This window comes from Roseateles sp. (assembly GCF_036486225.1).
GTDB lineage: Bacteria > Pseudomonadota > Gammaproteobacteria > Burkholderiales > Burkholderiaceae_C > Roseateles.
The window spans coordinates 1-46,895 of sequence record NZ_DASVNZ010000006.1; the positions used below are offsets into that span (position 1 = coordinate 1).

Consider the following 46,895-nt stretch of genomic DNA (forward strand, 5'->3'; position numbering starts at 1 on the left):
GATGCGCAGCGCCAGCGCGGCCGCGGCGGGCGAGACGCCCATGACGAAGAGGAGCGCCGCGACGCTCAGCGAGGCGCCCGCGGAGCAGCCCAGCAGATAGGGATCGGCGAGGGGGTTGCGGAACAGGCCCTGCGCGATGGCGCCGGCCAGCGCGAGCAGCGCGCCGGCCAGCCACGCGCCGACGGAGCGCGGGGCGCGGATGTCCCACAGGATCATGCGCATGGTGTCGCCGCCTTCGGTCCACGGGCTCCAGCCCATGCTGCCGATGGCCAGGCCCAAGGCGAGCAGGACAGCGCCGAGCAGCAGCAGCGCCGTCAGTTGCGCCGCGGTCTTGGCGGAGAGCAGGGAGGAGGCGCGCATCAGCGCATGCCCCCGGGCGGCGCGTTGAAGGGCACCGTCGGCAGCGGCACGGGACCCGCCGCCGCCTCGCGCAGGCAGCGCGCCATCAGCGCGGCCGCCTCCGACATGCGCGGACCGGGACGCACGAGCACGTCGGACTCCGACGGGATCCAGACGCACAGGCGCTGGTTCTTCACCGCGCGGATCGCGGGCCAGCCCGGGCGCTGCGTCAATCCCGCGGCGTTGCGCTGGCCGACCATGATGACCTGCGGGTCGGCGCGGACGATGAATTCAGGATTGAGCTTGGGGAAGGGGCCCAGCTCGGCCGGGATGATGTTCTTCGCGCCGAGCCGGGTCAGGATCTCGCCCATGAAGGACGCGGTGCCCGCGCCGTAGGGGCCGGCATCGACCTCGTAATAGACGCTCAGGCCGCGCGCGCCGGGCGGCAGTGTCGCGGCACTCTGCGCGATGTGGCCGTCGATGCGGTTCCACAGGCGGCGCGCATCGTCCTCCTTGCCGAGGATCTGCCCCATCTTGCCCAGCACGCGCTGGACGTCGTTCATGCTCTTGGGCTCCAGCGCGACGACCTTCAGACCCAGGCCCTCCAGCCGGTCGATGACGCGGGCGGAGACGCCGAGGACGACGACGTCGGGCTTGAGCGCGACCAGCGCCTCGATGCCGGTGTCGTCGAGCCCGCCCAGCCGCGGCAGCTTCTGCACGCTCACCGGGAAGTTGGAGAAACGGTCCACGCCGACGACCTTCGCGCAGTCGCCGAGCTCGCAGATGGTCTCGGTCAGCGAGGGCAGCAGACTGACGATGCGGCGCGGGACGTCCGGCAGCGTCACGGTGTGGCCGCGGTCGTCCTTCAACGAGATCGGCGCGGCGACGGCGCTCGTCGCGAAGGTCGCGGTGGCAGCGAACGCGCCCAGCAGTGCGCCACCGACGGCGACCTTGATCACCCCTTGCTTCCAGCGTTCCATCGACATCATCCGTTGTTCTCCTCGTTCGCTTCGTTCGCCGCATCGGCCGCGCGGGGGGTGTCGTCCAGGGCCTCGACCGCCCGGGTCCACGGCTGCCCCGCGACCATCAAGGTGAGCTCGCCGCACTGGCGCGCGACGAGCTGGTTGAGCCATCCGAGTTCGTCCACATACGCGCGCACCTCGCGCCCCATCGGCATCACGCCCCAGCCGACCTCGTTGGAGACGAAGACCACCGGCGAGGCCAGTTGCGGCAGCAGGCGCTGCAGATCGGCGCATTCGCCGCGCCAGTCCTCGAGACACGGCGCGCCGTCCATCGGCATCAGCCAGTTCGTCAGCCACAGCGTCAGGCAGTCGACGACCACCAGGCGGTGTGGCGAGGACGCGGCACGCAAGGCCTCGCACAGGCGCAGCGGTGCCTCGACGGTGTCGAAGCCCGCGGGCCGGTCGGCGCGATGGCGGGCGATGCGGTCGCGCATCTCGTCGTCATGGGCCTCGGCCGTCGCGACGACGGTGACGCGATGCCCCGGCGTGCGCGCCCAGCGCAGCGCGAGGCGCTCCGCGTGACGCGACTTGCCGCTGCGCTGGCCGCCGACGATCAGGTGATGAGCGGACATCCGGGATCTCCAGGGATTGTCGAAGTGTTGACCTTACCGCCTGGGCCCGCAGCTTCGGATCACAGCGAGGGCGAGTAACGCAGCGAGACGAACCAGGTGCGCGGCGCCTGCTGGTAGAAGTTGGCCGTCTGGTAGTCGCGGTTGAACGCGTTGTCGACGTTCAGCTGCAGGCGCCAGTCCTTCGCGAAGGCGTACTGCGCGTCCAGGTTGAGCAGGCCGTAGCCGCCCAGCCGGGTCTTGTTGGCCGCGTCGTCGAAACGTTGGCCGGAACCGACCACGCTGGCGCCCAGGGTCCAGGCCTGCAGCGTCGTTTCCGCGCGCAGCGTGCCGAAGCGCTTGGCGCGGCGTTGCAGCTGGCGGCCGCTGTTGGCGTCGGTGGGGTCCAGGAAGTCGGCCGTGGCGCTCAGGTTGACCGGACCCAGCTGCGCGCCGCCCTTCAGGCTGGTGCCCTTGAGCAGGGCCCGCGCGACGTTGCTGTAGCAGCCGGTCGTCGAGCGGCAGCTGCCGGCCGCGCCGAAGGCGATCAGGTCGGTGACGCGGTTGTGGAAGGTCGTGACCGCGAAGTCGAAGTCGCCCTGCGCCCAGGCCAGGCCGGCTTCGCGGTTCTGCGCGCGCTCGGGGCGGAGTTCCGCCACGCCGGCCTTCGTCGTGTCAGGACCGTAGACGCTGCCGCGCTGGTACAGCGTGGGCGCGCGGAAGGCGTTGCCGGCCGAGGCCGTGACGCGCCAGCCGCCGCCGAGCTTGAAGCCGGCCGCGAGACTGCCGGTGTCGATGCCGCCGAACTCGCTGTCGTCGTCATGCCGGCCGTGCGCCTGCAGGCTGAAGGCGCCCAGCGTGCCGAGGTAGCTCAGGCCGACCGCGTTCTGGTCGCGCGTGCCCTTGCCGCCGCCGACGAGGTCGGTGTTGACCAGGCGATCCTCGCGACGCTCCAGCAGGCCGTTGAGCTGGTGCTGCTCGTTGATCCGGTAGAAGCCCTGCAGCGAGGCGCTGCGGATGCGCGTCTTCGTCAGGTAGGGCGAGCTGGGCTTGGTCTCGTAGTTCTCTTCCGACTGGCCCGCCGACAGCTGGGTCGAGAGCGCCGAGGACCAGGTGGAGTTCAGGCTCAGCTTGCCCGCGAGCGTCTCGGTGACGCCGCGGTCGTCGGCGTTCTTGCCGGCGTCGTAGCCGGCGTTGCTGCGGCTCTTCAGGCCGAGGAACTCGAGGCGCTGGCCTTCGGCCACGCGACCGCCCAGGCGCAGGCTGCCGCTGTAGTTGCGCCAGCCGTCGGCGTCGAGGTTGTAGCTCTTGGCCGTCGTGTTCAGGTAGGCGTTGAAGCCGGTGCCACGGTCGAGCGCGAGCGAGCCGGCGTAGTCGAAGTCCGCCGAGCCGCCGCTGATGCCGACGTCGGCCTTGACCTGGCCGAGGTTGCCGCCGCCGATGCCGAGGTCCAGCTGCGTGCGGCCCGCGCCCTTGCGGGTGAAGATCTGCACCACGCCGCCGATCGCGTCGGAGCCGTAGAGCGCGCTGGCGGGGCCCTTGAGGACCTCGATGCGCTCGATCTGCGAGACCGGCAGGTTCTGCCAGCTGGCGCCGCCGGAGGACTGGCCGTCCACGCGCACGCCGTCGATGAGGACCACGGTGTGGCGGGTCTCGGCGCCGCGCACGAAGACCGAGGTCGTGTTGCCTGGTCCGCCGTTGCTGCTCATCTGCAGGCCGGCGACGTTGCGCAGCAGCGTGGCGATGTTGCCGAAGCCCTGGCGCTCGATGGTGTCGCGGTTGATGACGGTGAGGTCGGCCGCAACGTCGGACAGCTTCATCGGGCTGCGCGTGCCGGTGACGGTGACTTCGTCGAGCCGGCTGGCGGAGGCGGTCGACTGCGCGGACGCGGCCGGAGAGAACGCGACGAGCGTCGACAGGGCGGCGGCCATCGGGGTGAGGACGGGCAGCGAGCGGGCACGGGCGCGCGCGCGCGAAATGAACGGAAGCATGAGGAGCGGACCAACGACGGAGTTCAGACGCCTGCTCACCCGCAGGGCCTCTGAGAAACGGCGTCGCCGGCTCGTCGTCGAGTCGTCCTGGTGAGCACTGGGCACTCACGAAGGACGGACGCGATCGGCTGGAGACGCCACCTGTTGGCCGGTATCCGGGCTGGTGGCCGCTGCCTGTGTCCTTCCCAGCGCGAGCGCGCCAGTGGACGTGGGGACAGGCAGTGCCGGCTGCCGCCCGGTGTTCCTGGTTCAGGATCCCGGGCGTGCGACCGGCGGCCACTTACCGTTGCGGGGACAGCTCAGGTTGGTTCGCGCATCGGGGATGCGTCCGCTTCCTGATTCCCGTTTAACTGCACGGACGCAATGTCCGCACGAGCACCAACGGCGCGCATTCTAGCGAGGTGCGGACGTCGTGGCGCCGGCATCCGTCGTGGGCCGGGGCTGCAGTGCGCCGTCAGGCGTCTTCGAAGGCGCGGGCACCTTGGGTTTCTTCTTCGGCGGCTTCTTCGGATCCTTGGGCTTGGGCTTCTTGGGATCCGCCGGCTTCGCGGGCTTGGTCGCGCGCTGCGCCGGCAGACGGCCGTCGATGCCGACCGCCTTGGACGGGGCCTTCGCCGCCTGGCGTTCACGTTCCTTCTCGCGCGCGGCCAGGCCGCTGGTCTCGGCGGCCGTGCGCTTGCGCGCGGCCTCGGCCTCCTTGGGATCGACCTTGTCCTTCGGCAGCTCGGCGCTGCGGCCCTGGCCGTCGGGGCAGGGCGTCTCGCGCAAGTCGTGACCCTCCGGGCCGCACCGGTAATAGCCGAGCGTGCGCTCCTGAGGGCGCTCCTGCTGCGTTCGCTCCGGCGTCGATGCGGGTTTGGGCGGGTCCTGGCGGTCCTGCGCGTGCGCCGCGCCAAACATGAGGACCAGAACAGCAGTCGTCAGGATCAGGGCGGCGCGCGCAGGCATGTCAGTCTCCGGAGGTCGGGGGTGGGGCAGGAGGAATCGTGGGGGCAGGTGTTGCCGTGCCAGCAACCGGGGCGCCAGCCGTCGGCGCGGCGCCGTCGGCGCCGGGCTTGGGCGGCAGATGGGCCGGTCTGGGCGGCTTGGGCCGCGGCGGCTTGGCGTGCAGCAGCGCCACGGCCTTGGACATGTCGCCGCCGGTCATCAGCTTGAAGGCCTCGAGCGACTTGCCGATGCTGTCCTCGACCGCCTGCCGTTCCGCCAGCGGCGGCTTGCGCAGCACGTAGCCGGCGACCTCGTCCTTGTGGCCCGGATGACCGATGCCCAGGCGCAGGCGCCAGAAGTTGCCGCTGCCCAACTGGGCCTGCATGTCCTTCAGCCCGTTGTGGCCGGCGTTGCCACCGCCCTGCTTGAGCTTGTGCTCGCCGGGCGCGATCTCGAGCTCGTCATGGATGGCGAGGATCTCCTCCGGCGCGATCTTGAAGAAGCGCGCCAGCGCCGCCACCGACTTGCCGGAGAGGTTCATGTAGGTCATCGGCTGCAGCAGCCAGATGGGACCCGGCGCGCCCGGCGCGTCGTTCACGCGGGCGACCAGACCGAAGTACTTCGTGTCCAGCTGCGGCGAGGCCTTCAGGCCGCGTGCCAGCGCATCGATCCACCAGAACCCCGCGTTGTGGCGGGTGTCCTCGTATTCAGGGCCGGGATTGCCCAGGCCGACAAAGAGACGAATCATGGGGCGCGATTATCAGTGTCGAGCGGAAAAGCAGAAGGCCCCGCAAGCGGGGCCTTCTTCAGAGGGATTGCCCCGCGAGCGGGGACCTCCTTCAAGGGGGAGATGCCACCCTTAAGGGGGCTCTCCAGACAACGGACGCGATCCTCGTCAGGCGCGCGTCCGGAGACGAAGAAATTACTTCTTCTTCTTCTTCTTGTCGTCGACCGGGGCGGCTGCCACGACGATGACTTCTTCCGCCGCGGCCGGGACCGGGGTGGCGACCACTGGGTTCGGCTTGCCGTGCGTGACGATCTTGATGTGATCGGCCAGCTTCAGGTCGTTCACGTGGATCGAGTGACCCATCGTCAGACCGCTCAGGTCGACTTCGATGAACTCGGGCAGCTGTTGCGCCAGGCAGGTGATTTCCAGCTGGGTCAGCACGTGGTTCACGGTGCCCTTGTCAGTCTTGACGGCCGGCGACTCGGCTTCACCGACGAAGTGCAGCGGCACCTTCTTGGTGATCTTGGTCGTGGCGTCGACGCGCTGGAAGTCCACGTGCAGCACTTGCTGCTTGTACGGGTGCATCTGGAAGTCACGCAGCAGCACTTGCGTGGTCTTGCCGTCCACTTCCATGTCGAGGATGGAGCTGTGGAAAGCTTCCTTCTTCATGGCGTGGAACAGCGCGTTGTGATCCAGCTCGATGACGGCCGGCTCGCCAGCACCGTAAACGATGCCCGGAACCTTGCCAGCGTGACGCAGGCGGCGGCTCGCTCCGGTCCCCTGCAGCTTGCGCTCAAAAGCGACGAATTTCATATCAATCTCCAAAATGGACGGAGCGCCAGGATTGACGCTCCGGATGAAGGCCCCGCGACCAGGCGCCTTCGCGACACAGCCGCTGACCTTGCGGACAGCGGCCGGAACTCAGGATGCGATCAGAAGTTGTTGTTCTGTTCGCTGAAGAGGGAAGTCACCGACTCGCCGTCCGAAATGCGGCGGATGGTCTCGGCGAACAGGAAGGCGACCGACAGCTGGCGGATCTTGCCGCAGGCCTTGGCCGTCTCCGACAGCGGAATCGTGTTGGTGATGACGACCTCGTCCAGCATCGAACCGGCGATGCGCTCGATCGCCGGGCCCGACAGGATGGGGTGGGTGCAGTAGGCGAAGACGCTTCTGGCGCCGCGTTCCTTCAGCACTTCCGCCGCCTTCACCAGCGTGCCGGCCGTGTCGATCATGTCGTCCATGATCACGCAGTTGCGGCCGTCGATCTCGCCGATGACGTGCATGACTTCGGAGACGTTGGCCGACGGACGGCGCTTGTCGATGATCGCCAGGTCGCAGCCCAGCTGCTTGGCCAGCGCACGGGCGCGCACCACGCCGCCGACGTCGGGGCTGACCACCACCAGGTCGCTGTAGTTGCGGGCCTTCAGGTCCGACAGCAGCACCGGGGAGGCGTAGATGTTGTCGACCGGGATGTCGAAGAAGCCCTGGATCTGGTCCGCGTGCAGGTCCATCGTCAGGACGCGCTCGACGCCGACGGTCTCCAGCAGGTTGGCCACGACCTTGGCCGAGATCGGCACGCGCGTCGACCGCGGACGGCGATCCTGACGCGCATAACCGAAGTAGGGGATCACGGCGGTGATGCGGCGCGCGCTGGCGCGCTTCATCGCATCGACCATGATCAGCAGCTCCATCAGGTTCTCGTTCGTCGGCGCGCAGGTGGGCTGGACGATGAACACGTCGCGGGCGCGGACGTTCTGCTGGATTTCAACAGCCACCTCGCCGTCGGAGAACCGACCGACCACGGCCTTGCCGAGCTCGAGGCCCAGATGCGTGGCGATTTCTTTGGAGAGGGTCGGGTTTGCGTTACCCGTGAAGAGGACGGTATTGAGCAGCACAGCGGGCCATCCTTAGACTTATGGCCCGGTGGCCAACCCAGCGGGTCCCGGATTGAAACTGAAAATTTGGCAGGGGAGGAAGGACTCGAACCCTCGCATGTCGGAATCAAAATCCGATGCCTTGACCAACTTGGCGACTCCCCTACACCGGACACTGTTCGTGGAACAGCACCCTACAACCTTCAATCTTCGGCCCAGCCCTGCAAAGGGTGAACCGACAGACTGCGACACATTTTTCCGACCCAACCTTCGGGGAGTTTTTCGAACTCACCTTCCGGTGTCGCCTTGAGATTGCTCTCAGGGCCGGAAACTGCATCTATCTTTTCCGCTGCTGTCTGCATTGCATTCAGCGAGGGTCGAACTATAGCAAAAACTGCACTGCCTGAACCTGTCATACGAGAATTTTCGTAGCGGCTCTGCAACCATTCAAGCGCCTTCGATACTTCGTGGCTGGCAGCTTCGGCGGGAGGTTGCAGATCATTTCTGCCCCATCCTTCAAACAACTGCTGAACGAGTATTTCCGACGTTTGGTGATCGCGGGCAATATTGCCTTTGCGTCCACCCCAGCTATTGACTTCGTTACTCGGAGATTCTGTTTCCAGAACCTCTTCGCTGCGTCCGTCGTTCGCTGCAGGAAAGCCCGCTACTATAGCCACGCTTTCAGACCTTTGCAACAGCGGGCTGGAAAAAATGTCTTTGGTGGCGATGCTCGCCCCCGGCTTGACCACCGCGAGCCGCAGCTCCGGCACCTCGATCGGGGTCAGCACCTCGCCGATGCCTTCGACGAAGGCGTTGCGACCGCCGACGAAGAAGGGCACGTCCGCGCCCAGCTGCAGCGCGATCGGCAGCAGCCGCTCACGCGACCAGTTCAAGCCCCACAGCCGGTTCAGCGCCAGCAGCGTGCTGGCCGCGTCCGACGAGCCCCCGCCCATGCCTGCGCCCGAAGGCAGCCGCTTCTCGATGTGGATGTCCGCGCCGAACGCGCTGCCGCTGGCCTGCCGCAGCGCGCGTGCGGCGCGCAGGCAGAGGTCGTCCTCCGGCAGCGCGTCGCCGCGGTCATGGCGATGCAGCGCGCCGTCGTCGCGACGCTCGAAGTGCAGCGTGTCCGCCCAGTCGATCAGCACGAACAGCGACTGCAGCAGGTGATAGCCGTCGGGCCGCTTGCCCACCACGTGCAGGAAGAGGTTGAGCTTGGCCGGCGCCGGCACGTCGTAGAGCGCCTTGAGCGCCGGGCTCGGCGCCGCGGAGGGAGAGGAAGTCATGACAGCGGAATTCAGGGTGACGTCGGCGCGTCGAGTTTCAGGCGCAGGGTTGCCAGCGGTTCGGGCCCGTTCGGATTCATCCGCTGGGCGGAGATCAACTGGACGTCGAAGCGACGCAGGTCGACCTGCCAGCCGAGCTGCTGGAAGCCCGACTCCCCGGAGGGGCGCGACGGCGCCTGCGGCCACGGCCGCCCGCGCAGCCAGTCGAAGAGGGCCTGCAGCGGCAGCGTCTCGCCGAGCAGCTCCTGCGTCAGCGCGTCGATGTCGTCGTAGGCCCGGTCGCCGTCGGGGGTCTTCACCCAGGCCGAGCCGGGCTGCCACGACACGCGCGCCACCAGGCTGCCCAGGGCGGTGCTCATCTCGAGCTGGCCGCGGCGCGGATCGCCGAGCAGCTCGAAGTTGGCGTTGACGTTCTGCCCGCGCGGCTGGCCGCCGGCGCCGGCGGGCACGATGAGTCCGAACTTGCCGGTCAGCCGCGGCGCGGCGGCGAGCGCGGCGGCATCGGTCCCCGCCGCCTTGGGCAGCGAACTGCATCCGGCCAGCGAGGCCGTGCCGAGCACGGCGAGCGCGCCCGCGCTGAACTGCCGCCGCCGCATCAGGGGCGGACCTGCAGGCGTTGCATCGCCGCTTGCAGCGCCTCGTTGCCGGGATCGCGGCGCTTGGCGTCGGCGAAGATGCGGCGCGCCTCGTCCTGCTGGCCGGCGGCCCAGAGCACCTCGCCCAGATGGGCGCCGATCTCGGGATCCGGGCGCGAGCCGTAGGCCTGGCGCAGCAGCCGCTCGGCCTCGCCGAGGCGGCCGAGTCTGAACTCCACCCAGCCCATGCTGTCGACGATGAAGGGCTCGCCCGGGGCGAAGCTCAGCGCCTTCGAGATCAGGTCGCGCGCCTCCTGCAGCCGCTCGTTGCGATCGGCCAGCGAGTAGCCCAGCGCGTTGTACGCGTGGTAGTGCTGCGGCTTGAGCTGGATCACCTTCTGCAGCAGCGTTTCCATCTCCTGCGCGCGGCCCAGCTTCTCGGCCATCATGGACTGTTCGTAGATCAGGTCGGCGTCCTCGGGCGCCTGCGTGATCGCCTGGCCGAGCAGGTCATAGGCGGCCTGCCACTGCTTGTTGTCGCGCAGCAGCTGCGACTCGGCCAGCGTGCGGGCGCGGCGGTCCTGCTCGCGGTCGGCGGGCAGCTGGTGCAGCAGCTTGCGGCCTTCCTCGAGCTTGCCCTGGCGCGCCAGCAGCGACGCACGGCGGTAGGCGATGTCGAGGTTGCCCGGCGCCGCGTCGATCGCGGCCAGGCGCTTCTCGGCGGTCTGGAAGTCGCCGCGCATCTCCGCGGCCTGGGCCAGCAACAACTGACCCTGCTGCTTCGCTTCCCGGTCGGCCTTGTCCAGGCCGGCGGCGGCGATGGCGCGTTCGGCCAGCGGCGAGACGCCGGGCCGCTCGACCAGCTTCATGTAGCGCTGCAGCGCCGCCTCGGCGACGTCGGGATGCTGCAGGTCCAGCTCCAGCGAACCCAGCGCCAGCCAGTGGCCGGGCTCGTCGGGCGACTGCTGCGTCAACGTGCGGAACTCGCGCGCCGCGTCGCCGGGACGCTGGGCACGGGCCAGCGCGCGGGCGTAGGCCAGGCGCAGCGACTGCCGGTCGGGCTTGGCCTGCAGCTCCGCGGTGATCAGCGCCTCGGCCTCGGGGCGGTGCGGCAGCAGCTCCAGCGCCAGCAGCAGCGGCTCCTCGCGTTCCGGGAAGTCCTTGGCGGCGGCGCGGACGTGGATCAGCGCGGTCTCGTAGCGCTCGGCCTTCTTGGCGAACTCGGCCAGCACCAGCAGCGAGGCGAAGCGGGTCTCGGGCTTCGCGGCCGTCTCGCGCAGCATCGGCTCGAAGGCTTCCTGGATGCGCACCGGTTCCGGCGTGCGCTGGAACAGCGCGGGCAGCGCCGCGATCAGCGCGCCGCGGCCGTCGGCGGGCGTCATCGCCATCAGCGAGCGCAGCACCGGCGGGATCTCGGCCGGCCGGTTCAGCAGCGCGAGCAGCTGGATCTGCGTGCGGTGCGCCTCCAGCGAGGTCGGGATCGCCTCGCGCCAGGCGCGGGCGGCGATCACGGCCTGGTCGCCGGCGCGCGACTGCAGCGCGATCTGGACGACGCGGCGGAAGAGTTCCTCATCGCCGCTGCGGCGGGCGGCGTCGAGCAGCACCTGGAAGGCGACGCCGGGTTCGCCGCCCTGGAGTTCCATCTCGCCGATCAGCAGCTGATAGAACATCGGTGCGTCGAGGTCGGAATTGACCACGGGCGCGGAGGCCGCGGAGGCGGGCGCGTCGGCGGCGGCAGGCGGCGCCTCCGTGGGCGGGGAGGTCTGGGCGTTGGCGGCGCAGCTCAGGGCGAGGGCGGCGGAGAGCCACCAGCGGTGGCGCACAAGGGCGGGCATGTCGTGACTCCTGAACTGGGCGGGAAGGGCTCGCGGGGCAAACCGTGGGCCTCGGACCATTCTAGGGACCCTGGAACGAGGCCGCGCCTATGATCCCGGGATGCCCGAGTTACCGGAAGTTGAAGTTACACGACGAAGTTTTGCGCCGGCCATCGCCGGGGCGCGCGTGCTGGACGTGCGGCTGGGGAAACCGCTGCGCTGGCCGCTGGGCGTCGCGGCCGAACGGCTGGTCGGCCGCCGCGTCGGCGAGGCCTTGCGGCGGGGCAAGTACATCTGGCTGCCGCTGCTGCCGACGGGCGAACAACCTGGCCATGCCGACGAGGAAGACGGCGGCCTGCTGTTGCACCTGGGCATGTCGGGCTCGCTGGCGTTCCGCGAGCAGCAGCCACCGGCGGGACCGCACGATCATTTCGAACTCGTCACCGATCGCGGCGTGCTGCGGCTGACCGATCCACGGCGTTTCGGCGCGGTGGTGTGGTCGGACGGACTGGACGTCGAACCGGCCGCCAAGCTGCTGTCGCGCATCGGGCGGGAACCTTTCGATATCGAGTTCGACGGCGCTTATCTGCACGAAGGCTTCCGTGGCCGTCGCGTCGCGGTGAAGCAGGCGATTCTGGCGGGCGACGTGGTCGTCGGCGCGGGCAACATCTATGCGTGCGAGGCGCTGTTCATGGCGGGCGTCGACCCGCGCGCGGCGGCGGGCAAGCTCAGCAAGCCGCGTGCGGCGAAGCTGGCGGGCGCGCTGCGGCAGGTGCTGGGCGAGGCGCTGGAAGCCGGCGGCAGCACGCTGCGCGACTTCAAGGACGCGCACGGCGTGGCGGGCAGCTTCCAGATGCAGGCGCGGGTCTATGGCCGCGAGGGCGAGCCATGCCGCGCCTGCGGCACCAAGATCCGGCGCATCGTGCAGGGACAGCGGTCGACCTTCTTCTGTCCGAGCTGCCAGAAGCGATGAATCCCGATCCGCGAGCCGATTTGCCAGCCTTGAGAGACCTGACCCCGCCGATGACCGATGACGAACTGAGCGCCCGCGTCGAGGCGGTGCGCGGCGACTTCGCGCCACGGCTGCTGGCCTGGCAGCGCCGGGACGGCCGGCACGACCTGCCCTGGCAGAACACGCGCGATCCGTACCGGGTGTGGCTGTCCGAGATCATGCTGCAGTAGACGCAGGTGACGACGGTGCTGGGCTACTACCGGCGCTTCCTGGAGCGCTTCCCGGATGTGGCCGCGCTGGCGGCCGCGCCCAACGACGAGGTGATGGCCGCCTGGGCGGGCCTGGGCTACTACAGCCGCGCGCGCAACCTGCACAAGTGCGCGCAGGCGGTGGTGGAGCGCCACGGCGGCGCGTTCCCGCGCAGCGCGGCGGTGCTGGCGGAGCTGCCCGGCATCGGCCGCTCGACGGCGTCGGCGATCTCGTCGTTCTGCTTCGATGAACGCGTCGCGATCCTGGACGGGAACGTCAAGCGCGTGCTGGGCCGGCTGCTGGCCTTCGATGGCGACCTGGCCTCGTCGGCGCAGGAGAAGCGGCTGTGGCGCCAGGCGGAGGCGCTGCTGCCGGTCTCGCCGGAGGACATGCCGGCCTACACGCAAGGGATGATGGACCTGGGCGCGAGCCTGTGCGCGACGCGCAGTCCGCAGTGCCTGCTGTGCCCCGTGTCCTCGCTCTGCGCGGGGCTCGCGGAGGGCGATCCCACGCGCTACCCGATCAAGACGAAGAAGCTCAAGCGCGGCCAGCGGGAGAACTGGTGGCTGTGGCTGGAGCACGAGGGCCGCATCTGGCTGCAGCAGCGTCCGGCCGAGGGCGTCTGGGGAGGTTTGTGGACCTTGCCGCTCTTCGACGACGAGGCCGCACTGACGGCCCAGAGCGCGGCGCTGGGGGTCGCGGCGCCGGAGACGTTGCCGCGGGTCAAGCACGTGCTGACGCACTTCGACTGGCTGCTGCATCCGCGGCGCGCGCTGCTGCCGCGCGAGACCCGGCCCGCGGGCGAAGGCGTCTGGGTCGCGCGCGAGCGGCTGGCGGAGTACGCGCTGCCGGCGCCGTTGAAGAAGCTGCTGGACTGACTGTCGGGCATGCGAGGCGACCGGGTTCCGCCGGTGGGCGCGGGGCCTCGCTCCCGGTATGCTCGGGCGATTGCGTGATCGCACTAACGATTAGCGAACGAAAAGCGGTCCGCGCAGGTCTCAACCCCATTCAGGGACACCATGTCGAACGACGTCAAGCCGGGCCGCGCCGCGGCCATCAAGAGCGCACTGGAATCGGCCTTCATCGCGCTGCTGGCCAGCGGCGTGTGCCTGTGGTTCCTGATCAGCGAGACCCAGGCGTCCGACGACGGTGATCCGGCCAAGCTGACGATGCTGGCGATCGGCTTGTCTGCGGGACTCTGCGCGCATTTCGTCTACATGGCCATCGCGGCCAAGCGCGCGGAGCGCAACGCCACGCTGTGGGTGATCCTGATGGTGGTGCTGATGCCGTTCACCTCGGTGGTGCTGGGCATCCTGCTGTTCAACCAGGTGCAGGAGTTGGAGCAGCAGGCGCGGGAAAACGGCGGCGCGGGCAGCACGGCCTGAGACCGTCTTGCTCCCTCTCCCGCTTGCGGGAGAGAGGGGGTGAGGGCAAGTGGCCGCGGCGGTCAACGGGCCGAGCAGGCTGAGCGCGCTCAGCGCGCGTCCAGCTCCCGATGCCGCTTCAGCACCTGCCCGTGGAAGGCGAACTGCTTGGCCAGCGTCTCCACGAGGTACACCGAGCGATGCTGCCCGCCGGTGCAGCCGATGGCGACGGTGAGGTAGCTGCGCTGGTCCTGCGCAAAGTTCGGCAGCCACTGCGCGATGAAGGCGCCGATCTGGCTGAGCATCAAGCGGACCTCGGGCTGGACTTCGAGGTAGGACGCGACCGGTTCGTCGCGGCCGGTGAGCGGACGCAGTTCGCGGTCGTAGTACGGATTGGGCAGCACGCGCACGTCGAAGACGAAGTCCGCGTCGCTGGGCACGCCGTGCTTGAACGCGAAGGACTCGAACACCAGCGTCAGCGAGGACCCGCTGACATGCACCAGGTCGCGCAGCCAGCCGCGCAGCTGCGCGGGGCGGAGCTGGCTGCTGTCGATGACGGTGGACTCCATGCGCAGCGGCGTCAGCAGCTCGCGCTCGAGCGCGATCGCCTCCTGCAGCGCGCGGTGCGTGTCCGCGTCCGTGTTGCCCACGCGCAGCGGGTGCGGGCGGCGGGTCTCGGAGAAGCGGCGCAGCAGCGTGTCGTCGTCGGCGTCCAGGAAGATGGCGCGCAGCGAGACGCCTTCCTGGCGCATTTCCTTGATGTGCAGCAGCAGCTGCGGCAGCGAGCCGGCGCTGCGCACGTCCACCGCGATCGCGACACGGCGCCAGCCGCGCTGGCGTTCGAGGTCGAGGAACTGCGGCAGCAGTTCGGGCGGCAGGTTGTCGACGCAGAAGAAGCCGGCGTCTTCGAGCGCGTGCATCGCGATCGACTTGCCGCCGCCGGACATGCCGGTGACGAGCACGACCTCGCCGCGCGGGGAGGTGGCGGAGGGGGTGGCTTGCGTGGGAGGCACGGGAGCGGTGTTGGGGGCGCTCACGGCTTCACCTTTCTGTTGGGGGAGGCGTTGGAGGAGGCATTGGGCGACTTGCCGGCCGTGGCGCCGACGGGCGCGCCCTTGGCGGACAGCTCCAGCATTTCCTGCGCATGGGCGAGCGAGGTCGACGACAGCCGTTCGCCGCCGAGCATGCGGGCGATCTCGGCGGTGCGGGCCTCCCCGGCGATGGGGCGGACGTCGGAGTTGGTCTTGCCGTCCTTGAGCGCCTTGGCGACGAGGAAGTGGTGGTCGGCGCAGGCGGCGACCTGCGGCAGGTGGGTAACGGCGAGGACCTGCGCGCGCTGGCCGAGCTGCTTCATCAGCCGGCCGACGGTTTCCGCGACGGCGCCGCCGACGCCGGCGTCGATCTCATCGAAGATCAGCGTGCCGGCGCCGCTGTTCTGCTGGCTGGTCGTGACGGCGATGGCCAGCGCGATGCGCGACAGTTCACCGCCGGAGGCGACCTTGGCCAGCGGCCGCGGCGTGGAGCCCGCGTGGCCGGCGACGAGGAACTCGGCGGACTCCAGACCGAAGCTCTGCGGCTCGTCCTGCGGCAGCAGCGCGACCTCGAAGCGGCCGCCGGACATGCCGAGTTGCTGCATCGCCTGCGAGACGGCATCGGACAGCGTCGGCGCCGCCTTGGCGCGCGCGGTGCTGACGGTCTTGGCTTCTTTCTGGTACCGCTTCAGCGCGGCGGCCTGCTTGGCCTGCAGCGCGTCGAGGTCGGTGGCGGCGTCGAGCTGCGCGAGCTCGGCCTTCCATTCGACCAGCAGTGCGGCCATCTCGGCTGGCTGGCGGCGGTAGCGGCGTGCGAGCGTGACCCAGGCGGACACGCGCTCGTCGAGCTGCTGCAGCCGGTCGGGGTCGAGGTCCGCGGCATTCAGGTAGGAACTCAGGCTGTGCGCCGCGTCCTGCAACTGCGCCTGCGCGCCGAGCAGCGCGGTGACGGTGTCCTGCAGGCCGGCGTCGTAGCTGAGCACGTCCTGCAGCGCGGAGAGCGCTTCATCGGTGAGCGCCTCGGCGTTGATCTCGGCCTCGGCGATGCGTTCGAGCGCGCCGCGGGCGGCGTCCATCAGCGACTGCGCGTGCGACAGACGCTGGTGCTCCGCGTTCAGCTCGTCCCACTCATCGGCGCCGGGCGCGAGGCGGCCGAGCTCGCCGATCTGCCAGCTCAGGCGCTCATGCTCCCGGGCGAGGTCGGCCTGCTTGGACTGCGCGGCGGCGAGCGCCTCGGTGGCCTGACGCCAGTCGGAGAAGGCGGCGGCCATGGGCTTGCCGTCGATCTGGGCGAAGTCGTCGAGCAGCGCGCGCACGCTGACCGGGCGGGTCAGGCCTTGCCAGGCGTGCTGGCCGTGGATGTCGAGCAGGTGTTCGGCGAGTTCTCGCAGCTGGGCGACGGTGGCGGTGCCGCCGTTGATCCACGCGCGGCTCTTGCCTTGGGCGTCGATGACGCGGCGCAGGAGCAGGGATTCTTCGGACCCGTTGACGCCGGTTTCGAAGCCGGCTTCCTCGAGCCAGGGGGCGAGGAGGGCGGGGCGGTCGAATTCGGCGGAGATTTCGGCGCGGGAGGCGCCTTCGCGGACGACGGCGGCGTCGCCGCGGGAGCCGAGGGCGAGCTGGAGGGCGTCGATGAGGATGGACTTGCCGGCGCCGGTTTCACCGGTGAGGGCGGAGAAGCCGGCGGCGAAGTCCAGCTCGAGCGCCGGGACGATGACGAAGTCCTTGAGTTCGAGGCGGCGCAGCATCAGGTGTTGCCTTCGTTCCAGCGGAGTTTGCGGCGCAGGGTGGCGTAGTAGGACCAGCCGCGGGGGTGGAGGAAGGGGGCGCGGTGCTGGGAGCGGCGCACGGTGATGCAGTCGCCGTGGAGCAGGGAGGCGAGGGATTGCATGTCGAAGTTCACCGACGCGTCGCGGCCGGCGACGATGGTGAGGCGGACCTCGCCGTTGTCGGGCAGCACGATGGGGCGGTTGGAGAGGGCGTGGGAGGCGATGGGCAGCAGGACCCAGCCGCCGATGCCGGGGTGGAGGATGGGGCCGCCGGCGGACAGCGCGTAGGCGGTGGAGCCGGTGGGGGTGCCGACGATGACGCCGTCGGCGCGCATGTTGGCGACGAACTCGTCGCCGACGTCCACGCGCAGCTCGACCATGGCGGCGGTGGCGCCGCGGGAGACGACGACGTCGTTGAGGGCGACGCCGGAGAAGATCTGCTCGCCGTCGCGGATCACGGCGCCTTCGAGGAGGGAGCGGTGCTCGATCTCGAAGTCGCCGGCGAGGATGGGGAGCAGGGCGTCCTTGAACTGGTCGGCGGAGATGTCGGTGATGAAGCCGAGGCGTCCCTGGTTGATGCCGACGAGGGGGAGGTTGTAGCGGGCGACCTGGCGGGCGAAGCCGAGCATGGTGCCGTCGCCGCCGACGACGATGGCCAGGTCGCACTGGGCGCCGAGTTCGGCGTGGGAGAGGCCGGGCAGGGCGGTGATGCCGGTGCTGTCGGCGGTTTCCTGTTCAAGGGAAACATCCAATCCCTGGGAGGCGACAAAATCGGCAATCTCTTCCAGGATGGGCCGGATGCCCCGGGACTGGGGTTTTCCGACGATGGCCACGTGGCGGAAGCGCTTGGACATGGCGGGAATTACACCACAGCGATGTGCTGGGACCGGGGGTGCGCAGGGGGTGTGGCGCCGGGTTCTTTAGAATGAAAAACATGCTCGACGATCGCGCGAAGACACTGCTGAAGGCTCTGGTGGAGCGGTACATCGCGGATGGATCGCCGGTGGGGTCGCGCACGCTGTCGAAGGCGTCGGGGCTGGAGCTGAGTCCGGCGACGATCCGCAACGTGATGGCGGACCTGGAGGAGCTGGGTCTGATCGCCAGTCCGCACACCAGCGCGGGGCGGATTCCGACGGCGCGGGGGTACCGGCTGTTCGTGGACACCTTGCTGACGGCCAAGCCGGGCGGGTTGCGGGAGGGGGCGGGCTCGTTCGAGAGCCAGTTGTTGCCTGACCAACCGCAGAAGGTGATTGCCAACGCGGCGCAGCTGCTGAGCAGCCTGTCGAGTTTCGTGGGGGTGGTGACGTCGCCGCGCAAGACGGCGGTGTTCCACCACATCGAGTTCCTCCGGTTGGGGGATCGACGGGTGCTGGTGATCATGGTGTCGCCGGGCGGGGATGTGCAGAACCGGCTGGTGTTCACGGCGCAAGACCTGACCCAGTCGGACCTGACGGAGGCGAGCAACCGGCTGAACGCGCACTACGCGGGGCTGAGCCTGGATGTGGTGCGGGACCGGTTGAGGTCGGAGGTGGATCAGCTGCGCGGGGAGATCGCCAAGCTGATGAGCGCGGCGGTGGACGTCGGGCAGCAGGGGGTGACGGAGCACGAACCGATGATCCTCTCGGGGGAGAGGAACCTGCTGACGGTGCAGGATTTCAGCCACGACATGGGGAGCCTGCGGCGGATGTTCGACATGTTCGAGCAGAAGACGCAGCTGATGCGGCTGCTGGATGTGTCGGAGCGCGCGGAAGGCGTGCGGATCTACATCGGCGGGGAGAGCCAGGTGGTGCCGGTGGAGGAGCTGTCGATCGTGTCGGCGCCGTATGAGGTGGACGGGGAGGTGGTCGGGACGCTGGGCGTCATCGGCCCGACCCGGATGGCCTACGACCGCATGATCGAGATCGTCGACATCACGTCGAGGATGGTGAGCAACGCGTTGTCTCAAAAATGAGCATGCTCAGGTTCGGTTAAACATGCTTAGGTCCATGGGTAGAATCCGCGCCTCCGGTGCAACGCCGGATCGCAATGCCGCTAGGCATCGCACATGCGCAGATTCCCTAGGGGCCGTTAGCTCAGTTGGTTAGAGCAGAGGACTCATAATCCTTTGGTCACAGGTTCAAGTCCTGTACGGCCTACCACTTCTTGTTTTCTCTCCGTTGAGTACACAGTTGCCGCACCAGACCGATTTTAGGTCTGGGCGAATTGATTCACGGACATGGAATCAGGCGGAGGCTGAATTAAAGTATTCTCAGTTTCCAGGAGAGCTCATGGTCGAACCGATCCTGAGGTGGGCAGGTAGTAAAAAGAAGCTCTTGCCAATTCTCGAGCAGGCTACGCCAAAAACGTTCAGTCGATATATAGAGCCCTTTGTTGGTTCGGCGGTTAATTTTCTCCGCCTTAGCCCAAAGCGCGCCCTGTTGGCAGATCTCAATTCTGATCTGATGGGAACCTATCTTGCGGTTCGCAACCATCCCCGAGCGGTCTGGAATCGGGTCGCCGCGATGAGCAAAGAGCCTGAGTTTTATTATTCTTTGCGCGCGATTGATGCATCAACTTTAAATGCTCTTGATCGCGCGGCAAGATTTATATATCTGAATCGTTTTTGCTTTAATGGCGTTTATCGGACGAATCGACAGGGATTTTTCAATGTGCCGCGCGGTAGCGGTGACTTGTATGTTCCGGAATATAGGGTATTTCTGAACTTCTCTCGAAGTCTGCAAGCGACGGAATTGTGGTGTGGCGACTTCGAGTCAATAGTGTCGAAAGCGCGAAAAGAGGACTTTCTATATCTTGATCCTCCTTATGCGCTCGGCACAAAACGTGATCGCGGAGAATATGGGAGTGGGTCGTTCAAGGATATTGATGAAAGTCGACTCGCTGGCGTCTTGGAAATGGCTGCGAGCAGAGGGGCTAAAGTGCTTCTTTCCTACTCCCCTTCGCCATTTCTTTTGCATCGATTAAAAGGATGGAATGTGCATCCTATCGCGGTCAATAGGAGCGTCGCCGGTTTTGCAAGCTCTCGAAGGATGGCCCAGGAAGTGCTGATGTCGAATTATTCGTGGACTGCTCGCTAAGTTGCGCCTGAGCGCCACTAAATTGCCAAAGGTGAAAGGTATGGGTCTGCGTGTGGCGGTGATTGGCGATCCCCACTTTGCTCTTGATCTAGAGCCAGGTGGGCGCTCGGTTTCTCATATTCGTGTGAATGAACACGGGTGTTTTAAAGAGAATTCCGCTATTAATAATCCTTGGGTCGGGTTGCGGCAACTCGTCGAAGAAAAAGTCCTAACGTCAGATCTGCTTCTTTGCGTGGGCGATATCACAACTCACGCCAATCCCACCGCGCTAAAAGCAGGATGGAATCATCTCCAGGACATCGGTGCCTCTTTGGCAGTCTCAAACATTGCCTGCGCTACCGGCAACCATGACGTGGCATCCCGAGGGACAGAGAAGGAAATTCGAGTGAATCCCGTACGGGGGCTTTCATCCGTAATTGGCCCCATTGAGCAGTTGAAGCTTCTTGCCCCACCGTATCCAATAACCGACGCATTGAGACCGGGCCAGGAGAACTCCGACAAACTCCTTCGCGCAAAGAAAAATCGGAGTTCATACTTCGGAGATAATTTTGTGCTTGCCGAGTATGAAAATTATCGGCTTGTGGTGCTTAATAGTTGCGGCGAACATTCGAACGAAGTGCATCAGTATGAGCGAGGTACTTTCCCTCAGTCATCTCGCCTTGCTCTAAAAGAAGCGCTCGGCTTGGCGAATGATGATGGAAGAATAAACCTTCTTGTTTGCCATCATCCTCCTATGACGCACTCGGAACTTAATCTGGGGGCGCACGACCATATTGAGGGCGGTGAAGAGATTCTCGCGATGCTCGAGGAGCACGGCTCATGGCTATTGATCCATGGGCATAAGCATCACGCGAGAATAAATTTTGCAGCCGGGAGTTCCGGGGCGGCGATTGTTTTTTCTGCCGCCAGCATTGGCGCATATTTGAATGTCAATGAGCCGGGAATTAGAAATCAGTTCTATATTCTTGATCTGCAGGATGTCGATGGGCGATTGACGGGCACGGTGTCTGCGTGGGATTGGAATGTCGGCATTGGCTGGCGAGAATCCACGCCGAAAGGGGGCGGAGTATTTTACGGCTGCGGGCTGGGGTTGCCCGGCAGCATTGACGTTATGGCGACGGAGATCGCGAAGTCCGTTGATGGAAGTGGATCCATTAAGTGGTCCAAATTGGTCGCGTCGATGCCCAACTTACGATTTGCCAGTCCGAGAGATTTGGCAATCATGGAAAAACGGCTATCCCAAAGGTATAAAATTATCGTCGAGGTCGATGATGACGGCTACTGGGACGATCTTTTCAAGGGGAACCCATGAGTAGAGGGCCGTTTCCATTCCTCTCGCCTTTCAACGCGAAGGCGATGAGTTTCGAAGAAGTGGCTGAATCTTTCGTCGAGTCAGGGAAGTTCCAGGAGCTTGCTGGGCACTGGAACTCGCTGCTTGTCGGCCCGCGGGGAAGCGGGAAGACGACGCTTTTGAAGATGTTAAGCCTCTCAGGCTTAAGGGCCTGGAAGGGCAAGGATGCCGAAACATATCGACAGTCTCTGAGGTACACCGGCATTTATGTGCCGACCGATATTGCCTGGGGTGAGATGGTCAACGGTTTGGGGGACGGCAAACTTGATCCAGCATTCCGCGATATAGTCTCGGAGGCAGCCTTTACCACAAATGTCTTGCTGGCGACGACGGATGCAATCCAACAGAGGTTGCAGACGAACGCTAGCGGCTCAAATTACCGCGCGGTTTCTCTGTCTCCGGATAGCACACGCGAGTTTGTGGACGGAGTGGCCCAGCTTTGGAAACTCCAGACGCGTGCACCGTCCCTTCGTTCCTTACACTTGGCCCTCTCGACCCGCTTGCTTGATATCAGGCAGAAGGCGTCATTGGCTGCGTCGCGCGAAGAACTCTCGCTGGAAGACCTCCAGGGCTTGATGCCTTATGTAGGTATACAAGCCATCGAGGCAGTGAGCCTAGGATTGAAGCTGTTCGATGAGTTGATTGAGGAGCCGGATGGTCTTTGGGTATTGCTGCTAGACGAATTTGAAGTGGCTCCCTTGCCACTTCAACGGGTGGCACTTTCAGCGCTCCGTGCTGCTTCTCAGAAGTTACTTATTAAAGTGGCGCTTGCTCCGTGTGGGCCGCATACGTTGCTCGATATGCAGAGCGCAGTGCCAACAGAGAAGAACGACTATCACCAAGTTGAGTTGTGGTATCCAGACAAAGGTGAGGCGGACGATTTTTGTCGTCGAGTTTTTGAAGCGAAGGTGAATTCTCACGCAGCGTTGAGAGGTAAGGGGCCGGAGGAAATATTCGGCCGCTCGCAATACGCGATCGTGGATGAACTAGACAGTGGCGGGGATAGACCGGCGGGACACTCACGAACCGATGCTTGGTCAAGTGAATTTTTGAACTTGGCATTCAAAGATCAATCGTTTCAGGACTTTCTGACCAGAAGGCAGATTGACGCTCACGATCTTGATTCTTCATCGAGTACCATTCGTAAAATCGCGCCCGTTGTTGCATTCCGAAATGCTTATCGAGGGACAGGTGAGGGGAAAAAGCGAGGACGAAAGCCCTACGCATCTGCGTACTCAGGGTGGCAAGCTGTCTCTGCAATTAGTGAAGGAAACCCTCGCTGGCTTCTCTCGATGCTTACTGGAATGTTCTCCGAAGTCGCGGGTAGCGAGAGCTTTCCAATTGGAGTCGCAGTGCAACAGCGCAAGATTGCGAGCACTTCTGGAATCTTTGCGGAAATGCTCCGGACGGTGGCGGCTCAGCAGCAGCAGATTGTGACGAGTGTGCCAATATTTAAGATGTTGGAAGATATTGGTTCATATTTTCACGATCGAATAGTGAGCGGAGAATTTCAGGAAGACCCTCATTTGTCGTTTGAAGTCGACGATAAAGTATCTGATGACCAAGAGGCATGCCTGCGAATTGCGCTTAATCACGGGGCAATTGTCTGTTATGAACGTCCAGACGTTCTTGGCGGCTATCGCTCTTTACGCAATAAGCGTTTTCGCTTGGCTTATTTGCTTGCGCCTGTTTTTAAACTTCCGCTTCGCAAGTCCAAGCAGATCCGGCTATCGAGCATACTGGAGCGCGAAGAAAAGCCTATTCGGGCAAAAAATTCTTTGGAGACCATACCAAAGTCCGGGGACGTGCAAGGGAGTTTATTTTGAGCGTAGTTCTGCTTGAGAAAATTGCTTCTTCCAGCGTCTTAACGGCAATCGAGGAAGGCATGGAGGAGGGCGCGACGCTTATCAGCGCGTACGTCGAGAATAGTCGTTCGGCATGGTTGACCACGAAGTTCCCCGTTGCGAAGCGGCTCCATCGAATCGCGCTTCTCGATCAGCCAGCCGTCCGTCAGGCAGTGCTTGCAAATTTCAGAAGCCAGAATCCCACAGCAACGCTTTGTTCTCGGCTGGAGGCTGAGGTGGAGTTGGTAAGGTTGGCTGAACTTGGTAAGAAATCGGGTGCCCCATATTTCAGTATTTTGATTGACGTTTCTTGCATGTCACGGAGTCAGATGGGTTACGTGATGGCGAAGATAAAATCTATTGCCATTGATATATTGCCAGCCAAGGTGCGCCTCCTCTATTGTTTGGCTAAGTTCGTTCCTCCTCCAGAACAGCGTATTTCGTACAATCGTCGCGTGGCACCAGTGCATCAGGCATTTTCGGGTTGGACCACTTCGCCAGGATTGCCCCTGGAGGTTATCGTTAGCCTCGGCTATGAGCGCGGAAAGGCTGCCGGAGCAGTTGAGTATTTGGAGCCGAGCGGTCGATGGGTCTTTGTGCCGCGATCTCCAGAAGAAAATTACCTGAAGCACGTAGAGATACATAATAAGGAATTGCTCGGTGATCGGAATAAGAAGTTCCGTATTGATTACGATGTTTTGGATCCCGTTGCGACGTATTACTCCTTGTTGTCTTTAACCAAAGGATTGGCTCAATCTTCCCGTCCAGTGTTGTTGCCTTTCGGGCCCAAATTATTCTTTGCGCTCTCGCTTTTGGTTGCGGCCTGCGTGGAGGAGGCGGCGGTTTGGCACGTGGATGCGGACGAAGATGCCACTTTGGCAACGGAGTCTTCGCATTCGGCGGTTTTTGAATGCATGATGCTTAGTCCGTTGGTTTGAAGATGTCTTGATGCATGGCAATTTTCGCGTAATGCAGACTTGATGCTTCATGGAGTAGTCTACGAAAGTTTTTTGATCATTCGGGATGATCGTAATAACTAGAGCTCTTAAGAGTTGCACATGTTTCTTAGACGCCTCGACAGGTACGATCGCTTCGGAATTCGAAGTTTGTTCGAGCCAAGTTTGCAAGGGAAGCTTGGAGGGGCTTGGCAGAGTGGAATAGTGCAAACGCCAAGCGACAGCGGTAATTTTATTTTCCTGGTGACGCTGGGGGGGAAGCGCTATCACGACGTTCTGTATGAAGATGGCTACATTCGCTGGTGGTCTCAGGACAAGCAGCGCTTGGACATGCCATCAATTCAGCGCTTCGTCGCCCACGACTCTAGCCAGAACAATATCCACCTATTCATTCGTTGCTTGGGGCAGCGCGAGTACGTTTACCTTGGTCTGCTCGAGTACATACAGCACGACCTCGAAAAGCAGAAGCCGTGTGAGTTTGTCTGGCGCGTGATGCGTTGGGGTCTTTCGGGCTCCGATCTAACCCAATTGAGGCTGCCGTTTTCGCCGCCGCTAATGCCAGTGAGGATGCAGTCGAATCTGCCAATGGCTCCTGTAAAACTGTTGGAGGTGGCGCCTCCACGGCGCTTGGCGAAGCCGATCTGGGACGGTGCGCAGGGCTCGGCGACCAAGCAGACAGCAGGCGACGTGGACTGGGCTCTCCGTGACGAGAGAAATCGCAACCTTGGAGACCGTGGTGAGAAGCTCGTCCTTCAGCATGAGATCGCCAAGCTCGTGGACGCGGGCAGACAGGATCTCGCTGATCAGGTGGAACACGTCGCGCTCGTTGACAGCCGAGCGGGCTACGACATTCGTTCGTTTGAGGTTGACGGTCGCGAACTTCGAATTGAGGTCAAGACAACGGCGGGCCCAAAGTCTGCAGCGTTCTTCATCTCAGCCAATGAGGTGAGAGCCTCGGCAAAGTTTCCCGAGGAGTTCCGGATTTATCGCGTGTTTCAGATCCGGAGCAAAGACGATCAAGCGGGTTTCTACGTTCTGAAGGGCGATGTCACCGAAGTGCTCGATCTCGTCCCATCGTCATATCGAGCGCTTCCGCTTGCCGTCGACGAAGCCGATTGATCAAGCCGGCCTCGTCCCCTTGCAAACCGGCCACGTCGAACACGCATAAACCGCCTGCCCCGCCGTCGGCCCGCGCTTCAGCGTCCTCAGCACCATCGGCTGCGAGCACGCCGGGCAGACCACCATCGTGACGTCCGCAGCTGACCTTTGTGGCTCGGCCTGCGGGGCAGAGGAGGCCGCCAGCAACGCCGTCAGCTTCGCCCCATCGATGAGCCGAATGTTCCGCCCCTCCGCGAACGCCTGCGTCTCCTTGGTGAAGCTCCCCGCCGTCGCCACGAACCCACCCGCCGCGCCGCGCGCCGCCATCACGTCGTAGAGCTCCCTTGCCGCGCCCACGCCCACCTTGCGGGCCTTCCAGTGCTTGCACTGAACGAGGAAGGTCTCATTCCCGGTCTTCGACGACTTGCGCAGCACGAGGTCCGCGCCGCCATCGGAGCCGGTGCCGCCGATCTCGACCACGGTGAAGCCCTTCAGCCGGAACGCCTCGCCGATCTGCAGCTCGAACTGGTGCCAGGTCATGCCATCGACCGCGGTGGCGTCCTCGCCTCGCGCCGACCGCTCAAGCCGCTGCCTTCCCGCACCCGGCCGGAACACCGACATCACCGCCGCGCCCATCGCCGCGAGCCGTCCCAACAGACCCTCTCCCGAGGATCCCTTCTTCGTTCTGGCCATTTCGGCTCTCTCCCTGAAGACGTCCGTGGAGTATCGCTCCCCGATCTTCCTCAGCCCTCACTCGCCCGCCGCTTCAACTCCTCCAGCAACCACTTCCCCGCCACCCCCGGCTCCCTGTCCCTCGCATGCGCCGCGTAGATGGTCAGCCCCTCTTTCGGCGTCGGATCCTCGTGGATACGGAAGGTCTTCAACTGACCGCTCGCCAGCGGCTCGGCAATCAGATGCTCCGGCATCCGGCACCATCCGAATCCCGCCAGCAGGAAGTCCAGCCGCCTGCCCAGGTCGACGAAGCGCCACAGCCTCGCGCTCGCCAACCCGAAGTTCTCCCCCTCCGGCGCCACCGGATCCGACAGCACCAGCTGCACGTGGTGTTCCAGGTCCGCCGGCTTCGCCGCGCGCTTGAGCGACGCCAGCGGATGCGCCAGCGCCACCACCGGCCGCATCCCCACCCGCAGCAGCGGGTAGGCCACCACGTCCTCCGGCACCGCCGGCAGCAACAGGCAGATCGCCAACGCCGCCGACCCGCTCCGCAGCCGCCTCAGCGAGCCGCCCAGACCCTCCGTCGAGAAACTCACCGGCAGATCGGGAAAACGCTCGCGCAGCGCATGCAGGCTGTCGATCAGCGGCGCGGTCGGCACCAGCGGGTCGATGGCGAGCGCCAGCTCCGGCTCCACCCCGCCGCGCGTGCTCGCCGCCACCGCCTCGAAACGCGCGGCGCTCGCCAGCACCAGGCGCGCGTGCTCCGCCAGCACGCGTCCCGCGTCCGTCAGCACCGGCCGGTGCCCGCGACGGTCGAACAGCGCGACGCCTTGCGTCGCCTCCAGCGTCGCGATGGCCTGGCTGATCGCCGATTGCGCCCGCCGCAGCTGCCGTCCCGCCGCCGAAAAACTCCCGACCTCCGCGATCGTGACAAGAACCCGCAACTGATCCAGGGTGAAGGTGCCGATCATGGGATATCAGTTTTCGAGATGGACTTGATCGAAAGAATATCTCTTCCGCCGCTGGCTCCGCGTCGCTCCAATGAGACCATTCCCACTCCGGATGACCTCGATGACCCGACTCCTCGTCGTAGAAACCAGCACCCGCGGCGACCACTCCGTCTCGCGCCGCATGACCCGCCAGTTCGTCGCCGACTGGCTGAGCGCCCACCCGCAGGGCGAGGTGACCCGCCGCGACCTGGCCCTGTCCGCGCCGCCCTTCGTCGAGGCGTCCTGGCTGCAGGCCTACTTCACGCCGCCACCGCAACAGTCGCCCGCCATGAAGGCCGCCTTGCGACTGTCCGACGAGCTGGTCGCGGAACTGCTCGCCGCCGACCACATCGCCATCGCCACCCCCGTCTACAACTACAACGTGCCCGCCTCGCTCAAGGCCTGGATCGATCACATCGTCCGCAAGGGCCTGACCTTGGGCGTCGACGGCCAGGGCCTCGTCACCGGCAAGCGCGCCACCGTGCTGCTCGCCTCGGGCGGCGTCTACACCGAGGGCTCGCCCATCCGCGAGCGCGACATCGCCTCGCGCTACCTGCGCCTGATCCTCGAGGTGATCGGCATCTCCGAGGTCGCCGTGATCGCCGGCGGCGGCGCCAAGGCCGTCGACCTGCGCGAGCAGACCATGGACGCGTTCATCGCCACACTGCAGCCCGAGATCCGACGCGCGGCGATGGCCTAGCGGCCTGAATTGCCTGAGCCGCCTGAACAGCGGGAACGGCAGGAGCGCCAAGAGCGGCCTGAACGGCGGACGAGGGGAGAGCGCTCAGTCCTCCGACGCCAGCAGCAGTCCGATCTCCCGGCGCGTGCTCCTCACCGCCTGATCCAGCACCGGCACCAGCGCCGCCAGGCTGCTCCCCCTCGCCGTCACGAAGCGCTCGGCCAGATTGCCCAGCGGCGACGGCCCGACCTTCAGCCGATCCAGGTTGCCGCCCGCGTCCGCGATGCGCTGCCTCAGCACGCGCACATCGGCATTGAAGTGATTCGCCAGCAGCACGTCGCACCGGCCCGCCATGAGCTGCCGGATCCTCGTCCGGAAATCCCCGGACACGTACTCCGCCGAGTAGATCGCCCCCTTCGCCTGCTCCAGCGCGCGGCCGTAGTCCAGCCCCCGCACCACGCACACCCGCAGGTCCTTGAGGTCCTCCACCGCGCGCAACTCCCGATCGACCTCGCTGCGCGCGATCGGCCACACGCCGCTGACGAAGACGTCCTCCGAGAACAGCAGCCGCGACGACCGGCTCGACGACCTCCCGGCCCCGAACCCCAGCGTCCAGCCGTTCTCCACCATCGCCAGCATGCGCGGGACCGGCACCAGCTGGTAGTCCCACGACAGCTCCGCGTTGCGGCCGATGAGATCCAGCACCGGCTTGATCCGCGCGATGTTGATGCCCTCCGGCAGCGCGAGGGGCAAGGTCTGCAGCGCAGGCACCGCCGGCGCGGCCGTCGCCACCGTCGCAACGGTCGTCTCCGCACCGACCGCCAGCCCGAGCAGCGGCGCCAGCACCACCGCGCGCCGCCGCACACCACCCCCTCGAGTGGCGACGGCTTCTCCCCCCGACTCCTGCCGGTCCTCCCCCACGCTCACCCCCTCGACGCGCTGCATGACCACGATCGCCTTCTTCCGCGCCGGTGCGCCCGGCTTTGGCGAGGGAGGCTACCCGCGATGGTTGAAGGCTTGGTGAAGGAAGCGTTGGGGTGCGGCGCGCGGAATGAAAAATGGCGCCGCCGCGTCTTTTGTGCACGCTAGTTAATGAATGTCATTGGCTCAACGATTATTTGTCTCGAGTTGATGGTTGAAGTCAGTACTGCCGCCGATTTGAGTAATCGGGAATCTTCTGTTGCTGCGCCTATTCAGCTAAATAGGATTCGGGCGATGATTTCAAACCCTTTTGGCCAAGCGCCCAATATTTGTTCTCCGATCGAATTCCTGGGCCGTTCCGCACGGCGCCTGCTCGAATTCACGCTTCTGCTGCTCGTCGCCGCTGCCGCTTGTCTCCTGACCGGTTTCATCGCGCTAGTGCTCCTGAATGCCGTCGCCGTCGATCCAGCGCGGAGCCAATCGCCAGTGCTGAATCTTTCGTTGATGTGCCTTCAGATACTCGCCGCGCTTTGGATACTGTCCCTGATCAAGCGCGGATACTCGTTGCGCACGCTCTTTCAGATTCGATGGCATGCCACGGTGGGGCTGGCAATCTCCGCGACCGTGCTGATCGTGATCGCTGCGCTACTCGTCGATCTGGAGGCGATCTGCATGAATGAGTGGCACCCGATCAAGCCGAACCTGCACCCGGAAGTGTGGAGAACGGCCTTGGCGACGATGGCCCTGTCCGCCTTCTTCGAGGAACTGTTCCACCGGGCGCTGCTCCAGCCATTGATAACCAGGCTCTTCGCGAGCGAGGCCGCAGGACTCATCGGCGCGGCCGCGATATTCACGGCAATGCATGCGTGGAAGGACGCGGTGCTCGTTTTTCCCGGCGCGCTGTTGTTCGGCCTCGTCTTTCTGCACACGCGCTCCGTGGTCTGCACGACCGCGCTTCATCTGGCCATGAACGTGACGCTCGATCTGCTGAAGGGGCAGCACTTGATGGTGTCGCCGCTGCTCAGCGCCGAAGAGTTCGCACCGATGCGGCCCGCCATCGGTCTGGCACTCCTCCTGCTCACGATCGCCTTCGAGCTCCTGCATCGCAGCGCCGATCGACGCGCCGATCAGCGCGCCGATGGACGCGCCATGCGGACTCCCCCGAACGAGAGAACCGCAATCGACGGCGGCGCGACAACATCGGTGTGACACCACCTCGCTCGCTCCGATGCAGTCCCGCTCCTTCCCCTCGCTCGTCCTCGGCGGCCTCGCGTTCATCGCGACCGCCGCCCACGCCCAATCCACCGTCACGGTCTACGGCCGCCTCAACGTGTCGCTCGAACACGCGGACGCCAGCCATTCCCCGCGTGACCGCGCCATCAACCGCGAGTCCAACAACCGCTCCGTGATCGGCTTCCGCGGCGTCGAGGACCTGGGCGACGGCGTCCAGGCGCTGTTCCAGATCGAAGGCTCGCTTGCGCTCGATACCGGCGTCGGTCCGTCCCTCGCCAACCGCGACACCCGCGTCGGGCTGCAGACCCCTTACGGCTTGCTGTTCGCCGGCCACTGGGGCACGCCGTACCTGCTGGCCACCAGCACCTTCGACCCCTGGTATCCGACCACCGCGGGCTACATGGCCCTGATGGCCAACGGCTCCGCGCCGACCACCAACCACCTGACCAACACCGCCTCCTTCGACCGGCGGCAGCAGAACATCGTCCAGTACTGGACCCCCGCGTGGAGCGGCCAATCCTGGTTCAGCGGCCTCACCGGCCGCATCGCCTACGCCTTCAACGACGGCGAGGTCGGCCCGAACGGCGCCAGGCCGCAGCTCCTGTCCGCCTCCCTCACCTGGGACGAGGGCCCCTGGAACCTCGCGCTCGCCCACGAGCAGCATCGCGACTACCAAGGCCCGCATCTCACCGACTCCGCCACCAAGCTCGGCGCCGCCTACCGCTTCGGCCCGGGCCGACTCGCCACCGCCATCGAACGCCTGCGCTACGAGACGCCGCTCGGCGCCTTGACGCGCGACAGCGTCTACATCGCCGCCACCTGGCAGATCGGCGCCACCAGCCTGCGCGCCAGCTTCACCCACGCCGGCGAGGGCAAGGGCCCCATGGGCACGCGCGTCGGCTTCGTCTCCGCGGGCGACGACACCGGCTCGCGGCAGTGGACGCTGGGCGCGGACTACACGATGTCCAAGCGCACCGGCCTCTACGCCTATGTCTCGCGCATCGACAACCAAGCCCGCGCCGCCTACGACTTCGCGATCAACCCGGTCGGCATCGGCGCCGGGGAGAAGCCCACCGTGTTCGCGGTGGGGATGAGGCACGCGTTCTGATCTTTCACCGCCAACCGCCAAGGAGACCCGCCATGGGTGAACGCATCACCATCACGACGCCCGCCGGCTCGTTCGGCGCCTACCTCGCCCGACCGAGCGCCCCCGCCGCGCCGGCCATCGCGGTGATGCAGGAGATCTTCGGCATCAACAAGGACATGCGCGAGACCTGCGACTGGCTCGCCGGGCAGGGCTTCATCGCCGCCTGCCCCGACCTGTTCTGGCGCCTCGAACCCGGCGTCGAGATGTCCGACGGCTCCGAGGCGGAATGGAAAAAGGGCTTCGCGCTCTACCAGGCCTTCAACGTCGACACCGGCGTCGAGGACACCGCCGCCACGATGCAGCACCTGCGCGGCCTGCCGGGCTGCAACGGCAAGGTCGGCATCACCGGCTTCTGCCTCGGCGGCCTGCTCACTTTCCTCACCACCGCCCGTCAACGCTCCGATGCGTCCGTCGCCTACTACGGCGGCACCACCGAACGCTACGTCGAGGAAGGTCGCGACATCGACACGCCGCTGCTCATGCACCTGGCCGGCAGCGACGAGTACATGTCCGCCGAAGCCCAGCAGACGATCCGAGACACGCTTGCCGGCAACCCCGACATCACGATCCACACCTACCCCGGCCGCGCCCACGCCTTCGCGCGTCGCGGCGGCCAGCACTACGAGGCCGAGGCCGCCACCCTCGCCAACGACCGCACCATCGCGTTCTTCCGCGAGCACCTCGGCGGCGCCTGAGCGCGGATACCCCGAGGGCCCTGCGGCCCCTGCAGCCCGCCCGTCAGGTTCGTCGCGAACCGCGCAGGCTGCGGGGCCGTCCTGTCCCTCATGTCCTGCGCGGCATATCCATATGCCCGTTGACGGGGGCGACTGGTGGCAACATCAGCCCTTCCTACGAACAACGAGGGGCCCCATGAAAGCACTCCGCACTTCCCTGATCGCAGCCGCGCTGCTCGCCGGCGCTTCCCTCGCGGCCCACGCCGCCGACCTGCTCGACGACGTGAAGTCGCGCGGCACGCTGCGCGTCGCCGTCGAAGGCACCTATCCGCCGTTCAACTTCAAGGACGCCAAGGGCCAGCTCGACGGCTTCGACGTCGACATCGCCAAGGCGCTCGCCGCCAAGCTCGGCGTCAAGCCCGAATTCACCACCACCGAGTGGAGCGGCATCCTCGCCGGCCTGCAGGCCGGCAAGTACGACGTCATCGTCAACCAGGTCGCCGCCACCGACGAACGCCGCAAGACCTTCGACTTCAGCGCCCCCTACGTCACCTCCTATCCGCAGCTGATCATCCGCGCCAACGAGACCCGCGCGCTCAACACCGCCGCCGACCTCAAGGGCAAGAAGATCGGCGTCGGCCAGGGCAGCAACTTCGCCGAACTCGCCAAGTCCTGGGACGGCGCCGAAGTCCGCACCTATCCCGGCGCCACCGAGTACCTCCAGGACCTCGCCACCGGCCGCATCGATGCCGCCCTCAACGACAGCCTGCTGATCCCCTACCTCAAGGACAAGACCAAGCTGCCCGTCAAGGCCGGCGCCGCCATCGGCAAACCCGCCACCAACGCCATCCCCTTCCGCAAGGGCAGCCCCAAGTTCCAGGCCGCCATCGACAAGGCCCTCGCCGACCTCCAGGCCGACGGCACCTACGCCAAGATCTCGACCAAATGGTTCGAGCGCGACGTCAGCAAGCCGATCGAGAACAAGTGATCCGGACGGGCCGACGCGCAAAGCCGCGCCGGCCCTTGTCTCTTGGACGTCTGCAAGCCTTCCGCAGACGTCCGTCTCGCAGGGCCACGATCAGCGGCTCTGCGACTGCACCTTCACCTGGAGGAGCGCGTCGGCCGCGCCTGCCACGCCTGCCGGGCCCGCCGAGCCCGCGAGGCTCATCGCGATCCAGGGGCAGGGCGCGCGGCCTTCCGGCGTGCCCGCCCAGCGATCGCCGCCGCTCACCAGCGCGATCTCCTGCGTCGTCATCTCTTCAAACATCGTCAGCCTCTCGTGTCCTGTCAGTCGTGAGGATCCGCTCATCCGCGACCCCATGCCGCGGATGAACACGCATCGACCGGATCGCCTGGTCAGGCCCTTTCCGTCGTCGATGTGACCCACTCTAGGTCGACGACGCCTCGGAGAAACTCCCCCGCGAGGGGGCTTCGGCGGGGGCCACCGGAAGGGGGAGAGGCGTGAGCTCGCGCAGCATGCCGCGCTCCAGCACCACCACACGTTCCGCGCCGGCAATCGTGTCCGGACGGTGCGCGATCATCAGCCGCGTCAACGGCAGCTCGGCCAGGTTCGCCGTCACCGCGCGCTCGCGTGCGACGTCCAGATGGCTGGTCGCCTCGTCCAGCGCCAGGACCTTCGGCCCGCGATACAGCGCGCGCGCCAGCAGCAGCCGCTGCTTCTGTCCGCCCGACAGCCCGCTTCCCAGGTCGCCCACCAGCGTCTGGTAGCCCATCGGCATGCCGACGATGTCCTCGTGGACCTGCGCCAGCATCGCGCAGACCCGCACGCGCTCCGGGTCCGGCTGGGCGTCGAAGAAGGCGATGTTGTCCGCGAGCGACCCCGTCAGCAGCACGTCCTCCTGCATCACCGTGCCGATGCGGCCGCGCACGTTCTTCAGGCCCAGCTGCCGCATCGGCTGGCCGCCGTAGCGCACCTCGCCCTCCACCGGCTCCAGCAGCCCCAGCAGCAGCTTCATCAGCGTCGTCTTGCCCGCGCCGCTCGGCCCGGTGATGGCGATGCTGCGGCCCGCCGGCACGATGAGGTCGGCGTGGCGCAGGATCCACGGCTCGTGCGGGCCGTAGCGGAAGCTGACGTCGCGCAGCTCCAGGCTGGCCTCCAGGTGCGCCAGGTCGTTGGCCGGCACCTCGTCGGGCTCGGGCGGCTCCAGCGCGATGTCGGCCAGGCGCTCCGCGTGCAGGCCCAGCATGCGCCACTCGACCGCGTAGTCGATCAGCGCCGACACCCGCCCGGTGAACTGCGTCCGGTAGCTGAGGAACGCGAACAGCATGCCCACCGTCATCGACACGGCGCCGGCCTGCTGGCCGTCCAGGATCAGCCCGGCGCCGAGGTACAGCACCAGCAGGTTCTCCGCGCCGAAGAGGAAGGTGTTGGCGGCGTTCATCGCCATCGACAGTCTGGCGGTGCGGACGTCGCGGTTCTGGACCTCGACGATCAGGTTGCGCCATTGCGCGCCGCGCTCCTGCTCGCGACCGAACAGCTTCAGCGGCGTCATCGCGCGCAGGGTCTCGAGGAAATGCGTGTTCTCCCGCGCGGCGACGATCAGGCGCTCGGCCGACGCTTCCTTCAGCGGCCGGTAGGCGGCCCAGCGCAGCAGCGCGTAGAGCGCGACGGCGCCCAGCACCACCAGCGCCAGCGGCCAGGCGTAGACCGCCATCATGACCAGCGCCGCCGTCGCCATCAGCCCGTCGAGAACGGCCTCGATCGCGGCGTTCGTCAGCGTCTTCTGGATCGCCTCGACCGCGCCGAAGCGCGAGGTGATGTCGCCGAGATGGCGACGCTCGAAGAAGGCGACCGGCAGCCTGAGCAGGTGGGCGAAGGCGTTGCCGCGCCATTGCAGCGACAGCGTCTGCGTCAGCAGGATCAGCAGCCACGAGCGCGCCAGGCCGAGCGCCGTCTGTGTCGCCAGCAGCAGGCCGAAGCCGAGCACGAGCACCTTCAGCAGGTCGCGGTCGCCGGAGGTGAGGACGTCGTCGACGATGAGCTGGTTGCACAGCGGCGCGGCGATCGCGAAGAGCTCCAGCACCAGCGCGACCAGCAGGATCTGCGCCAGCGCGCGGCGCAGGCCGGACACCTGGCCGGTGAGCGCACCCAGCGAGACGCGCGGTACCGGCGCGACGGGTTTGAAACCGGCGTCCGGCGTCAGTTCGAGGGCGACGCCGGTGAAGTGGGCGGAGACCTCGGCGAGCCTCAGCCGCCGTTCGCCGATGGCGGGATCGAGCACGGTGATCACGTCGCCGCGGACCTTGGTCAGCACGACGAAGTGGCGCAGGTCCCAGTGCAGGACGCAGGGCAGCGACAGCTTGCCGAGCTGCTGCAGATCCAGCTTCATCGGCCGGCCGGAGAAGCCCAGGCCCGCGGCGACCTCGAGCAGGTCGCGCAGCGTCATGCCCTTGAGCGCGGCGGGGAAGCGGCGGCGCAGCTCGGGCAGCGTGGCGGCAGTCCCGTGCGCGGTCCCATGCGCGTTCGCGATCATGGCCAGGCAGGCCAGGCCGCATTCCGCGACCTCGGACTGGAGGATGAGCGTGGTACGGGGCGTCATGGCCGGACCCGCTTCGCCGTCGCCAGCAACGGCTCCAGCAGCCATTCCCAGATGCGGCGGTGTTCCAGGGTCACGTCGGCATCCAGCGCCATGCCGGCGCGCAGCGGCAGGTCGTGGCCGTAGGCGGCGATGTCCTCGCGGTCCAGCCGCACGTCGATCCGGTACAGCGGCTCGTTCGCCTGCGCCGCGCTCACCAGCGCCTGCGCCTGCCCCGCGGGCAGGTCCTGCGGCGCGATGGGCGTCGGGCTCACGTGGGCGACCTCGCCCCGCGCCATGCCGAACTTCTGGTACGGATAGGCGGCGTAGCGCAGCCACACCGGCTGACCCGGCTGGACGAAGCCCACCGTGCGGCTCGGGGCGTAGAGCTGGGCGAGGAGGCGTGGCGTCGTGTCGGCGCTCGACCGTGCCGATCCGCTCGATGCGTTCGCCGTTGGTGACCTGCCGGGCGCGTCAGGGGCCGGCACGAGGCTGATCAAGGTCTGGCCCGCTTGCACCGCCTGTCCGGCGCGCAGGGGCAGGGCGCTCACGCGGCCGTCGCGCGGCGCGGTGACGGCGACGCCGGCGCGGGCCTGCAGCTCGGCGCGCTCCTGGTCCAGTTGCGCGACGACGCGATCGAGCTGCGTCAGCGAGGTGGCCAGGCCCGTCGGAATCGAGGCGAGCTCCGCCTCGAGCGCCCGCGCCTCGCGCGTCAGCGTCTCGATCGCGCGTTGCGCGCCGCGCTCGCGCGCCCGGAGGTCGAGCAGCTCCTCGTCCTTCTGCTGCGCCTGGATCTCGGACACGTAGCCGTCCGCGGCCAGCGCCGCGTAGCGCTTGCGGCTCCGCTGCGCGAGCTCGACGCGCTGGCGGACCATGTCCAGTTCGTCGACCGCCTGGGCACTCTCGACGCGCAGGCTCCGGAGGCGGCCGGTGATCGTTTCCCGATGCTCGTCGGCCTGCTGTCGCTGCAGGCGGCGCTCGGTGGCCAGGCTGTCGCGCCGGGCCTCGACCGCGCGCAGGTTGAGCGCCGTCATGTCGCCGCCGTCGACCAGACGCTCGCTGCGCACGCGCACCAGGGCCTGTCCGCGCCGCACCTGGTCGCCCTCCTCAACGAGCAGCTCCTCGACCTGCCCCGCCAGCGGCGCCGCCACCTGCAGCAGACCGCCGACCGGCATCAGCAGACCCGGCACGCGCGCCTTGCGCGAGACCTGCCCGATCAGCGCGAAGGCGATCAACGCGACCGCCAGGCCCGCCGCGATCGTCGCGACCAGCCCCGCCTCCGGCCGTTGCGCGACGCGGATGCTCCCCATCCACGACGCCTGCTGAGATTCCCTGACCGCTGCCCGAAACATTCGTGTTCGCCCGTGTTCGTCCATATTCGTCCGTGGAGCCGCGCGTGCGGCAAGGGACCGGATTCTTCGGTGGTTCCGGGTGCTGCGAAGGTCGGCGGGGAGGGGGCTCCGAAAGAGGATTGATTTCGCCCTGGAGACATGCTCCAGGCGAGCGGACCGCGTCGACGATGACGTGGATGGGTCGATGACCCCCTCGTCCTTGTCGTCGAGGTCCTCAGAGGCGGGATGGCGGATGGCCGGTTCCCACCTCGAAGAGGGAGCGCCCTGCCGTGGATCCCCCAAAGCGGTTGGTGGCGATCGGGGAGCGCCGATCGATGTCCGCGTGCGCAATGGCGGCCCGGATGTGGCGCGGCGCCCACGCCGGTGAGGGCGGGGGCGCCGCGAAGGGGCCAGTCCTTGCCGGTGCGCTTACTTCTTGCGGTCCTTCATCTGGGTGGCCATGTACTGCTTGACCTGGTCGAGCGTGACCGAGCCGGTCTTCTGCGTGTCGACTGCGTCGAAGTGCTTGGCCAGGCGGGGCATGCCGGCCTCGGCTTCGGCCTTGGTGAGCTTGCCGTCGTGGTCCTTGTCCGCGGCGGCGAACCGGTCCTCGAGCTTCTGGGCGGGCTTGCCGCTCTGGGCCTGCGCGGGCAGGGTGGCGAGGGCCAGGGTCGCGATCACGGCGCCGGCCATGGCGATCAGGACTGCTTTCATGTGAACTCCGCTGAAGTGGAGCCCGCAGCATCGCCGCGGCAAGTGCTGCGCTTGATGCGGCGGCGGTAAAGCTTCGTCAACGGGCGTTGCGGGGGGTGTCGACATGAGGCCGCTCTCACGGCCCTGCGTTCACTTGCAGAACGAGCGGATGTCGCCTCTCGCGACCTCGCGATCGTGGTTGTCGAAGGAAGGGCCACCGACGCGGCGGACCGAGTTGTTCAGGATATCCCTCGCGAGCGCGCACCGATAGGCATCGGTTTCCTTGTTCTTCATGCCGATGGACTGCGGCGGCGGGATGTAGGGGCCCTGAGGCTGAGGAGGCGGCACATCCGGGGCCAGGCGCTTCTGCCAGGCTTCCACCTCCGATTGCGGTGTCATGGGTATCCGAGTCGGCACCGGCTGCGGTGGCGGTGGCGGCTTGATCTCGGTGGTGCGGCTGGCCGCGTCAGGTTCTGTCGGCTTGCGCTCCGAGTACTGGACCCGCCCATTGGCGTCCACCCACTTGTAGACCTGCTGCGCCTGCACGGCCACGGCCGGCAAGGTCAGCGCGACGGCGATCGCCGCCAGCTGCAGGCGGATCCCGAAGTCGGACCGCTGCACGTTCTTCTGCGCCTGAGATGCCATGGCGCCCTCCCTGAAATCGTTGATAGTGGTTCTTGTCGAAGGCACGGACTGTAGCCAGACCCGCGGGCGCCACCCATCCCTCCGTAGGGGTGAGTTGCAGGCTGTCTACACTGGCGCCCCCCGCTCCGGACCCCCTCATGCAAGCGCTCCTCGACGCCATCGCCGCTCTGACGCGGCCCACCGACGCCTGCCGCGTCTTCCACGGCCGCGGCGGCCGGTTTCCCGGCTGCGAGCAATGGGCGCTGGACGCCTACCCGCCGGTCTTCCTGCTGACCAGCTTCGCGCCGGTGACGGAGGAGGAACTGACCCGCATCGGCGACGCCCTCGCCGCGCGCTGGGCCGAGATCGCCCCGGGCGAGCCACTGCACTGGCTCTTCCAGCACCGCGACGAGAACCGGCCCACGAACCGCCTGATGGCCGGCGCGCTGCCCGACGACCATGTCGTCGAGGAAGACGGCGTGCGTTTCCATGTCAATTTGCCGCACGGCCAGAACCACGGCTTCTTCCTCGACATGGCCGCAGGCCGCCGCTGGGTGCGGCAATGGGCGCAGGCGCATCCGGGCGGCTCGGTGCTCAACCTCTTCGCCTACACCTGCGCGTTCTCGGTCGTCGCGCGGCATGCCGGCGCCGGGACCGTGGAGAACTACGACATGGCGCGCGGCCCGCTCTCGACCGGGCGACGCAACCACCAGCTCAACGGCGTTCAGGACCACGCCGCCTTCCACGCGCACGACATCTTCAACTCGTGGGGAAAGATCCGGCGCGGCGCGCCCTACGACCTCGTCGTGCTCGACCCGCCGAGCTACCAGAAGGGCAGCTTCGTCGCGACCAAGGACTACGCGCGCCTCGCGCGCAAGCTGCCCGAGCTGCTCGCGCCCGGGGGCCATGCGCTCGTGTGCCTGAACACGCCCAAGCTGGGCACCGGCTTCCTGCGCGACCTCCTCGCCGCCGAGGCGCCCGGGCTCGAGTTCATCGAACGCGTCGCCAACCCCGAGACCTTCGCCGACGTGTCGGACGAGCGCGCGCTGAAGGTGCTGGTCTACCGGCAACCGGCGGCATGAACGCCTGAGGTCCGCTACCGGCCGGCGCTCCGATCCGCGTCTACCATCGGTGCTCATCCATCGTCACGGTCACCGACCAGGGAGCGCACCCATGGGCCTGTATGCCAGTTTCCGAGCCATCGACGAACAGACCGCCGAGTCCCTGCAGGACGATCCAGACACCGTCGAGCGCCTGCTCGGCGAGGAGGACGAGGCGGAGGATCCGGCGCCGCTCGCCATCGTCGACGTGGACAAGGCCTGGCACGGCCTGCATTTCCTGCTGACGTCCATCGCCGAATCGTCCGGCGCCGGCGAGGACGCGCCGCTGGCGCAGGCGATCCTCGGCGGCGAGCCGCTGCACGAGGACGAGGACGTCCGCGTGATGACGGCCGCCGAGGTGCGCGCCGTCGCGGCGGCGCTGGCGGTGATCACCGAGGAGCAGCTGCGCGACGCCTTCGATCCCGAAGCGATGTCCGCCGCCGACATCTACCCGGACATCTGGGTGCGCGACGGCGAAGAGGCCCTGGACTACCTGCTCATCCACTTCCCGACGTTGGTCGGGTTCTACCGGACGAGCGCCGACAGCGGCCACGCCGCCTTGCTGCGCATCTGCTGAGCATCTGCTGAGCAGAGGCTGAGAGAGGCGCGTCAGAAGCTCCTCGCCTCGATCGCCTCCCTGACGCGGTCGAGCGCGACGCGCAGCCGCGCGATGTCCACCGACCCGAGTGCCAGCCGGATCGCGTGCGGCACCTGCTTCGTCGTGGCGAAAGGCTCCGCCGTCGACACCGACACCCGCTCGTGCTGCAGCGCCATCGCGACCTGGTCCGCGCGGACCTCTTCGCCCAGCGGCAGCCACACGAAGTAGGACGACGGATGCCCGACGCGTTTCATCGCGCCCAGCCGTTCGGCGACGAGCCGCTGCCGCCGCTTCGCGTCCTCGCGCTTCTCCGTTTCGAGCCGTGAGACGGTGCCGTCCTCGAGCCAGCCGGCGGTGATCGCGGTCATCACACCCGGCGTGTTCCAGGTCGTCGCGCGGATCGCGCGTTCGAGCGCGTGGACGCGGTCCGCCGGCGCCACCGCGAAGCCCACGCGCAGCCCCGCCGCGACGCTCTTCGAGAAGCCCGAGACATACACGGTCCGCTCCGGCGCCAGCATGGCCAGCGGCGGCGGCGGTTCCTCGGCGAGGTAGGCGTAGGCGCCGTCCTCGAGGATCAGCAGGTCGTGCCGCCGCGCGAGCGCCACCAGCTCGCGGCGTCGCGTCGCGGCCATCACCCAGCCCAACGGGTTGTTGAGCGTCGGCATCGTGTAGATCGCCTTCACGCGGCGGCGCCGGCACAGCGCCTCCAGCGCGTCGAGGTCGGGCCCGGCGCCGGCCGCCGGCACCGGCGCCAGCTCCAGCCGCTGCATCTCTGCGAGCAGGCGGAAGCCGGGATAGGTCAGCGCGTCCACGGCGACGACGTCGCCCGGCTCCAGCAACGCCATCAAGGTCACGGCCAGACCGTGCTGCGCGCCGTCGACGATCAGCACCCGGTCGCCCTCGACCGCCAGACCGCGCCGGGCCAGATGGCGCGCGATCGCCGCGCGGTCCGCCGGACGGCCGCCATGCGGCTGGTAACGCAGCAGTGCTTCCAGGTCGCCCGCGCCGGCCAGTTGGCGCAAGGCACCGCGCAACAGCTCGGCCTGGCCTGGCAGCGACGGGTAGTTGAAGCTCAGGTCGACCATGTCCGCCGCGACCGCGTCCAGGTCGACGCCCTGGCCCGTCGCGAGCGCCGTCTCCTTGACGAAGGTGCCGCGGCCGGTCTCGCCGCTGATCAGGCCCATCGCCTGCAGCTCCGCGTACACGCGCGTCGCCGTCACCAGCGCGAAGCCCTCGCGTCCCGCGAGTTCCCGGTGCGTCGGCAGCCGCGCGCCCGCCGGCAGCACGCCGGTCCGGATCTCCGCCGCCAGCCGGTCCACCACCGCCTTGTACCTGGGCTGCGCCATGCGTCCTCGCCTGTATCCATGACAATTCTTTGATTGTATTGAGAGGGTCGCCTACGCTGCGTCCTCACTCCCCATCGAGGCACCGAGGACATGGACACCGCATCGCGAGGCTGGCTCAACGGATTCATCGGCATGCTGATCTTCAGCGGCTCGCTGCCGGCGACGCGGGTCGCCGTGGCGGACTTCGATCCGGTCTTCCTCACCGCCGCGCGGGCCACGATCGCCGGCGCGCTGGCGCTGCTGGCCTTGTGGCTGCTGCGGGCGCCGCGTCCGACGCGCGTGCAGGCGGTGCCGCTGGCCATCGTCGCGGTCGGCGTCGTCATCGGCTTCCCGCTGCTGACGGCGCTGGCGCTGCAGCATGTAACCTCGGCGCACTCGGTCGTGTTCATCGCGCTGCTGCCGCTGTCGACGGCCGCCTTCGGCGTGCTGCGCGGCGGCGAGCGGCCGCGGCTGGTGTTCTGGATCTTCTCGATCCTCGGCAGCCTGCTGGTCATCGGCTTCGCGGCGGGGCAGGGACTCACGGCATCGCCGGCGGGCGATCTGCTCATGCTCGCGGCCATCCTCGTCTGCGGGCTGGGTTACGCGGAAGGCGCCAAGCTCTCGCGCACGCTCGGCGGCTGGCAGGTGATCTGCTGGGCGCTGGTGCTGTCGCTGCCGGCGATGCTCGCGCTCGCGCTGTGGCGCTTGCCGGCCAGCGTCGCCGGCGTCGGCGCGCCGGCGTGGATGGGGCTGGGCTACGTGTCGCTGTTCAGCATGCTGATCGGTTTCGTGTTCTGGTACCGCGGCCTGGCACAGGGCGGCATCGCCGCCGTCGGTCAGCTGCAGCTGCTGCAGCCGCTGTTCGGCCTCGCGCTCGCGGCCGGGCTGTTGCGGGAATCGGTGAGCCCGGCGATGCTCGCGGTCACCGTCGCCGTCATCGGATGCGTCGCCGGAGCGCGGCGCTTCTCGCGCGCCCGCTGACCGGCCTCGGAAGTCTCCCTTGCCCGCCACCGCCGCCGGTGGATCGGGCAAAAGTCCCGTCGCATCAGGCAAGCCATGACCCCTCGCTCCTTCCTAGACTGCTCGGGGTCACGACGCAGCAATCAGGAGATGGACATGGGTGCTCGCTTCGCATGGGATTCCTCTTGGTCCGGGTCGCTGTCATCGCCCTGCGCGATGGCGTGCACGGCGGTGTTGGGGATGGCGCTGGCGACGCCGCTCGTCCACGCGTCCGACGGGCCGGGCCACTTCACGCCGACGCCGATCTCGGCGACGCCGGACCGGCAGGAAGGGCTCGCCGCGTTCGCGCAACTGGAGCGGGTGCTGAAGCACCCGCGATGTCTGAACTGTCACGTGCCGGACTCCCCGTTGCAGGGGGACTTCAGCCGTCTGCACTACCCGCCGGTGCAGCGCGGCGCCGACGGCAAGGGCGTCGCGCCGCTGCAGTGTTCGACCTGCCACTCGACGCAGAACAGCCCGCTCCCTCACGCGCCGCCGGGTCTCGAGACCGACGGCAAGCCCGGCTGGCATATGCCGCCGGCAAACATGAAGATGAACTGGGTCGGCCTGCAGGGCGCGGCCCTGTGCAAGGTCTTCCGGGAGCCGAAGACCAACGGCAACCGTTCTCTGGCGATGCTGGAGCAGCACATGCTCACCGACCACCTCGTCGCGTGGGGCTGGAAGCCCGGCCCCGGCCGCGCGCTGCCGCCGCTGGACAAGGCCGCTTTCGACGGGCAGGTCCGGGCCTGGATCCGCAACGGCGCGCCCTGCGACGCCACCGAACCGCTGCGCAAGTCCGTCGGCACCACGAAGGCCGACGCGACGCAAGGCGTGGTCGAGCACCTGCGCGCGCTCGCCAGCACCACCACCACTACCAACACCACCAACGACCAGCAAGCTTCGAGGAGCCAGCCATGATTTCGTTCCGTCTCAACGGACAGGCGCAACAAGTCGACGTCCCGGGCGACACGCCGGTGCTGTGGGTCCTGCGGGACACGCTGGGCATGACCGGCACGAAGTTCGGTTGCGGCATCGCGGTCTGCGGCGCGTGCACGGTGCACATCGACGGCGAGCAGCGCCGCGCCTGCGTCACGCCGATCGAGTCGGTCGCCGGCCAGCAGATCACCACGATCGAGGCCATCGGCGGCGACCGCATCGGGCTGGCCGTGCAGGACGCGTGGGTCAGGCACGACGTCGTGCAATGCGGCTACTGCCAGAGCGGCCAGATCATGGCCGCGGTGGCGCTGCTCAAGACCAATCCCAAGCCCAGCGACGCCGACATCGACGCCGCCATGAGCGCCAACCTCTGCCGCTGCGGCACCTACGTGCGGATCCATGCCGCCGTCAAGGACGCCGCGCTCGCGCTGGCCTGAAGGAGCACGACATGCGACCCATGTTCCAGTACCTGAGCGGCGAGTTGCCTGAGGGCATCGAGGATGCCGCCGGTTCCCCCGACGCTGCGACCGGCGAAGTCAGCGAGATGCGCGGTCTTGGCCGTCGCGTTTTCCTGAAGATGAGCCTGGCTTCCGGCTTCGCGCTGTACGCGACCGGCGCCGGCGCGCAGGAGGCCGCCGGGAGCGGTGCTTCCGCCGCGAGCGCGCCCGGTGGCGCAGGCGCGCCGGAGGGCCTCAAGCCCTTCCAGCAGCCGTCGGCCTTCGTCGCGATCGACGGCGACGGCATCGTCACGGTGACGATCGGCAAGATCGACTTCGGCCAGGGCGTGCAGACGGCGTTGCCGATGCTCGTGGCCGAGGAGCTGGACGCGGACTGGAGCAAGGTCCGCTGCGAGCTCGCGCCGGCGGGCGAGGCCTACAAGGATCCGTTCTTCCACATCCAGATGGTGGGCGGCTCGACCAGCATGAAGGCGTCGTGGCAGCAGTACCGTGAGATCGGTGCGCGGCTGCGCGCGATGCTCGTGGCGGCCGCGGCAAAGCAGCTGAACACGCTGGCCGCGCAATTGCGGACCGATTCGGGCAGCGTCGTCGCGCCGGACGGCCGGCGGCTTGGCTACGGCGTGCTGGCGCAGGCGGCGTTCGCCGAGCCGGTGCCGGCGACCGTCAAGCTCAAGGAGCCGTCGCAGTTCAAGCTGATCGGCAAGCCGACGAGTCGCCTCGACGCGCGCGCGAAGTCGACGGGGCGGCAGGACTTCGGCATCGACGTCAAGCTGCCGGACCTGCGCACGGTGGTGATGGTCCACCCGCCGGTCTTCGGCGGGAAGGTGGCGAGCTTCGATGCGGCGGCTGCGCTCGCGGTGCCCGGCGTCGAGGAGATCATCCAGGTCCCGCTCAGCAGCGGCGCGACGGGGCTCGCGATCATCGCCAACGGCTTCTGGCCCGCGCGCAAGGCGCGCGAGCTGGTGAAGGTCGAGTGGGACCTGAGCGGGCTGGAGCGCGTCGACAGCGCGGCGCAGCTCGAGCAGTTCCGCGCGCTGGCGAAGCAGCCCGGCGCGTCAGTGCAGAAGGCCGACACGTCGGCGCTGGAAGCCAAAAGCGCGGCGACGGGCGCGGCGAAGGGCGGCAAGGCGGCGCCGGGCCGCATCACGGCGGAGTACACCTTCCCGTACCTGGCCCACACGCCGATGGAGCCGCTGAACTGCACGATCGACTTCCGCGGCGACCGCTGCACGGTGTGGGTGGGCTCCCAGTTCCAGACGGTGGACCAGGCGCAGGTGGCGGGCGTGCTCGGCCTGAAGCCGGAGCAGGTCACGCTGAACACGATGACCGCGGGCGGGGGCTTCGGTCGCCGCGCGACGCCGACCTCGGACTACCTCGTCGAAGCCGCGCAGGTGGCCAAGGCGCGTCATGCCGCGGGCAGGCGCGGTCCGATCAAGATGATCTGGACGCGCGAGGACGACGTGCGCGGCGGCTACTACCGCCCGACGCATCTGCACCGCGTCGAGATCGCGCACGACGGCAAGGGCCTGGTCCTCGCGTGGAAGCATGTGATCGTGGGCCAGTCGATCACGATGGGCACGCCGTTCGAAGGCTTCATGGTGAAGGGCGGCGCCGATGCGACGATGACCGAAGGCGTCGCCGAGAGCGCCTATCCGTTCCCGATCGCGCTGGACGTCCACCATCCCAAGGTCAACGTGCCGGTGCTGTGGTGGCGCTCGGTGGGGCACACGCACACGGCCTTCGTGATGGAGACGCTGGTCGACGAGCTGGCGCGCGCCGGCAAGATCGATCCGGTGGCGTACCGGCGGCAGCTGCTCGCCAAGCATGCGCGGCACATCGCTGCGCTGGATCTCGCGGTCGAGAAGTCCGGCTACGGCAAGACCCGGCTGGCCAAGGGCCATGCGTGGGGCGTGGCGGTGCACGAGTCCTTCAACACGGTGGTCGCCTACGTGGTCGAGGTGTCGATCAAGGACGGCCGGCCGGTGCTGCACAAGGTCACGGCGGGCGTGCACTGCAACCTCGCGGTGAACCCGCGCACGATCGAGGCGCAGGTGCAGGGCGCGCTGGTGATGGGCGTGGGCATGACGCTGCCGGGCGCGCAGATCACCTTGAAGAACGGCGAGGTCGAGCAGGGCAACTGGAACGACTACCGCGTGCCCAGCCATGTGGACGCGCCCAAGGTGGACCTGCACGTCGTGCCGTCGGCGGATCCGCCGACCGGCATGGGCGAGTGCGGCGTCCCGCCGATCGCGCCCGCGATCGCGAATGCGATGGCGGCGCTGACGGGGAAACGCATACGGAGTTTGCCGTTTCCAGTGTGATCAAGCGAGTGTCGGCCGCCACCTCCTCCCTTGTTGCGCGAGCATCTGGAAGTTCTGCGAATCAAGCGAATGACTCGGCGGTCGCTCTCTCCTGCTGCTCCTCGCCTGGGTCGCGCTCTGGGACACCGCCGACCTCGCCAGGCAGGCTCCAGGTCTTGAACAGCATGTAGGTGCCGAACAGTCCTGTCAGGCGTTCGTGCTCTTCTTCCTTCCAGATCTTCTGGAGTTTCTCCACCATCACCTTGGCAGGAGCCGCCTGATCGGGACGCGCTGCCGACGCAGCGGAGCGCATCACCCGCAGGGTACGCATCCGGGCAAGCGCGCTGAGAATGTGGCGTTCGCCGTCGTTCTTGAAATACAGAGAGAGGGCCATGCCAAAGGCCAATGCGCATTTCAGAACGTCCGGTCCATCGGGCGGGATCTTGAAGTACGCCAGGTAGTGTTCGATCAGGCCCCAAGTCGATGCCAGCTTGTAGTGAGGACTGGCCTCCGTGATCAAAGCATCTTTGGTGAACCCCATGACGCCAGCCATGTAGAGCTCGGCCAAGGTGCCGGCCGCACCCGCGTCGTCGGCGTTGGAGATCGACGTGTGAGCGTTCAGAGCGCGGAAATCGAGGTCCAACGGCACCGGGTCTGCGAACGCGTTGCCCAGAGCGAAAATCAGGCGACAGAATTCGCTCGTTGCCGATGCGGCCACGGTCAGCGGTCCGACACCGCGTTCAAAGTCAGAGCGGTCCATGAAAGGAAGAAAGGCACGAAGCCCGAGCCCCTGCTGAATCAGAGCTTGCTCAGATATCCGTGAACATCCGCGACAGGTAGAACGGGCCTTTCTCCGCCAGTCGAGCAAGCAATTCGGAGGACGAATCACTGCCGACTTTTCCGGAATATTGCTTCTTGAGTTGTTGGTGCCATGCTTCCGCCGCCACCCACAGCTCCTTCGATTCAGACAGAGTCCTTGCCGCTTCTTGCGCCATCGCGTCAAGCTGCTTGAAATTCGGCAGGTCGGAGAACTTGGTGATGTTGGACATTCGCTCACTCCTTTCTGGAGAAACCGGAATCGATGCGGCAAATGCTAGTTCCGGCGAACGCGCCCGTCGATGACCTATCCCAGTAGAAACCTCACGGGGCCAGTCGTTGCCTCGCCACGTCCTTGACCCAAGGCTGTGCTTCCCAGTGCGCTTTGGCGAAGGCATCGATCTGCTCGCGATAGGTCATCGACAGCCCGATCGCGTCGAGACCTTCCAGCAGCATCCGCTGATGTCGCGGCAGCATGTCGAAGCGCGCCTCGACGCCGCCCGCGCTGCGCAGCGTCAGCGACTCGACGTCGATGGTGACGGCATTGCCGGGTACGTGGTCCGCTTCGGCCATCAGCCGGAGCACGTCCGCCTCCGGCAGCGCGACGAGCAGGAGTCCGTTGCCCATCGCATTCGAATAGAAGATCTCGCCGAATCCAGGCGCGACCACCGCGCGGATGCCCGCCTGCTGCAGCCCCCAGACCGCGTGCTCGCGGCTCGATCCGCAGCCGAAGTTGTTGCCGCCGAGCAGAACCGACACGCCGGCGTACTCGGGCTTGTTGAGGACGAAGTCCTCGCGCTCGCGGCCGTCGGCGTCGAAGCGCAGGTCGTAGAGCAGCCCGTCGCGCAGGCCGCTTTTGTCGATGCCGCGCAGGAACTGCTTGGGCATGATCTGGTCGGTGTCGAGGTTCTCGAGGCGCAGCGCGGCGGTGCGGCCTTCGACTTGGCGGACGGGGTTCATCGCGGGATCTCCTGCGTGGCAGCTGCATTCGGCGCCGTGGGCGCGGGGGCCAGGCGGCGGACGTCGGTGAGGCGGCCGGTCACCGCGGCGGCGGCAGCCATCGCGGGGCTCATCAG

General features: G+C 67.0%; 45 protein-coding genes, 2 tRNA genes, 1 pseudogene and 1 riboswitch. Of the genes and pseudogenes, 21 read left to right on the forward strand and 27 right to left on the reverse strand.

Annotated elements, in window-relative coordinates; genetic code table 11:
* The 12 genes from VF536_RS00305 to VF536_RS00360 form a co-directional block, all read right to left on the reverse strand.
* Positions 1-360: iron chelate uptake ABC transporter family permease subunit (locus VF536_RS00305; RefSeq protein WP_331612758.1), on the reverse strand; the 360-nt coding region annotated here is incomplete at its 3' end.
* The gene (locus VF536_RS00310; RefSeq protein WP_331612759.1) at positions 360-1,319 is read right to left on the reverse strand and encodes an ABC transporter substrate-binding protein; all 960 of its coding nucleotides are present in this window, start codon (positions 1,317-1,319) and stop codon (positions 360-362) included. The genes VF536_RS00310 and VF536_RS00305, both read right to left, overlap by 1 nt.
* 5 nt (positions 1,320-1,324) lie before the next feature.
* On the reverse strand, positions 1,325-1,933 hold the full coding sequence (gene cobU, locus VF536_RS00315) for a bifunctional adenosylcobinamide kinase/adenosylcobinamide-phosphate guanylyltransferase (RefSeq protein WP_331612760.1): 609 nt from the start codon (positions 1,931-1,933) through the stop codon (positions 1,325-1,327).
* A 59-nt stretch (positions 1,934-1,992) separates the two neighbouring features.
* Positions 1,993-3,900: a TonB-dependent receptor domain-containing protein gene (locus VF536_RS00320; protein WP_331612761.1), complete on the reverse strand. Its 1,908-nt coding sequence runs from the start codon at positions 3,898-3,900 to the stop codon at positions 1,993-1,995.
* Between the two features lie 129 nt (positions 3,901-4,029).
* Positions 4,030-4,298: riboswitch (cobalamin riboswitch) on the reverse strand.
* Positions 4,294-4,848, reverse strand: coding sequence for a hypothetical protein (locus VF536_RS00325; RefSeq protein WP_331612762.1), 555 nt, complete (start codon positions 4,846-4,848; stop codon positions 4,294-4,296). Its footprint overlaps the riboswitch before it by 5 nt.
* Position 4,849: 1 nt before the next feature.
* The gene (gene pth, locus VF536_RS00330; protein ID WP_331612763.1) at positions 4,850-5,575 is read right to left on the reverse strand and encodes an aminoacyl-tRNA hydrolase; all 726 of its coding nucleotides are present in this window, start codon (positions 5,573-5,575) and stop codon (positions 4,850-4,852) included.
* A 174-nt stretch (positions 5,576-5,749) separates the two neighbouring features.
* Positions 5,750-6,367, reverse strand: coding sequence for a 50S ribosomal protein L25/general stress protein Ctc (locus VF536_RS00335; protein WP_331612764.1), 618 nt, complete (start codon positions 6,365-6,367; stop codon positions 5,750-5,752).
* Positions 6,368-6,486: 119 nt separating this feature from the next.
* On the reverse strand, positions 6,487-7,449 hold the full coding sequence (locus tag VF536_RS00340) for a ribose-phosphate pyrophosphokinase (protein WP_088408386.1): 963 nt from the start codon (positions 7,447-7,449) through the stop codon (positions 6,487-6,489).
* Between the two features lie 67 nt (positions 7,450-7,516).
* A tRNA-Gln gene (locus VF536_RS00345) sits at positions 7,517-7,593 on the reverse strand.
* A gap of 38 nt (positions 7,594-7,631) precedes the next feature.
* Entirely contained in the window at positions 7,632-8,711 is a 1,080-nt protein-coding gene (ispE, locus tag VF536_RS00350; protein ID WP_331612765.1) for a 4-(cytidine 5'-diphospho)-2-C-methyl-D-erythritol kinase, read from the reverse strand.
* A gap of 11 nt (positions 8,712-8,722) precedes the next feature.
* The gene (locus VF536_RS00355; RefSeq protein ID WP_331612766.1) at positions 8,723-9,307 is read right to left on the reverse strand and encodes an outer membrane lipoprotein LolB; all 585 of its coding nucleotides are present in this window, start codon (positions 9,305-9,307) and stop codon (positions 8,723-8,725) included.
* A complete protein-coding gene (locus VF536_RS00360) occupies positions 9,307-11,121 on the reverse strand; it encodes a tetratricopeptide repeat protein (protein WP_331612767.1) in 1,815 nt (604 codons plus the stop codon). Before VF536_RS00360 ends, VF536_RS00355 begins: the two co-directional genes overlap by 1 nt.
* Positions 11,122-11,221: 100 nt before the next feature.
* Between VF536_RS00360 and mutM the strand changes: the two genes are divergently transcribed.
* The 3 genes and pseudogenes from mutM (at position 11,222) to VF536_RS00375 (ending at position 13,686) form a co-directional block, all read left to right on the forward strand.
* Positions 11,222-12,073: a bifunctional DNA-formamidopyrimidine glycosylase/DNA-(apurinic or apyrimidinic site) lyase gene (mutM, locus tag VF536_RS00365; protein WP_331612768.1), complete on the forward strand. Its 852-nt coding sequence runs from the start codon at positions 11,222-11,224 to the stop codon at positions 12,071-12,073.
* A gap of 50 nt (positions 12,074-12,123) precedes the next feature.
* Positions 12,124-13,179: pseudogene (gene mutY, locus VF536_RS00370) on the forward strand (A/G-specific adenine glycosylase).
* Positions 13,180-13,320: 141 nt separating this feature from the next.
* The gene (locus tag VF536_RS00375; RefSeq protein WP_331612769.1) at positions 13,321-13,686 is read left to right on the forward strand and encodes a hypothetical protein; all 366 of its coding nucleotides are present in this window, start codon (positions 13,321-13,323) and stop codon (positions 13,684-13,686) included.
* 89 nt (positions 13,687-13,775) lie between these two features.
* Here VF536_RS00375 and rapZ read toward each other — a convergent pair whose 3' ends face one another.
* From rapZ to VF536_RS00390, 3 genes are read right to left on the reverse strand one after another with little or no spacing between them, the layout of a single operon-like run.
* Positions 13,776-14,678 (reverse strand): RNase adapter RapZ, encoded by a 903-nt coding sequence (gene rapZ, locus VF536_RS00380; protein ID WP_331612809.1) that lies wholly within the window; start codon positions 14,676-14,678, stop codon positions 13,776-13,778.
* A 20-nt stretch (positions 14,679-14,698) separates the two neighbouring features.
* A complete protein-coding gene (gene recN, locus VF536_RS00385; RefSeq protein WP_331612770.1) occupies positions 14,699-16,444 on the reverse strand; it encodes a DNA repair protein RecN in 1,746 nt (581 codons plus the stop codon).
* Complete coding sequence (locus tag VF536_RS00390; protein WP_331612772.1) at positions 16,444-17,319, reverse strand: NAD kinase; 876 nt, start codon at positions 17,317-17,319, stop codon at positions 16,444-16,446. Before VF536_RS00390 ends, recN begins: the two co-directional genes overlap by 1 nt.
* Positions 17,320-17,399: 80 nt before the next feature.
* On the opposite strand from VF536_RS00390, the gene hrcA reads away from it, so the two are divergent.
* From hrcA to VF536_RS00425, 7 genes are all read left to right on the forward strand, one after another.
* The gene (hrcA, locus tag VF536_RS00395) at positions 17,400-18,416 is read left to right on the forward strand and encodes a heat-inducible transcriptional repressor HrcA (protein ID WP_331612773.1); all 1,017 of its coding nucleotides are present in this window, start codon (positions 17,400-17,402) and stop codon (positions 18,414-18,416) included.
* Between the two features lie 110 nt (positions 18,417-18,526).
* Positions 18,527-18,603 (forward strand) — tRNA-Ile (locus VF536_RS00400).
* Between the two features lie 129 nt (positions 18,604-18,732).
* Positions 18,733-19,539 (forward strand): Dam family site-specific DNA-(adenine-N6)-methyltransferase, encoded by an 807-nt coding sequence (locus VF536_RS00405; protein WP_331612774.1) that lies wholly within the window; start codon positions 18,733-18,735, stop codon positions 19,537-19,539.
* A gap of 40 nt (positions 19,540-19,579) precedes the next feature.
* Entirely contained in the window at positions 19,580-20,851 is a 1,272-nt protein-coding gene (locus tag VF536_RS00410) for a metallophosphoesterase family protein (protein ID WP_331612776.1), read from the forward strand.
* On the forward strand, positions 20,848-22,716 hold the full coding sequence (locus tag VF536_RS00415) for a hypothetical protein (RefSeq protein WP_422662717.1): 1,869 nt from the start codon (positions 20,848-20,850) through the stop codon (positions 22,714-22,716). Before VF536_RS00410 ends, VF536_RS00415 begins: the two co-directional genes overlap by 4 nt.
* Positions 22,713-23,672: a hypothetical protein gene (locus VF536_RS00420; protein ID WP_331612778.1), complete on the forward strand. Its 960-nt coding sequence runs from the start codon at positions 22,713-22,715 to the stop codon at positions 23,670-23,672. The genes VF536_RS00415 and VF536_RS00420 overlap by 4 nt, the downstream gene beginning before the upstream one ends.
* 120 nt (positions 23,673-23,792) lie before the next feature.
* Positions 23,793-24,809: a DUF3427 domain-containing protein gene (locus tag VF536_RS00425; protein WP_331612780.1), complete on the forward strand. Its 1,017-nt coding sequence runs from the start codon at positions 23,793-23,795 to the stop codon at positions 24,807-24,809.
* Here the strand turns inward: VF536_RS00425 and VF536_RS00430 are convergent, their stop codons facing one another.
* Both VF536_RS00430 and VF536_RS00435 read right to left on the reverse strand, forming a co-directional pair.
* Positions 24,810-25,481, reverse strand: a complete 672-nt coding sequence (locus tag VF536_RS00430; RefSeq protein ID WP_331612781.1) for a restriction endonuclease — start codon at positions 25,479-25,481, stop codon at positions 24,810-24,812.
* Between the two features lie 50 nt (positions 25,482-25,531).
* Positions 25,532-26,431, reverse strand: coding sequence for a LysR family transcriptional regulator (locus VF536_RS00435; RefSeq protein WP_331612783.1), 900 nt, complete (start codon positions 26,429-26,431; stop codon positions 25,532-25,534).
* Between the two features lie 100 nt (positions 26,432-26,531).
* On the opposite strand from VF536_RS00435, the gene VF536_RS00440 reads away from it, so the two are divergent.
* On the forward strand, positions 26,532-27,149 hold the full coding sequence (locus VF536_RS00440) for an FMN-dependent NADH-azoreductase (protein ID WP_331612785.1): 618 nt from the start codon (positions 26,532-26,534) through the stop codon (positions 27,147-27,149).
* Between the two features lie 84 nt (positions 27,150-27,233).
* Here VF536_RS00440 and VF536_RS00445 read toward each other — a convergent pair whose 3' ends face one another.
* A complete protein-coding gene (locus VF536_RS00445) occupies positions 27,234-28,079 on the reverse strand; it encodes a hypothetical protein (RefSeq protein WP_331612786.1) in 846 nt (281 codons plus the stop codon).
* A 264-nt stretch (positions 28,080-28,343) separates the two neighbouring features.
* Between VF536_RS00445 and VF536_RS00450 the strand changes: the two genes are divergently transcribed.
* The 4 genes from VF536_RS00450 to VF536_RS00465 all read left to right on the forward strand — a co-directional run bounded on the left by VF536_RS00450 (position 28,344) and on the right by VF536_RS00465 (position 32,091).
* The gene (locus tag VF536_RS00450) at positions 28,344-29,258 is read left to right on the forward strand and encodes a CPBP family intramembrane glutamic endopeptidase (protein WP_331612787.1); all 915 of its coding nucleotides are present in this window, start codon (positions 28,344-28,346) and stop codon (positions 29,256-29,258) included.
* 19 nt (positions 29,259-29,277) lie between these two features.
* Entirely contained in the window at positions 29,278-30,390 is a 1,113-nt protein-coding gene (locus VF536_RS00455) for a porin (protein ID WP_331612788.1), read from the forward strand.
* A 32-nt stretch (positions 30,391-30,422) separates the two neighbouring features.
* On the forward strand, positions 30,423-31,124 hold the full coding sequence (locus VF536_RS00460; RefSeq protein ID WP_331612789.1) for a dienelactone hydrolase family protein: 702 nt from the start codon (positions 30,423-30,425) through the stop codon (positions 31,122-31,124).
* 175 nt (positions 31,125-31,299) lie between these two features.
* A complete protein-coding gene (locus VF536_RS00465) occupies positions 31,300-32,091 on the forward strand; it encodes a transporter substrate-binding domain-containing protein (protein ID WP_331612790.1) in 792 nt (263 codons plus the stop codon).
* Positions 32,092-32,181: 90 nt separating this feature from the next.
* Here VF536_RS00465 and VF536_RS00470 read toward each other — a convergent pair whose 3' ends face one another.
* The 5 genes from VF536_RS00470 to VF536_RS00490 form a co-directional block, all read right to left on the reverse strand.
* On the reverse strand, positions 32,182-32,370 hold the full coding sequence (locus tag VF536_RS00470) for a hypothetical protein (protein WP_331612791.1): 189 nt from the start codon (positions 32,368-32,370) through the stop codon (positions 32,182-32,184).
* Between the two features lie 121 nt (positions 32,371-32,491).
* Positions 32,492-34,663 carry a peptidase domain-containing ABC transporter gene (locus VF536_RS00475; protein WP_331612792.1) on the reverse strand — a complete coding sequence of 724 codons (2,172 nt, stop codon included), beginning with the start codon at positions 34,661-34,663 and terminating at the stop codon, positions 32,492-32,494.
* Positions 34,660-35,949: an HlyD family secretion protein gene (locus VF536_RS00480; protein ID WP_331612794.1), complete on the reverse strand. Its 1,290-nt coding sequence runs from the start codon at positions 35,947-35,949 to the stop codon at positions 34,660-34,662. The genes VF536_RS00475 and VF536_RS00480 overlap by 4 nt, the downstream gene beginning before the upstream one ends.
* A gap of 450 nt (positions 35,950-36,399) precedes the next feature.
* A complete protein-coding gene (locus tag VF536_RS00485) occupies positions 36,400-36,684 on the reverse strand; it encodes an EF-hand domain-containing protein (protein ID WP_331612795.1) in 285 nt (94 codons plus the stop codon).
* Between the two features lie 129 nt (positions 36,685-36,813).
* On the reverse strand, positions 36,814-37,308 hold the full coding sequence (locus VF536_RS00490) for a DUF4124 domain-containing protein (RefSeq protein ID WP_331612796.1): 495 nt from the start codon (positions 37,306-37,308) through the stop codon (positions 36,814-36,816).
* Positions 37,309-37,445: 137 nt separating this feature from the next.
* On the opposite strand from VF536_RS00490, the gene VF536_RS00495 reads away from it, so the two are divergent.
* Both VF536_RS00495 and VF536_RS00500 read left to right on the forward strand, forming a co-directional pair.
* Complete coding sequence (locus VF536_RS00495; RefSeq protein ID WP_331612798.1) at positions 37,446-38,369, forward strand: class I SAM-dependent methyltransferase; 924 nt, start codon at positions 37,446-37,448, stop codon at positions 38,367-38,369.
* Positions 38,370-38,460: 91 nt separating this feature from the next.
* A complete protein-coding gene (locus VF536_RS00500) occupies positions 38,461-38,964 on the forward strand; it encodes a YfbM family protein (protein ID WP_331612799.1) in 504 nt (167 codons plus the stop codon).
* Positions 38,965-38,996: 32 nt separating this feature from the next.
* On the opposite strand, the gene VF536_RS00505 is transcribed toward VF536_RS00500, so the two are convergent.
* Positions 38,997-40,331 carry a PLP-dependent aminotransferase family protein gene (locus VF536_RS00505; RefSeq protein WP_331612800.1) on the reverse strand — a complete coding sequence of 445 codons (1,335 nt, stop codon included), beginning with the start codon at positions 40,329-40,331 and terminating at the stop codon, positions 38,997-38,999.
* A 90-nt stretch (positions 40,332-40,421) separates the two neighbouring features.
* Between VF536_RS00505 and VF536_RS00510 the strand changes: the two genes are divergently transcribed.
* The 4 genes from VF536_RS00510 (at position 40,422) to VF536_RS00525 (ending at position 45,024) form a co-directional block, all read left to right on the forward strand.
* Positions 40,422-41,291 (forward strand): DMT family transporter, encoded by an 870-nt coding sequence (locus VF536_RS00510; RefSeq protein WP_331612801.1) that lies wholly within the window; start codon positions 40,422-40,424, stop codon positions 41,289-41,291.
* A 135-nt stretch (positions 41,292-41,426) separates the two neighbouring features.
* The gene (locus VF536_RS00515) at positions 41,427-42,227 is read left to right on the forward strand and encodes a hypothetical protein (protein ID WP_331612803.1); all 801 of its coding nucleotides are present in this window, start codon (positions 41,427-41,429) and stop codon (positions 42,225-42,227) included.
* On the forward strand, positions 42,224-42,682 hold the full coding sequence (locus VF536_RS00520; protein ID WP_331612804.1) for a (2Fe-2S)-binding protein: 459 nt from the start codon (positions 42,224-42,226) through the stop codon (positions 42,680-42,682). The genes VF536_RS00515 and VF536_RS00520 overlap by 4 nt, the downstream gene beginning before the upstream one ends.
* Before the next feature lie 11 nt (positions 42,683-42,693).
* Positions 42,694-45,024, forward strand: a complete 2,331-nt coding sequence (locus tag VF536_RS00525; protein ID WP_414710240.1) for a xanthine dehydrogenase family protein molybdopterin-binding subunit — start codon at positions 42,694-42,696, stop codon at positions 45,022-45,024.
* A 61-nt stretch (positions 45,025-45,085) separates the two neighbouring features.
* On the opposite strand, the gene VF536_RS00530 is transcribed toward VF536_RS00525, so the two are convergent.
* The 3 genes from VF536_RS00530 to leuD form a co-directional block, all read right to left on the reverse strand.
* Positions 45,086-45,763, reverse strand: coding sequence for a hypothetical protein (locus VF536_RS00530; RefSeq protein ID WP_331612806.1), 678 nt, complete (start codon positions 45,761-45,763; stop codon positions 45,086-45,088).
* 49 nt (positions 45,764-45,812) lie between these two features.
* Complete coding sequence (locus VF536_RS00535) at positions 45,813-46,052, reverse strand: hypothetical protein (RefSeq protein ID WP_331612807.1); 240 nt, start codon at positions 46,050-46,052, stop codon at positions 45,813-45,815.
* Between the two features lie 91 nt (positions 46,053-46,143).
* A complete protein-coding gene (leuD, locus tag VF536_RS00540; protein ID WP_331612808.1) occupies positions 46,144-46,779 on the reverse strand; it encodes a 3-isopropylmalate dehydratase small subunit in 636 nt (211 codons plus the stop codon).
* Positions 46,780-46,895: the final 116 nt, after the last annotated feature.

What these genes read in the sequence shown, in the direction of transcription:
- VF536_RS00435 (WP_331612783.1), bottom strand. Translation starts at nt 26,431, where the DNA reads ATGATCGGCACCTTCACCCTGGATCAGTTGCGGGTTCTTGTCACGATC.
- VF536_RS00460 (WP_331612789.1), top strand. Translation starts at nt 30,423, where the DNA reads ATGGGTGAACGCATCACCATCACGACGCCCGCCGGCTCGTTCGGCGCC.
- VF536_RS00490 (WP_331612796.1), bottom strand. Translation starts at nt 37,308, where the DNA reads ATGGCATCTCAGGCGCAGAAGAACGTGCAGCGGTCCGACTTCGGGATC.
- VF536_RS00415 (WP_422662717.1), top strand. Translation starts at nt 20,848, where the DNA reads ATGAGTAGAGGGCCGTTTCCATTCCTCTCGCCTTTCAACGCGAAGGCG.
- VF536_RS00405 (WP_331612774.1), top strand. Translation starts at nt 18,733, where the DNA reads ATGGTCGAACCGATCCTGAGGTGGGCAGGTAGTAAAAAGAAGCTCTTG.
- mutM (WP_331612768.1), top strand. Translation starts at nt 11,222, where the DNA reads ATGCCCGAGTTACCGGAAGTTGAAGTTACACGACGAAGTTTTGCGCCG.
- VF536_RS00430 (WP_331612781.1), bottom strand. Translation starts at nt 25,481, where the DNA reads ATGGCCAGAACGAAGAAGGGATCCTCGGGAGAGGGTCTGTTGGGACGG.
- VF536_RS00515 (WP_331612803.1), top strand. Translation starts at nt 41,427, where the DNA reads ATGGGTGCTCGCTTCGCATGGGATTCCTCTTGGTCCGGGTCGCTGTCA.
- pth (WP_331612763.1), bottom strand. Translation starts at nt 5,575, where the DNA reads ATGATTCGTCTCTTTGTCGGCCTGGGCAATCCCGGCCCTGAATACGAG.
- VF536_RS00450 (WP_331612787.1), top strand. Translation starts at nt 28,344, where the DNA reads ATGATTTCAAACCCTTTTGGCCAAGCGCCCAATATTTGTTCTCCGATC.
- ispE (WP_331612765.1), bottom strand. Translation starts at nt 8,711, where the DNA reads ATGACTTCCTCTCCCTCCGCGGCGCCGAGCCCGGCGCTCAAGGCGCTC.
- recN (WP_331612770.1), bottom strand. Translation starts at nt 16,444, where the DNA reads ATGCTGCGCCGCCTCGAACTCAAGGACTTCGTCATCGTCCCGGCGCTC.
- VF536_RS00530 (WP_331612806.1), bottom strand. Translation starts at nt 45,763, where the DNA reads ATGGACCGCTCTGACTTTGAACGCGGTGTCGGACCGCTGACCGTGGCC.
- VF536_RS00455 (WP_331612788.1), top strand. Translation starts at nt 29,278, where the DNA reads ATGCAGTCCCGCTCCTTCCCCTCGCTCGTCCTCGGCGGCCTCGCGTTC.
- VF536_RS00520 (WP_331612804.1), top strand. Translation starts at nt 42,224, where the DNA reads ATGATTTCGTTCCGTCTCAACGGACAGGCGCAACAAGTCGACGTCCCG.
- VF536_RS00410 (WP_331612776.1), top strand. Translation starts at nt 19,580, where the DNA reads ATGGGTCTGCGTGTGGCGGTGATTGGCGATCCCCACTTTGCTCTTGAT.
- VF536_RS00535 (WP_331612807.1), bottom strand. Translation starts at nt 46,052, where the DNA reads ATGTCCAACATCACCAAGTTCTCCGACCTGCCGAATTTCAAGCAGCTT.
- VF536_RS00375 (WP_331612769.1), top strand. Translation starts at nt 13,321, where the DNA reads ATGTCGAACGACGTCAAGCCGGGCCGCGCCGCGGCCATCAAGAGCGCA.
- VF536_RS00390 (WP_331612772.1), bottom strand. Translation starts at nt 17,319, where the DNA reads ATGTCCAAGCGCTTCCGCCACGTGGCCATCGTCGGAAAACCCCAGTCC.
- VF536_RS00470 (WP_331612791.1), bottom strand. Translation starts at nt 32,370, where the DNA reads ATGTTTGAAGAGATGACGACGCAGGAGATCGCGCTGGTGAGCGGCGGC.
- VF536_RS00335 (WP_331612764.1), bottom strand. Translation starts at nt 6,367, where the DNA reads ATGAAATTCGTCGCTTTTGAGCGCAAGCTGCAGGGGACCGGAGCGAGC.
- cobU (WP_331612760.1), bottom strand. Translation starts at nt 1,933, where the DNA reads ATGTCCGCTCATCACCTGATCGTCGGCGGCCAGCGCAGCGGCAAGTCG.
- VF536_RS00425 (WP_331612780.1), top strand. Translation starts at nt 23,793, where the DNA reads ATGTTTCTTAGACGCCTCGACAGGTACGATCGCTTCGGAATTCGAAGT.
- VF536_RS00525 (WP_414710240.1), top strand. Translation starts at nt 42,694, where the DNA reads ATGCGACCCATGTTCCAGTACCTGAGCGGCGAGTTGCCTGAGGGCATC.
- VF536_RS00485 (WP_331612795.1), bottom strand. Translation starts at nt 36,684, where the DNA reads ATGAAAGCAGTCCTGATCGCCATGGCCGGCGCCGTGATCGCGACCCTG.
- VF536_RS00505 (WP_331612800.1), bottom strand. Translation starts at nt 40,331, where the DNA reads ATGGCGCAGCCCAGGTACAAGGCGGTGGTGGACCGGCTGGCGGCGGAG.
- hrcA (WP_331612773.1), top strand. Translation starts at nt 17,400, where the DNA reads ATGCTCGACGATCGCGCGAAGACACTGCTGAAGGCTCTGGTGGAGCGG.
- leuD (WP_331612808.1), bottom strand. Translation starts at nt 46,779, where the DNA reads ATGAACCCCGTCCGCCAAGTCGAAGGCCGCACCGCCGCGCTGCGCCTC.
- VF536_RS00325 (WP_331612762.1), bottom strand. Translation starts at nt 4,848, where the DNA reads ATGCCTGCGCGCGCCGCCCTGATCCTGACGACTGCTGTTCTGGTCCTC.
- VF536_RS00495 (WP_331612798.1), top strand. Translation starts at nt 37,446, where the DNA reads ATGCAAGCGCTCCTCGACGCCATCGCCGCTCTGACGCGGCCCACCGAC.
- VF536_RS00360 (WP_331612767.1), bottom strand. Translation starts at nt 11,121, where the DNA reads ATGCCCGCCCTTGTGCGCCACCGCTGGTGGCTCTCCGCCGCCCTCGCC.
- VF536_RS00480 (WP_331612794.1), bottom strand. Translation starts at nt 35,949, where the DNA reads ATGGGGAGCATCCGCGTCGCGCAACGGCCGGAGGCGGGGCTGGTCGCG.
- VF536_RS00475 (WP_331612792.1), bottom strand. Translation starts at nt 34,663, where the DNA reads ATGACGCCCCGTACCACGCTCATCCTCCAGTCCGAGGTCGCGGAATGC.
- VF536_RS00440 (WP_331612785.1), top strand. Translation starts at nt 26,532, where the DNA reads ATGACCCGACTCCTCGTCGTAGAAACCAGCACCCGCGGCGACCACTCC.
- VF536_RS00510 (WP_331612801.1), top strand. Translation starts at nt 40,422, where the DNA reads ATGGACACCGCATCGCGAGGCTGGCTCAACGGATTCATCGGCATGCTG.
- VF536_RS00320 (WP_331612761.1), bottom strand. Translation starts at nt 3,900, where the DNA reads ATGCTTCCGTTCATTTCGCGCGCGCGCGCCCGTGCCCGCTCGCTGCCC.
- VF536_RS00500 (WP_331612799.1), top strand. Translation starts at nt 38,461, where the DNA reads ATGGGCCTGTATGCCAGTTTCCGAGCCATCGACGAACAGACCGCCGAG.
- VF536_RS00310 (WP_331612759.1), bottom strand. Translation starts at nt 1,319, where the DNA reads ATGGAACGCTGGAAGCAAGGGGTGATCAAGGTCGCCGTCGGTGGCGCA.
- VF536_RS00465 (WP_331612790.1), top strand. Translation starts at nt 31,300, where the DNA reads ATGAAAGCACTCCGCACTTCCCTGATCGCAGCCGCGCTGCTCGCCGGC.
- VF536_RS00355 (WP_331612766.1), bottom strand. Translation starts at nt 9,307, where the DNA reads ATGCGGCGGCGGCAGTTCAGCGCGGGCGCGCTCGCCGTGCTCGGCACG.